This window comes from Ferrovibrio terrae (genome assembly GCF_943372915.1).
GTDB classification, from domain to species: Bacteria; Pseudomonadota; Alphaproteobacteria; order Ferrovibrionales; family Ferrovibrionaceae; genus Ferrovibrio; species Ferrovibrio terrae_A.
On sequence record NZ_CALSAN010000023.1, the window covers coordinates 1 to 53274 of the forward strand.

A 53274-nucleotide genomic window follows, 5' to 3' on the forward strand; every position below is an offset into this window, starting at 1 on the left:
GTCAGCGTCACCGCCAGCGCGCCGAGCGCGTCTTCCAGCTGATACATCTTGCTGGCGCCGATGATCGGCGCCGTCACCACCGGCTTTGACAGGATCCAGGCCAGCGCCATCTGCGCCGGCTTGATGCCGCGCGCTTCTGCCAGGGTCGCCACCCGTTCGGCAATGGTGAAATCGCCGGGCTGGTAATACATGCGCTGGGCGATGTCGTCGGTCTTGGCGCGTTCTGTCTCGCCCCAGCCCTGCTTGACCCGGCCGCCGGCGAGGAAGCCGCGCGCCAGCGGCGACCACGGAATCACGCCGATGCCCATCGCCTTGCACAGCGGCAGCATCTCGCGCTCTTCCTCGCGGTAGACCAGGTTATAGTGATTCTGCATGGTGACGAATTTCGCCCAGCCGTTCTGCGACTGGCGATGCAGCGCATCCATAAACTGCCAGGCGAACATGGAGGAGGCGCCGATATAGCGCGCCTTGCCGGCCTTCACCACATCGCTGAGCGCCTCCAGGGTTTCCTCGATCGGGGTTTCCGGGTCGTAGCGGTGGATCTGGTAGAGATCGACATAGTCCATGCCGAGCCGGCGCAGGCTGTCATCGATCGCCTGCAGGATATGCTTGCGCGACAGGCCGCGCTGGTTGGCATGCGGCCCCATCGGGTTGAACACCTTGGTGGCGACCACGATCTCGTCGCGTTTCGCATACTTTCTCAGCATACGCCCGGTGATCTCCTCGCTCACGCCGATCGAATAGACATCCGCCGTGTCGAAGAAATTGATCCCGGCTTCCACCGCGCGGCGGAAAAACGTCTCGCTCTCGGCCTCCGGCAGCACCCAGCTGCGCCATTTCGGATCGCCATAGGTCATGCAGCCGAGGCAGAGTTTCGACACCTTCACACCGGTCTGGCCCAGTCGCACCATGTCCATGACGATCTCCTTCAGATATCCGGGCAGCGTTTCTTCACCGCCTTGAACAGGCGGTGCAACGGCCCGTCGCCGATGCCCAAGTCATCCAGATGCCGCACCGTATTGGCCAGATAGACCGCATTGGGGCCGCGCGCGCCGCAGCAGGTGGCAATCGTGTCGATCACCTGTTTCTCGCTCAGATAGCCCGCATACTGCTTGTGATGCGGATCGGCGACGAAGGCCAGCACCGGCACACGTTCGCCGTTTTCCATCGCCGCCAGATGAAAGCCGGGCCGGTAGACGCCGGTGACCATCTCGCGGCGATAGAGGTAATCGATCACGGCGGTTTCATCGCCGCGCTTCACCCGGAAGGCCCGCCCGGTGCAGGAACCGCCGGGCATCAGGCCCAGCACCAGGCCAGGCTTCTGCGGCGTGCCGCGATAGCGGTGCGACCAGACGCAGAAGCCGCGGTGGAAGCCCCACAGCCGCGCCGACATCGCCCGGGTATGCGGAAAGCCCGGATCCCACATCAGCGAGCCGTAACCGAAGACCCAGAGTGGCTGGCCGCGCTCTGGCCTGATCTGCGGAAACGGCGGGGCGGCCTCGCCGGGCAGCGGCTCTTCGTGATCGAAGGGGATATGCCGCCGTTTCGTCATGCCGCTTTCTTCGGGGCGATGTTGACCAGCGCGACACCCAGCATGGTGGCGGCCATGCCGATGAGCGCCAGCAGGCTGAGCTGTTCACCGAACAAAGGCCAGGCCACCAGCGCGGTGCAGGGCGGCACCAGGAAGAACAGGCTGGAGACTTTCGAGGCGGCACCGCGGCGGATTAGCAGGAACAGCAGGGTGATTGCGCCGAGCGACAGCACGATGCAGAGCCAGCCGAGTGCAAAGAGGAATTCGCCGGTCCACTGCACCTGCCGCGTTTCGAACAGCAGGGCGAAGGGCACCAGCACCACGGTGGTGGCGGCGAACTGGATCGCCGTGCCCGAGCGCAGGTCGATGCCAGGGCAGTAGCGTTTCTGATACAGGGTGCCGACCGTGATGCCGACCAGCGCGATCACCGACAGCGCATAGCCCCAGGGGGTGCCGATGCCGATGCCGAGCTTGGTCCAGACCACCAGCACCACACCGCTCAGGCCCAGCACCAGGCCGAGCCACTGCCGCCTGGTTACCGTTTCACCCAGCACGGGACCGGCGGCGGCAGCCACCAGCAGCGGCTGAATCCCGACGATCAGCGCCGAAATGCCGGCCGGCACGCCATGATAGATCGAGGCGAAGACGCCGCCGAGATAGACGGCCTGCAGCAACAGGCCTGCCATGGCGATATGGCCGGCCTCGCGCCAGCTTTTCGGCCAGGGTGCCGCCGTCAGCCCGGCGAAGACGCAGAGCAGCACGGTGACAATGGCAAACCGCAACACCAGGAAGGTCATCGGCTCGGCATAGGGCAGGCCGAACTTGGCGCCAATGAAGCCGGTCGACCACAGCAGCACGAAGACGCCGGGCATGGCGGCGATGGCCCAACTGCCGAGAGGGGTGGAACGCGAAACGGAATCAGGCATGGCGGGTGATGACATCGGCGAGCGGGAAGACGTGTTTTGATCACTATTCACTGGATAACCAGCTATGGCAAGCCAAGCACCCTGACAAGCCCAGGCCTGCCTGCTATATGAAGGGCCATGCGCTATCTGGTTCTGGTCGGTCTGATTGTCGGTGGCCTGCTCGGCTACTACGTGCTGTGGTCGCATATGGTCGATCAGGTGTCGATGCAGGCGAATGCCTGGATCGAGGGCCAGCGCCGCCAGGGCCGCGAGGTGAGCTATGACAGCCAGCGGCTGTGGGGCTTCCCCTATCGCCTGTCGCTGACCCTGACCAAGCCGCGCTGGGTCGATGCGCAAAATCCCGCCGGCTGGCGTATCGAGGCCGCCGAGATCACCGCCCATCTGCAGCTCTGGGACCTGCATCATGTGATTTTCGACCTGCCGGGCAGCCAGCGCATCGGCTGGCGCGAGGGCGACGCCGAGCGGCAGGTGACCATCGGCAGCGAGCGGTTTCGCGCCAGCCTGGTGGCCGATGGCGCCGGCAACTGGCTGCGCATCGCCGCCGACCTGCTCAAGCCGCAGATGAGCGGCACGCTGAACACCTGGTCGGCCGACAAGCTGCTGCTGCATGTGCGTCGCGCCGGCAATGTGCCGCCCAGCCTGGATATCGCCGTGCAGGCCGACGACCTGGTGTTGCCGCCGGCTGCCGACGGGCCGCTCGGACGCGAGATCGCGCATCTGCGGCTGGTCGGCAATGCGCGCGGCAGCCTCTATGGCCGCAGCCCGGAGGAAATGCTGGGCTCATGGCGCGATTCCGGCGGCATTCTCGATTTCAGCACCATCGGGCTGGAATGGAGCAACCTGCATCTGGATGGCGATGGCTCGCTGAGCCTGGACAAGCAGTTCCGCCCGCTGGGCGCCATGGGCGGCAAGATGCGCAATGCCGATGCCGCCATCGATGCACTGGTCGCCGCCGGCAGGATGCGTAGCCAGGATGCCGCGCCCACCAAGGCTGCCATCGCCCTGCTGTCGCAGCGCGACGAGAAGGGTGTTGCCTATCTGCCGGTGCCGGTGACGGCGCAGGACGGCAAGCTGTTCCTTGGCCCGGCGGCGCTGTTCAGTCTGCCTTCGGTTTTACCGGCTCAGTAACGCCGCCCTGGGCGCTGCGGCCGAAATCGGGCGCGGCGGTTTCCTGGCCGGCATCGATGATGGCGCGGCGGATCGTGCGGGTGCGGGTGAACAGGTTGAACAGCTGCTCGCCCTCGCCCCAGCGGATCGAGCGCTGCAGCGCGATCAGATCCTCGGTGAAGCGGCCCAGCATCTCGAGCACGGCTTCCTTGTTGTTGAGGAAGACGTCGCGCCACATGGTGGGATCGGAGGCGGCGATGCGGGTGAAATCGCGGAAGCCGCCGGCGGAATACTTGATGACTTCCGACTCGGTGACGGCTTCCAGGTCATCGGCAGTGCCGACGATATTGTAGGCGATCAGATGCGGCACATGGCTGGTGATCGCCAGCACCAGATCATGGTGGCGCGGCTCCATCAGCTCGACCTTGCTGCCGAAGGCGCCCCAGAAGGCCTTCATCTTCTCGACCGCCTCAGCATCGGTGCCGGCCTCCGGCGTCAGGATGCACCAGCGGTTCTGGAACAGCGCGGCAAAGCCGGCCTTCGGCCCAGAATGCTCGGTGCCGGCCACCGGATGCCCCGGCACCAGATGCACACCGGCCGGCAGGTGCGGCGCCACATCGCGGATCACCGCCTGCTTGCACGAGCCGACATCGGAGAGAATGGCGCCGGCTTTCAGCGCCGGGGCGATATGCCGGGCCACCGCGGCATTGGCGCCGAGCGGCACGCAGAGCATCACCAGGTCCGCGTCTTGGGCGGCCTCGGCGGCATCGCCATGCACGCTGTCGCCCAGCTTGAGCGCGGCGGCTTCGCTGCGATGGGCTTCAGAGGCATCGGCGATGGCGATATGCCGGGCCAGCCCCTGCGCGCGCACCGCATGCGCAATGGAGGAACCGATCAGGCCGATGCCGATGATGGCAATGCGGTCGAAGAGCATGCTCTCCCTGGGCGGCTGCGCCATGGTGCGGCTCAGCCCTGCATGAAGGCAGTGAGCACGGCTATCACCATGTCGTCTTCCTCCACCGTGCCGATGGAGAGGCGCAGGCAATCAGGCAGGCCGTAGCCGCCCATGCCGCGCAGGATCAGACCTTTTTTGCGCAGCGCCGCATCGGCGCCCTTGACCTGCTCGGCGCCGCCGGGGAATCGCATCAGCAGGAAATTCGCCACGCTGGGCACCACGGTGATACCGAGCTTTTCCAGCGCGGCGCGCACGCGCACCAGTTCGGCATCGTTATGGGCACGGCTCTTGTCGAGCCATTCGGTATCGCCCAGCGCCGCAGCGCCGGCAGCCTGGGCCGCGGCATTGACGTTGAACGGCCCGCGCACGCGGTTCAGCACCGCCACCACATTGGCCGGCGCATAGGCCCAGCCCAGGCGCAAGGCGGCCAGGCCATAGATCTTGGAAAACGTGCGCAGCACCATGGTGTCGTCGCGCTCGGCCACCAGTTCCATGCCGTTGGAATAGTCGTTGCGGCTGACATATTCGGCATAGGCCGCATCCACCACCAGCAGCACGCCGGCCGGCAGGCCCTCGCGCAGGCGGCGCAGCTCGGCAGCCGAGATATACGTGCCGGTCGGATTGTTCGGGTTGGTGAGGAACACCACCTTGGTCTTCGGCGTGACGGCGGCGAGCAGCGCATCGACATCGGCGGTGAAGTTCTTTTCCTTCGCCACCACCGGCGTCGCCCCGCGCGCCATCGTGGCGATCGGATACATCATGAAGCCGTATTGCGAATACACCACCTCGTCGCCTGGCCCGACATAGGCGGCGCAGATCAGCGAGATCATCTCGTCCGAGCCATTCGAGCAGACGATATTGTCGACCGGGATACCGTATTGCGCCGCCAGCGCCTCGCGCAGGGTTTCGACGCCGCCATCGGGATAGCGATGCAGTTCGGTGGCGAGCTTCTGGAACACCGCCATCGCCTTCGGGCTCGGGCCCATCGGCGTTTCATTGGAGGAGAGCTTGTGCACCTTGGTGACGCCCGGCACGGCTGCTTCGCCACCCTTGTAAGGCGCGATGTCGAGAATTCCGGGTTGCGGCTTGGGCGCAGTCACAGCAGTCACTCCTTGAAGCGAATAATCGGCGGTACCTTACTCGTTTTCGGCCGGCAGCGGCACGGCATAGGCGCCCACCACCACCGCATCGGCGATCTGGGACGGATCGGCGGCCGTCAATGCGGCCAGCCGGGCATCGTCCTGGGTGATGAAGCCGGGCAGTTCGACCATGACGCGGGCGCCTTCGTCGCGACGATACTGCGCAACTACCTGACCATCCAGCCCCACCTGGCTCAGCAGGGTGGAGAGTCGTGCCACGCTGGGCGAGGCCTCGTTCATCTGCAGCACCAGCAGCGTGCGGTCATCCCCTGATTCCTCGGGCGGCGAGGCGGCGACGACATAGGCGCCCAGCTCGGCGAAGCGGCCGCGCGGGTTGGGCACGAAGGGCAGACGGGCAACAATGCGGGGGGTATCGGGAGAGCGGCTGGCCAGCAGGGGCCACCAGACCTCTTTTTCACCCTCTTCGGGCATCGCCAGGATGCCCAGCGTCGCCGGCTGCGACAGGGCGCGGAGCACGGCGCTGGCCGTGGTGCAGAGCTGCATCGGCGTGGTTGAGCCGTAGAAGTCGCGGGCGAGATCCCAGCGCGCCGCCGACTTGTTGGGTGCATGCACCGCCACCTTCACCGGGGCCTGGAAGCGGTAGAGCGAGGAAATCAGCTCGCGCCAGATGCGGGTGAGCGCGGCCAGCGGCAGGCCGCCGCGCGGGCGCCCGGTCAGCCGGCGCAGGATCTGGGCCTCGCGGCCCGGCCGCAGGAAACCGACCGGCGTCGCCACCGCTTCGCGGTCCTTGGCATCGGCAACACGCTGCACGGCTTCGGCACGGCGACGCAGCAGATCAAGGATCTGGTCGTCCAGCACGTCGATGTCGCGCCGCAGGTCGGCGAGGCTTGGAATATGGTCGCTCATGGGGATGCTTGGTCAAAAAATGCTGCATAGTCATAGGGTCAGCCGGTCCGGCCCGCAAGGCCGAGGGCTCACCGGGGCGTGATCGGCCGGACAATCGCGGGGGCAATTCAGCCGTTGACAGGGGGGCCGGGGGTCCGTAAGCACGGGTTCCCGCGCCGGACAGGGTCCCGGCCAGGGTTCCGTCGTCCCGCCTGGCACGCCGGAAAGCACCCGCTCCAAGCCCTGTAGGATATTTACGGCTGCCTATGAGTGCCGCGCACCCCCCCTTGCATAGTCTCGATCCCATCGGCCCCGGACACCGGGTGATGCTGGGCGAAACCCTGCCGCTGAAGCTGGATTGCGGGCTCGATCTCGGCCCGTTCCAGATCGCCTATACGACCTATGGCCGGCTGAATGCCGACAAGTCGAATGCGGTACTGATCTGCCATGCCCTGACCGGCGACCAGCATGTGGCCAATATCAACCCGATCACCGGCAAGCCCGGCTGGTGGGTCACCATGGTCGGCCCCGGCAAGGTGATCGATACCGACCGCTTTTTCGTCATCTGCACCAATGTGCTGGGCGGCTGCATGGGCTCGTCGGGCCCCAAGGATGCCGATCCCGCCGATGGCCAGCCCTATGGCCTGAGATTCCCGGTCATCACCATCCGCGACATGGTGAATGCCCAGGCCATGCTGCTGGACCATCTGGGCATCCACCAGCTGTTCTGCGTGATCGGCGGCTCGATGGGCGGCATGCAGGTGCTGCAATGGGCGGCGAGCTATCCCGAGCGTGTGTTTGCGGCGATCCCGATTGCCTGCGCCGCCAAGCATTCGGCGCAGAATATCGCCTTCCACGAAGTGGGCCGCCAGGCGATCTATGCCGATCCGCAATGGCACAAGGGCGACTATTTCGCGCAGGCCACCATCCCGCGCGCCGGCCTGGCCGTGGCACGCATGGCCGCCCATATCACCTATCTGTCGGAAGCCGCCCTGCACCGCAAGTTCGGCCGCAACCTGCAGAACCGCGAACGCATCACCTATGGCTTCGAGACCGAATTCCAGGTCGAGAGCTATCTGCTGCACCAGGGTTCGAGCTTCGTCGAACGCTTCGATGCCAATTCCTATCTCTACATCACCCGCGCGATGGACTATTTCGACCTCGCCGCCCAGGCCGGCGGCAACCTCGCCAATGTGTTCCAGGGCACGCGGACGAAATTCTGCGTGGTGTCCTTCACCTCCGACTGGCTGTTCCCCACCTCGGAGAACAAGGAAATCGTGCGCGCGCTGAATGCGGCAGCCGCCAATGTCAGCTTCGTGGAAATCGAAACCGACAAGGGCCATGACGCCTTCCTGCTGGATGAACCGGTGATGTTTGCCACGCTGAAGGGCTTCATCGACGGCTGCGCCGAACAGCGCGGCCTGAATGGGGCGCGCGCATGAGTGAAGCACGCACACCGGCTGCAGCCGGCCACACGGATATCCGCCGCGACCTGCTGATGATCGCCGAAATGGTGACGCCGGGCAGCCGGCTGCTGGATGTCGGCTGCGGCGATGGCAGCCTGCTGGAATATCTGGCCAGCGAAAAACAGGTTGATGGCCGCGGCATCGAAATCCGCCAGAGCGGCGTCAATGCCTGCGTGGCGCGCGGGCTTTCGGTGATCCAGGGCGATGCCGACAGCGACCTGCCGGACTATCCCGATGCCGCCTTCGATTACGTGGTGCTGAGCCTGACCCTGCAGGCGACCCGCAATCCGCGTAAAGTTCTGCATGAAATGCTGCGCATCGGCCGGCGCGCCATCGTGTCGTTTCCCAATTTCGCCTACTGGCGCGTGCGCATGCAGCTGCTACTGGGCGGCCGCATGCCGATGACGGCGGCGCTGGACGATCCGTGGTACGAGACGCAGAACATCCACCTGTGCACGATTGCCGATTTCGACGAGCTGTGCGCGCGCGACGGATTCGTGGTGGAGCAGCGCATCGCCGTGAATGGCGAAGGCAAGCGGCTGCAGAACGCACCGGCCAACTGGTTTGGCGCCCAGGCTGTGTACCTGCTGCGCCGGCGCGGCGGCTAGTCATCCTCGGCGCGATGGGCGCCGATGGAATTCACCGGCCTGAACACGAACTGCTTCTGCCGGCCTTTCACGGCGCGCGCCGGCACGCCGGCATAGACCTGCTTCTCGGCTTCCACCAGCAGCACGCCGGAGAAGCGGTTCCACAGCATCTCGCCTGCCTTCTCCCAGGCATTCACCGCCTTGATGACAAAGGCGCGATCCGATGGCGGCAGCCATAAGGCCGCCTGCGAGGCGGTGGGCGAAAACATAGAGTCGCGCATCAGCCGCGTGAGCTGCGGCGGCGTGTAAGGATGGCCCTGGCCGAACGGCGTGGCGTCGATATGCGCCCACAGGCCGCGCCGGTTCGGCACCACGGCGAGCAGCCGGCCCTGCGGCGTCAGCACGCGCCATACCTCGCGCAGCAGCACCCGCACGTTTTCGGAATTCTCCAGCGCATGCAGCAGCAGCAGGCGATCGACGCTGGCATCGGGCAGCGGCAGGTCATCCTCATCCACCAGCATGACGCGACCGGGCAAGCCGCGCGGCCAGCGCACCACACCCTGCGGGCCGGGCATGGCCGCCAGCACGCGGTCGGCCTCGCCCTCGAAAATCCGCAAATACGGCGTGGCATAGCCCAGGCCCAGCACCGTCATGCCCTTCACATCGGGCCAGAGCGCGCGCAGGCGCAGGCGCAGCAGGCGACGTGCCGCCCGCCCCAGGGGGTTGGCGTAAAATTCGCGCAGATCGATGATGTCGGGCCGCAGCATCGCGCTATATTACCGGTTCCTGCGTTTGTTGGTAGAGAGCACCATGCCCCTCGACATCGTCCAGATTCCGGTTTTGAATGACAATTACGTCTATTTGATGCGCGAGCCGCAGTCGGGCGCCGTCGGCGTGGTCGATCCTGCCGTGCCTGAGCCGGTGCTGGCCGAACTGCAAAAGCGCAGCTGGACGCTGACCCATATCTTCAACACCCATCATCATCCCGACCATGTGGGCGGCAACATGGCGCTGAAGGAGGCCACCGGCTGCAAGATCATCGGGCCGGAAGCCGATGCGGAGCGCATCCCGGGCCTCGACATCGCCGTGGCCGAGAACGAGGGCATCAACCTGGGCCAGGAAACCGCGCGGGTGTTCGATGTGCCGGGCCATACGCGCGGCCATATCGCCTACTGGTTCGCCAAGAGCCAGGCGCTGTTCTGCGGCGACACGCTGTTTGCCCTGGGCTGCGGCCGGCTGTTCGAGGGCACGCCGGCGCAGATGTGGGCCAGCCTGTCGAAGCTGCGTGCCCTGCCCGACGACACCCGCGTCTACTGCGCCCATGAATACACCGAATCGAATGCACGCTTTGCCGTCACCGTCGAGCCCGGCAATGCCGCGCTGCTGACACGCTATGAAACCATCAAGGCCCTGCGCGCCGCCGGCAAGCCCACGGTGCCCTCGTCCCTGGGCGAGGAAAAGGCGACCAATCCCTTCCTGCGCCCGATGAGCGCCAACCTGCGCGCCACGCTGGGCCTGCAGGCCGCCGACGATGTCGCGGTATTTGCCGAGACGCGCAAGCGCAAGGACAGTTTCAGGGGCTAGCCAGGTACACCGGCGTCAGCTCGCTGTAGGTGGCATCGCGCAGGGCACCGATGCGATGCCACAGCTGCTCGGTAAAATCCCGGTTGGCGGCATAGAAGCGGTGCGAGACGGGTACGTGGAAATCCTCGACCAGCACCGGCGGCGACACTTTCTCGATACGGCCACCGCCCTGCTCTGCCATCTGGCGATCCCCCAGGATATCGAGAATCACCACCGCGTCGACGCGGCCAAGCGCCAGCATGCCAAACATCTGTCCGCTGCTTTCGATACGAACGATCTCGATGCCCTGGGCCAGCAGAGTCTCGGACACCAGCTGGGTGCCGCTGACCGCCACCGGCGTCTGCAGGCCGCTGACGCGCTGCCCGTCCCACAGGATGGCACTGCCCTGCCGGCGGTAGAGCGAATGCGCCAGCCGCGCCGCATGCCGGGTCGTGTCGGGGACGCCGTTGCGCATCGGAAAGGCCAGCTCGCGCGCCCGCTCCTGCGAATAGCGGAAACCGAGGATGCCATCCTGCCGCCCGGCCTTGACCTCTTCCATCATGCGCCGCGCCGGCAGGCGCGTGAGCCGCAGGCTGGCGCCGAGGCTGCTGGCGGCGCGCTGCACCAGTTCGACCGCGATGCCGGGCTGCGCGGGAACAGCCGTGCCGCTGCCGGCCAGGTAGGGCCGCGTATCCTGGTCGGTATAGACCAGCCGCAACTCCAGCGCGCGGGCGGGCAATGTCATGGCCAGCAGGGCCAACAGGAAACCGGCAATCGGCAGAATCATCGGGACAGTGTAGCCCGGTGAAGGAGACAGATGGTTAACGTGGGCGGGTCTGCTTAAAGCGGGCGGCGCGCCTTCAGCGCGGCGCCCAGGGTGCCGTCGTCGAGGTAATCCAGCTCGCCGCCGACCGGCACGCCATGGGCCAGGCGGCTGATCTGCACATTCAGGGCAGCCAGGCGGTCGGTGATGTAATGCGCCGTGGTCTGGCCCTCCACCGTGGCATTGGTGGCGATGATCACCTCGCGGATTTTCCCGGCCTGCACGCGGCCGATCAGGCCATCGACATTGAGATCGGTGGGGCCGACGCCATCCAGGGCGGAGAGCGTGCCGCCCAGAACATGGTAGCGGCCGCGGAAGACGCTGGCGCGTTCCAGTGCCCAGAGATCGGCGACACTTTCCACCACGCACAGCAAGGCTTCGTCCCGGCGCGGATCGGTGCAGATGGCGCAGGGGTCGCGGCTGTCGAGATTGCCGCAGGTGCTGCAGGCATGCACGCTCTCGCCCACCTCTTTCAGGGTGGCGGCCAGCGGCACCAGCAGCACGTCTTTTTTCTTGAGCAGATGCAGCACGGCACGGCGCGCCGAGCGCGGGCCAAGGCCGGGCAGGCGCGCCAGCAGCTGGATCAGCCGCTCGATCTCCGGACCGGCCATGGATCAGGGACTCAGAATGGCAGTTTCATGCCCGGCGGCAGCGGCATGCCGGCGGTGAGCTTCTGCATCTGCTCGGCCATCTCGCGCTCGACGCGGCCCTTGGCATCGGCATGGGCGGCCTTGATCAGGTCTTCCAGCACTTCGCGCTCGTCTTCCTTCATCAGCGCCGGATCGATCCTGATGGCTTTCAGTTCGCTCTTGCCGTTCAACGTCACCGTGACCATGCCACCGCCGGCCGCGCCCTGCACCTCGCGCGCCTCCAGCTCGGCCTGCATCTCCTGCATCTTCTGCTGCATGGCCTGCGCCTGTTTCAGCATGTTGCCGAGATTCTTCATGGCTGACTCCTCATGCGCTCAATCGAGTTCGTCGAGCGGATCGACATCGTCGGTGGCATAGCCATCCGCCGCCTCGTCCGCGGCCGCTTCGGCCTCCACCACCTCGGGCACCAGCTCGCGCACGTCTTCCAGCGCGGCACCGGGGAAGGTGGTGAGCACGGCCTGCACCAGCGGATGCGCCTGGGCATGGGCGCGGCGCTGGCTGTCCTGCGCCTGCTCCTGCTCGGCCAGGGTCGGCTCGCCCGGCAGCTTGCTTAAAGAAACCATCCAGCGCTGGCCGGTCCAGGCTTTCAGTTTCTCGATCAGGCGGCTGGGCAGATCATGATGGGCGCCGGGGTTGAGCCGCAGTTCGATGCGGCCGGCCTCGAAACTGACCAGATGCACATCGTTGACCAGCTCGCCGGCCAGGATGCCTTCGCGCATCTCCTTGCACAGCGCGACCACGGCAGAGAAATTCGCCGGCATGGCGGCAAGCGCCACGGTTTCGCCGGGCTGCGGCTGCGGACTGGCCATCGCACGCGGCTGTGCCGCCACCGCAAGGCCTGCGCTGGCACCACCGCCATTGCCGCCGCCGGTGGGCCGCGACGACGGCGCCGGCACACCGGGGCCGCCCTTGTCTTTCCATTCTTTCGCCAGGTCGGCCGGGCTGGGCAGGTCGGCCGCATAGGCAAAGCGCACCAGCACCATTTCGGCCGCCGCCAGCGGCACCGGCGCGGCGCGCACTTCCTGCAGACCCTTGAGCAGCATCTGCCAGCTGCGCGCCAGCACCGGCATGCCGAGCTTGGCGGCCAGATCGCGGCCACGGTTGCGCTGGGTTTCCGGCAGGGTGACATCGTCGGGCGTGCCGCCGACCACCTTCACCCGGGTGAGCCAGTGAGTCAGTTCGAGCAGGTCCTGCAACACCACGGCGGGGTCGGCACCGACGCGATACTGCGCCTGCAGATTCTCCAGCGCCTCGGGCAGCTGGCCATGCAGCAGCTGGTCGAGCAGCGCAAAGACCTGGCCGCGATCGGCCAGGCCCAGCATGTCGCGCACCAGATCGGCATTGACCTGGCCGGCGCCATGGGCAATCGCCTGGTCGAGCAGCGACAGGCCGTCACGCACCGAACCCTCGGCGGCACGACTGATCAGCGTGAGCGCATCCTCGTCGATCTGGGCGCTTTCGGCCTCGGCAATGCGCTTGAAATGCGCATTCAGCACGGCGATCTCGACGCGCTTGAGATCGAAACGCTGGCAGCGCGACAGCACGGTGACCGGCACTTTACGGATTTCCGTGGTGGCGAAGACGAATTTCACATGCGGCGGCGGCTCTTCCAGCGTCTTGAGCAGGCCGTTGAAGGCCGCCGTGGAGAGCATGTGCACTTCGTCGATGATGTAGATCTTGTAGCGCGCCATCGAGGGCGCGTAGCGCACCGCCTCGATGATCTCGCGGATATCGCCGATGCCGGTGCGCGAGGCGGCGTCCATCTCGAAGACATCGGGATGCCGGTCTTCGGCGATGGCCTTGCAGTTGTCGCACACACCGCAGGGCGAGATCGTCGGGCCGCCCTTGCCATCCGCGCCGGTGCAGTTCAGCGCCCGTGCGATGATGCGGGCCGTGGTGGTCTTGCCCACGCCGCGCACGCCGGTGAGGATGAAGGCCTGGGCGATGCGCCCGGTGGCGATGGCATTGGTGAGGGTGCGAACCAGCGCATCCTGGCCGATCATCTCGGCGAAGTTGCTGGGGCGATATTTGCGCGCAAGGACGCGGTAGGGCGCCGGCTGATTCATCCGTGTACCTTGCCGTGCGCAGGGCGGAATTTAAAGAGGTGGGAGGCTGAACAACGACCCGAACGGAAACTCGTTACGGCTGCTTCCTTCCGGACCTGACCGGGTTGGCGAGGCGCTCGTCCGCCGCCAACCTCCCGGGCCTTATATCAAGCATCGGCCCCGGCTTTTCAATGGGCAGGACGGTTGATTCCTTGGCGATTCCGGGGCGATTCGGGGCTGGTTTTTTCACAATCCCCGGCAATGGACGGGGCCAGCCGGATATGACAGCGTTTCGGCATGCTTAGCCCTGACACCCCGACCCCGCCCCCCGCGCCAGCCAAGCGTGAGCGCCCGGTGGGCTTCACCGGCTCCCATCTCGACCGCGCCGGCAATCCGCGCCGCAAGCCCGACTGGCTGGCCACCCAGCGCCGCCATGCCGAGGCCCGCTTCCTGGTGCTGCGCGAGCTGAAGGCCCTGGTCGATATCAGCCAGAAGCCGGCCGCCATCCACTGGCTGGATACCGCCTGGGCCGATGCCCATGCGGCGCTGCCCTGCATTTTCCTCGGCCTGGATGAAGACGACATCCCGCATTTCGCCCTCGATGGCGACAGGGACGACACCACCGCCGCGCTGCATGGCGAAACGGTGAAATTCATCGATGTGCGCTCGATTGCCGCCCAGCTGACGCCCGAGGAAGCGGCGATCCTGGCCCAGGCGCGCAGCCTGGTGGACTGGCACCAGCGCCACGGCTTCTGCGCCCAGTGCGGCAGCGCCACTGAAATGGGCGAGGCCGGCTATGTGCGCCGCTGCACCAGCCTGTCGTGCAATGCCTCGCATTTCCCGCGCACCGATCCCGTCGTCATCATGCTGGCGGTACGCCGCGACGAGAAGACCGGCGAGGATATGGTGCTGCTGGGCCGGCAGGGCCGCATGGCGCCGGGCATGTATTCGGCGCTGGCCGGCTTCATGGAGCCCGGCGAAAGCATCGAGGAAGCGGTGCGCCGCGAGATCATGGAAGAATCGGGCGTGATCACCGGCCGCGTGCGCTACCTGATCTCGCAGCCCTGGCCCTTCCCCTCCTCGCTGATGATCGGCTGCATCGCCGAGGCGCTGGATGCCGAGATCACCGTGGACCATGACGAACTGGAAGATGCGCGCTGGTTCAGCCGCACGGAAGCCGCCGCCATGCTGGAGCGCGGCAAGCAGCGCCTGCCGACGACAGAGACCAGCCCCGACGATCCGCCGTGGATGCCGCCGCCGCTGAGTCTCGCACACCAAATTGCCAGGCGCTGGCTGGCCGGGGCGTGATGCAGTCCCCGCCACTGGCGCGCCCGCTGGCCGAGATCGACAGCTACCACGCGCATATCTATTTCGACGGCGCGGCGGAGCGCGAGACAGCCGCCTGGATCCGGGAGCGCATCGCCGAGCGCTTTTCGGTTCAGCTCGGCCGCTGGCATGACGCGCTGGTGGGGCCGCATAGCCGGCCGATGTATCAGGTCGCCTTTGCCGTCGACGTATTCCCGCAGCTGGTGCCCTGGCTGACGATCAACCGTCAGGGTTTAAGCGTGCTGGTGCACCCGAACACGCTGAGCCCCTATGACGACCATCTGGTGCATGCGCTGTGGCTGGGCGCGGCGCTGGCGATCAACGGCGCGATACTGCCGCGTCGGATCGAGACCCATGAGAGCCTGATCGACCCGATCAGGCCGAATACGGAGCCGAGCCTGAAGCCTTAAGCCGCCAGCCAGCGCCGCACATTCACCTTGATGAATTCAGCGTCCGGCGGGTTCATCGCCGGATTGCCGGCGCGGTGCCCCCAGATGCTGGGGATCGGGCAAAGCTCGGCCGATTGCAGCAGCGGCAGCTCGGCCTCGTTATCGGCGACGCGGAAATAGAGATCCGTGGCGCCCGGCATCAGCAGGACTTTCGCTTTGATCGCCTGCAGCGCCTTCGTCAGGTCGCCGCCATACAGCTTGCTGCTGATATCGCCGGCATCCCAGGTGCGCAGCTGCGCATAGAGATCGGCGGCGTTGCGGCGCGCGTAACGCTCTTCCCAGTCGGTGCGGTAGTAGGTTTCCAGATCCGGCGCCTTCAATGCCGTGACATGCAGGTTGGCGCGGTAGAAATCCTGACTGAGCGCCCAGCTGGCATAGATGCGGCCGAAGGCGCGGATCGCAGCCTTCGGCGGCGCGCTGAACCGCCCGTTGCCGGTATGCTCCGGTGCTGCCTCCAGCGTGGCCATCAGGCTGGCGAGGAAGATTTTGTTGTGAACTGCCGTGCGCGCGCTGCCGCAATTGACCACGATGCGCTGCACGGCATCGGGGAAATCGGCGGCCCAGTGATAGGCCTGCTGCGCGCCCATCGACCAGCCATAGACGGCATGAAGTTTCTCGATGCTGAATTGCATCTGCAGGAAACGCCGCTGCGCCGCCACGTTGTCATGCGCGGTGACGAGATAGGGATAGTCCGGCGTGTTGGACGGGCTGGAGGACAGCCCGTTGCCGAACATGTCGGGGATGACGATGAACCACCGCTGCGGATCGAGCACGCCATCGGGGCCGATCAGCCATTCGAGATCGGGATGCTGCGCCGAATAGCTGGTGGGATAGAGCACCACATTGTCGCGCGCCGCATTCAGCGTGCCGTGGGTCTTCCAGCTGATGAAGGCGGATTTGATCGTCTCGCCCGACTGGGTTTTCAGATCGCCAAGCTCGAACCGTCCGGCTGCTGTCGCCCAGGTCATCAGTGTTTTCCCAACATGGAGAGGATTTTGCGTGCGGCTGCCGCCGGCGTGGTCTTGCCGGCACCGACCGCCTTCTGGAGTTTCGGCAGCTCGCCGGCAATGGCCGGATCATGGCGCAGCCAGTCGAGCAGGCCATCCTGCAATTCACGCAGCAGCCAGCCTTCGGCCTGGTGGCGGCGCTGGGCCTGGAAGCTGCCGGTGGCGTCGAGCTTGGCACGGAAGTCTTCAATCGTGGCCCAGACTGCGTCGATACCCTCGTTCAGCAGCGCCGAGACCATCTGCACCTGCGGCTGCCATTCGCTGTGGCGCGGCCGCATCAGATGCAGGGCCATGCGGTAATCGGCGGCTGCCAGCCGCGCCTTGGGCAGCAGGTCGCCATCGGCCTTGTTGATGATGACCAGATCGGCCAGTTCCATGATGCCGCGCTTGATGCCCTGCAGGTCGTCGCCGCCGCCCGGCGCCAGCAGCAGCAAAAACATATCGACCATTTCGGCCACCGTGGTTTCCGACTGGCCGACGCCGACGGTTTCCACCAGCACGACATCGAAGCCGGCGGCCTCGGCCAGCAGCATGGCCTCGCGGGTGCGGCGCGCCACGCCGCCGAGCGAGCCGCCCGAGGGCGAGGGCCGGATGAAGGCATTGGCGTCGCGGCCGAGCTGTTCCATGCGGGTCTTGTCGCCGAGGATCGAACCGCCCGAGAGCGTGGAGGACGGATCGATGGCGAGCACCGCCACCTTCTTGCCCTGCCCGGTGAGAAACAGGCCGAAGCGTTCGATGAAACTGGATTTGCCGACACCCGGCGTGCCGGAAATGCCGAGCCGGATGGCCTTGCCGGTTGCCGGCAGGATCGCCTGCAGCAGGGTTTCGGCCGCCGCACGGTCCTGCGCATGGCGCGATTCGACCAGCGTGATGGCACGGGCGAGCGCGCGGCGGTCGCCGGCGAGCAGCTGCTCGGCAAGCTGGGCGGGATCGGTGCTGCGGCGCGCGGACATGCCGCGACCTTAGCGAAGCCGTGGCGCCGATGCCACAGGCAGTGCCCTAGAAGGCCTTGATATTGAACAGGGTGGCGATCTTCTGATGCAGCTGCGCCGCCGAGAAGGGCTTGGCGATATAGGCATCGACCTGATGCTGGCGGGCGGTGAGCACGAATTCCTTGCCGGCATTGCTGGTCAGCATCAGGAAGCGCGCCTTGGTGCCGCTGACCCGCACATGCTTGAGCAGATCGAGCCCGCTGACATTGGGCATGTTCCAGTCGGAAATGATCAGGTCGTAATGGCCGCGCTTTTCCGTGAACAGCTCAATAGCCGCGGCGCCATCGGCGGCAAGGTCGAGCCGGTCGACACCGAACTGCTTGAGCATCATCTGGGTCAGGCGCTGGGAATAGGAATCGTCCTCCACCAGCAGCACCCAGAGATCCTTGAAGGCAGTCATGACGCAAGCCCCGCCGCTGCGGGGGCGAACTGTTCCAGATCGGCGCGCCGGCTGGCCAGCCATTCGCAGCCGCTGCGCAGCTCGGCATCCAGGCTGGTCATCAGCGGACCAAGCGCGGCGCTATCGCCGCTGCGCGCCGCCACCTCGACGCGGCGCGCGGTCTGCTGCAGGCGGTTGAGCCCCAGGCTGCCGCCGGGGCCGCGCAGGCTGTGCGCGCGGGTCGCCAGCCGGGCCCAGTCGCCGGCGGCATGGGCGCGATGCAGCTCGGCCTGCTGCTCGGGCATCATCACGAAGAACAGGTCGATCAGGTCGGCCAGGCCCTGCAGCCCGACGCCATCGGCCAGCGCCTGCAGCGCCTGCGGATCGACCGCCGGGCCGCTGTCGCGCGCATCGTCATCCTCCAGCACGGCAGCGGGCGCCCCGGCATCCTCGGCCAGCAGGCCGAGGGCGCGGCGGATCGCCAGGTCGAGGGCTTCGGGGTGGATCGGCTTGCCGACGAAATCGTTCATGCCGGCATTCAGGCAGTTGCGCACGCCTTCCACGCTCATGCTGGAGGTCACCGCAATGATGCTGATCTGGCCGCGCGGCGCCGGCAGGGCGCGGATCGCGCGGGTGGCGGCGATGCCATCCATCACCGGCATATGCACATCGGTGAGCAGCAGATCGAAGGTCTGCTGCATTACCGCATCGAGCGCGGCCTGGCCGTCTTCCACCAGGGTGATGTCATGGCCGCCCGATGTCAGCAGGCCGGTGATGACGCGCTGGTTCACCGGATTGTCTTCGGCGATCAGGATGCGCAGGCGCGGCAGCGGCGCCAGATCCACGGCGGGACCGCGCTCGACCGGCTGCATGCCCTCGGCCAGTGGGAGGCGGAACCAGAAGACACTGCCCGCGCCGGATACGCTGTCGACACCGATCTCGCCGCCCATCGCCTGCACCAGCGCGCGGCAGATCGCCAGGCCAAGGCCGGTGCCGCCGAAACGCCGCGTGATGGAAGAATCGGCCTGCGAGAAATGCGCGAACAGGCGGTCGCGCTGCTCGGGCGCAATGCCGATGCCGGTGTCGCGCACCTCGAAGCGCAGCGCAATCCTGCCATCGTCGCCGTCTGGTTCGCGCAGCACCGCGATCTCGACATGGCCGCGCTCGGTGAACTTGACCGCATTGGACAGCAGGTTGAGCAGCACCTGGCGCAGGCGGTTGGGATCGCCGCGCAGGAATTGCGGCACATCGGGCCCGAAGCGGTCGCGCAGCGCGAGACCCTTCTCGCCGGCGCGCGAGCCCAGCAGCGCGATGACAGCGGCGATCTGTGCCGGCAGATCGAAGTCGATCTCCTCCAGGTCGATGCGGCCCGATTCCAGCTTCGAGAAATCGAGGATGTCATTGAGGATGCCGAGCAGGCTTTCACCCGACTGCAGCGCCGTGCTGGCCAGGCTGCGCTGTTCGGCATCCAGCGGCGTTTTCAGCAGCAGGCGGGTGAGGCCCAGCACGCCATTCATCGGCGTGCGGATCTCGTGGCTCATCATGGCAAGGAATTCCGACTTCGCCTTGGTGGCCGCCTCGGCCTGCAGCCGGGCATCCTGCAATGCCTGCTTGGCCTTGGTGCGGGCGGCGAGTGCGGCAATCGCCGAGCGCGTCATCAGCAGTACGGCGAAGATCAGGCAGAGGAAATGCAGCAGGATCTGCTCCTGCCGCGGCACTTCGAAGGCCGGCACGAGATCGAGCAGGTGGCAGACCAGCAGCACGATGAAATTCAGCGCCGCCATGGCGGCGACCCAGGCAATGACCTTTGCGCTGCTGGTCAGCATGGTGAGCGCCAGCCCCAGCACGCTGAACAGCGCAAACGACGAAGCCAGCCCGCCGGTGCCGAGCGTGAGGATGGTGTTGCCCACGCCGCCATTCAGCGCCATGAAGCCGATGGCGAGCGCGATATTGCCGGTGATGCGGATCAGCAGCGCGCCGAGCAGCGGCCCGCCGATCATCGAGATGAAGCCGGCGATCTCCCAGCCGGTGAGACCGGAACGGATCAGCAGATAGGGCGGGATCAGCAGCAGCGCGATGCAGACCGAGAGGCTGAGCTGCACGATGCTGCGATAGCGGTGCAGCTTGCGCGGATCGCCCTCGCGCAGCACGGCCGGCGGCACGAACAGGTCCACCACGCGGGCAAGGCGGCCCTGCGCGGCGTCTTTCGACGCGGATGATGCAGCGTCCCGGTCCAGGCGTGCCCCCATGCTCTTGGACCAACGCTAGCAAAGGGCGGTCGGTGATGCCATCGAATTGCAACCCAAAAGTGCAATCTGGGTATGAAATACGGCGAATCGGGTAGTCCGTGATTGACAGGGACTCCCCGGGATTCGTATTCCGGTATCACCCATGGCGAATCGGCCTGACGACCACACCGCGAACGACCCCTTCCTGCCGGCGCAGCCCCGCTTGGATCGCAGCACTGCGGCCGCGCGGCTGGAGCAGGCCCGCGCCGACCTGTCGCGCACCGCACGGGCAACGGCGGCATCGCAGGGTTCGGCTGAACCAGCCGTCACGCCGCCCGTCGCCTTCGATTCCGCGGCCGTGGCCGCCCGCATCGACCTGATGCGCGGCCGTTTCGCCAAGGCCCGTGAAGACGCCGTTTCCGCCCTGCTGTTCCTCAGCGATGCGCAGCAGGATTGCGATGCTCTGGCCGAGGCGGCAGCGGCCAATCGCTGGGCCCTGCTGGCCAGCGGCATCACGCTGCTGAGCCAGTCGCTGCGTCGCGCCATGCCGGCCGAAAGCCGCCACCTGGATCTGATCGGCCTGCTGATCGACGCGCTCTATGCGCTCCGCCGGGCCGAGACCCGCCCCGATATGGGCCGGGCGGGCGAAGACCTGCTGCGCGGCCTGCGCCTGGCCGTGGGCCGCGAGTTGAGCACCACCGACGCCTGAGTCTGACCCGCCTTTTGGTCGCGGACTGGGTGCAGGCCCGGCGCTGAACTCTCCGCACACGCCCGAATTTGCCGTATTCCCGCGCGAAAATACGCCTCGGAAAAGTCGCGATACAGGCTTAAAATTGCAGACATGCGCAAGCTGATTACATCCGTGATCCTGCCGCTGCTGTTCGTGCCCGCGCTGCCATTGCGGGCACAGACCCCGGCGCCGCTGCTTGCCAGCGTCCTCCCCGTTCCCCATGCCAGCATCGCGGGCGAAAGCCTGCAGCGCGCCACCATCGACTTCGGCCTCTATGCGCTGGGCAGCAAGGGCATGGAAGTACGCATGACCCTGCAGCGCGATGCCGATGACTTGCGGGTGGAGATCGGCATGCGCACCGCCGGCATGCTCGACTGGGCGATGCGCATGACCATGACCGGCCAGTCGGCGGCACGCGTGGCCCAGGACGGTCGCCTGCTGCCGGTACGCTACACCACCGACAGCGATGGCACCTGGTCGAAGCGGGTGACTCGCATGATCTGGGGCGCCGATGGCCTGCCGGTCGCCGAGGTGTTTCCGCCCAATGACGAGGATGACCGCGAAGAGGTGCCCGACCTGCTGAAGCGCGACACGCTGGACCCGACCACGGCGATGGTGTCACGCGTGCTGCGCGGCGGCCCGGTGCCGCCCTGCGAGGGCAGCGAGGCGATCTACGACGGCCGGCGGCGCTACAACATGCATTTCACCCCGCTGGGGCCGGATGTCGTGAAGCCGCACAACCGCACGGCCTATAGCGGCCCGGCCTTCAAATGCATGGTGAAGCTGGAACCGGTGGCCGGCTATACCCGCAAATACCTGGCCGAATGGAGCGCCAAGGACGAGCAGCCCACCTATGTCTGGCTGGTGCAGCCGACCGGCTTCGATGCCTGGCTGCCGGTGCAGATGGAGGGCAGCTCACGCTTTGCCAGCGCCAGCACCTGGATCAGCAGCGCAGCACTCAATGGCCGCGAGTGGCTCAAGCCGGTCGGCTTCATTCGTACCGAAATTCCCCGCGACAGCACGAACTGAACCCACATAATGGCACGCAAAATACTGGTTGCCGACGACGCCACCAGCGGACAGGCAGTGTTTGAAAAGCTGCTGACCGCGCTCGGCTACGAACCGGTCTTCGCCAGGGATGGCCGCGATGCCATCAACCTGTTCATCGAATTGCCCGAGATCGCCGCCATCCTGATGGATATCCGCATGCCCGGCCTCAACGGCATCAAGGCCACCCAGGAAATCCGCCTGGCCTGCGGTCCGCGCGGCATGAAGGTGCCGATCATCGCCATCACCGCCGCCGACGGGATCGAGGTGCGGCGGGAATGCCTGTCCAGCGGGATGAACGAGGTGCTGCTGAAACCGATCGATCCCCGCAAGCTGGTCGAGACCTTGCGGCGGTTTGTAAATTAAGTATTTGATTTATATAATATAAATGTGGATTTTGTCATCCCTGGGCTTGACCCGGGCATCTTTCTCCGTTCTGGCTGAGCCCCCCGGGTTGACTTCTCCGGCCCGAAAGGCTTTATTCCGCCCGCTTTCTGAAGCTTTGGAAGCAGTCCGGTCCGAGGACCGCCGTCCGTCCGCGAGTGTCGCGCACGGGCGTCGTTTCGTTTTGGGCCATTTGAGAGGTTTTCAGGGTCGAGATGTTCGAATCTCTGAGCGGCAAACTGGGAGAGGTCTTCGAGCGGCTGCGCAAGCGCGGCGCGCTGTCGGAGTCTGACGTCTCGGAAGCGCTGCGCGAGGTTCGCGTCGCCCTGCTGGAAGCCGACGTGGCCCTGCCCGTCGTGAAAACCTTCATCGATGGCGTGAAGTCCAAGGCCGTCGGCCAGGATGTGCTGCGCTCGGTCACCCCGGGCCAGATGGTCATCAAGATCGTCCATGATCATCTCGTCGAGATGCTGGGCGGTGGCGCCGAGGCCGGTGAAGACGACGCCGGCATCAGCCTGAATGCCGTGCCGCCGGTGCCCGTGCTGATGGTCGGCCTGCAGGGTTCGGGCAAGACGACCAGCACGGCGAAGATCGCGCTGCGCCTGATGACCAAGGAGCGCAAGAAGGTGCTGATGGCGTCGCTCGACGTCTATCGCCCGGCGGCGCAGGAACAGCTGAAGATTCTGGGCGAGCAGAACAATATCCCGGTGCTGCCGGTCGTCGCCGGCCAGATGCCGGTGGATATCGCCAAGCGCGCGCTGCAGGCCGCCAAGCTCGGCGGCTATGACGTGCTGATGCTGGATACCGCCGGCCGCCTGCATATCGACGAGACTTTGATGCTGGAAGTGGCCGCCGTGCGCGATGCCGTCCAGCCGCATGAAACCCTGCTGGTCGCCGACTCGCTGACCGGCCAGGACGCGGTGAATGTCGCGAAGAGCTTCAACGAGCGCGTCGGTGTCACCGGCATCGTGCTGACCCGCGTCGACGGCGATGGCCGCGGCGGTGCAGCCCTTTCGATGCGCGCCGTCACCGGCAAGCCGATCAAGCTGATCGGCGTCGGCGAAAAGGTCGATGCCATCGAGCCGTTCCATCCGCAGCGTATCGCGCAGCGCATCCTCGGTATGGGCGACATCGTCTCGCTGGTCGAAAAAGCCGCCGAGACGATCGAGAAGGAAGAGGCCGAACGGCTGGCCGCCCGCGTGCAGAAGGGCCAGTTCGACCTCAACGACATGGCCAGCCAGTTGAAGCAGCTGCGCAAGATGGGCGGCATGTCGGGCGTGATGAACCTGCTGCCCGGCGTGGGCAAGGTGAAACAGCAGATGGCCGCCGCCAATGTCGATGAAAGCATGCTCAAGCGTCAGGAAGCCATCATCGGCTCGATGACCAAGGACGAGCGCACCAATCCCAAGGTGATCCACGCCTCGCGCAAGAAGCGCATCGCGGCGGGCTCGGGTACTTCGGTGCAGGATGTCAACAAGCTGCTGAAGCAGCATCTGCAGATGGCCGACATGATGAAGCGCATGTCGAAGCTGGGGCAGAAAGGTTTCATGCGCAGTATGGGCGCCATGCTGCCGGGGATGCCCGGCATGCCCAAACTGCACTGATCGGTTCGCGTATTTCAGTATTCAGAGTTTCAACAGTTCGAAGAAAGGAAGACCATGTCCGTTAAGATCCGCATGACCCGCGGTGGCGCCAAGAAGCGTCCCTATTACCGTATCGTCGTTGCCGACTCGCGCAGCCCGCGCGATGGCCGTTTCATCGAGAAGATCGGTTCCTATGATCCGATGCTGCCGAAGGACCGCGAGCGCGTGCAGCTCGACGTCGAGCGTTGCAAGTACTGGCTGAGCCAGGGCGCCCAGCCGTCCGACCGCGTCGCCCGTTTCTTCGACAAGGCCGGCCTGGTGAAGTGGACCCACGGCAACAACCCGGAGAAGGGCAAGCCGAAGGCGAAGGCCCAGGAGCGTATCAAGGCTGCTGAGGAAGCTGCCAAGGCCGCTGCCGAGAAGCCGGCTGAAGAAGCCGCTGCTTCCTAAGGCATGAGCGGCACTCTTCTGCTGGGCGTCGTGATCGGCGCGCAGGGCGTCCGCGGCGAGGTGAAGGTGAAAACCTTCACTGCCGACCCGGAATCGCTGGGGGATTACGGTCCCCTGCAGGACGCCGGTGCGACGAAGACGTATCCGCTGAAGGTGCTGCGCCTGTCGAAAGGTGATGTAGTGATTGCGCGTATCAAGGGCGTCGAGGACCGCAACGCGGCCGAGGCGATGAAGGGGACGGAGCTCTACATTCAGCGCTCCGCCCTGCCCCAGGCCGGCGATGGCGAGTTCTACTTCGCCGATCTGGTGGGCCTGACGGCGGTGATGTCGGGCCGGGTTCTGGGCCGCGTGACAGCGGTGCACAACTACGGTGCCGGCGACATGCTGGAGGTGAAAACCGACAGCGGCCGTTCGGCGATGGTGCCGTTTACCGACGATGCGGTCCCCGAAGTGGACCTCGCCGCCGGCAGGGTGACGGTGGAGCCGGCCTTCTGGCTCGGCGACCCGGGCACCGAAGAGGACCGCAAGGCAGAAGCAGCCGAGCGGGCGGCCGAACAGGCCGGAGAGTGAGTTGAGTACCGTCCCGGCCACGCCGTGGAATGCGCGGATACTGACTTTGTATCCCGCGATGTTCCCCGGTCCGCTGGGACAGAGCCTGGCCGGTCGTGCCCTGAATGAGGGGCGCTGGTCGCTGACGGTGGTGGATATTCGCGACTTCGCGCGCGACAAGCACCGCACCGTCGACGACACGCCCTTCGGTGGCGGGCCGGGCATGGTGATGCGGCCCGATGTGCTGGCTAGTGCGCTCGATGCGACACTGGCAGGGACGGAGGGCGAGACCAGCGGGCAACCGCTGATCTATTTCTCGCCGCGTGGCCGGCGCCTGGATCAGGCGCTGGTGCATGAGGTGAAGGCGGCCGGTGGAGCGACGCTGCTCTGCGGCCGTTTCGAGGGGGTGGACGAGCGCTTTCTGCAGGCGCGCCCCGTTGTCGAGGTCAGCCTCGGCGACTTCGTCCTGTCGGGTGGCGAGATCGCCGCATATGCGCTGCTGGATGCAGTCGTGCGGTTGCTGCCCGGGGTGATGGGTGCCGAAGAGTCCGGCACCGAGGAGAGTTTCGCGGACGGTTTGCTGGAATATCCCCAGTATACCCGGCCGCAGATGTGGGAAGGCCTGGCGGTGCCCGATGTGCTGCTGTCCGGCCACCACGAGAAGATCGCAGCCTGGCGGCGCGAGATGGCGGAAACGATCACCGCCGAGCGCCGGCCGGACCTGTGGGAGCGTTACCGTGGGCGCAAGCCGGCGGGAAAGAATTGAACGAGTTTGAACTTTTACTGAAGACAGAAAGGCAGAGTGCCATGAACCTGATGCAGCAGATCGAGAAAGAGCAGTCCGATGCTCTCGTCGCCGCCCGCGCGGTGCCGGATTTCGCCCCCGGCGATACCCTCACCGTCAACGTGAAGGTGGTCGAAGGCGGCCGCGAGCGCGTGCAGGCCTATGAAGGCGTGTGCATCGCCCGCTCCAACCGCGGCGTGAATTCCTCCTTCACCGTGCGCAAGATTTCGTATGGCGAAGGCGTGGAGCGTATCTTCCCGCTCTACAGCCCGCGCATCGAGTCGATCGTGGTGGTCCGCCGCGGCGACGTGCGCCGCGCCAAGCTGTACTACCTGCGTGGTCGTACCGGTAAGGCCGCGCGCATCACCGAGAAGCGCGACGCCTCGGGCAAGACCGCCAAGGCGTAAGGCGTCCGCGCCGGTTCCGCACTGGCGCGACGACCCGTCTGACCTGAAGCCGCCTGCATCCCGTGATCAGGGATGCGGGCGGCTTTTCGTTTTTGCTAGTCCAAAGTTGCTCGCATTCCCCTTTTAGTATGGGGAAATTCCTTAAGCATCCGGCGCACCATTTGAAAATCATTCTTTGGCGACATTACAAAGCGTTCCGCCCACTTCGCCTGCAATGAATTATAGAACAAAACATTCTCGGCTGAGGCTCGACTAGGCACACCCTCTTTCATTGGAACAACCAATGGCGCAAGCCTCGTCAAAGGGCCGCTCAAAGCGCTTAATTCACGATCAATAGAGTTCAAATATGGCGATACACCTAATACTCGCTGGGCCTCAAGGCGCTTCTTATTCTCTAACGCCCTATCATACGCTCCAATGAATTGATCCGCATAACTCGGGCACCATAAAGCCAGCATAAGCGTTGTCGATAACGGTAAGTGAATCTGAATCCCTCTTACACCAAGACCTATGTTGCCATATGGACCAAACTCTAGGTCGTTGTGCAAGGTTACCGGGTTGTCGGAAATCCAGAACGGATCATTCTCATCAGTACTGAAGAGAATCCACAATTTATTCAGCATCAGTGACGAAAATTCGGGGAGTGACTTCAATAAAAAGTAGATGGAAAATTCTTTTATTTGATCATCTGTTTGAATGGACTGAAAACCCTCCACATCCTCTGGGGCTCCACCCATGCCGCGTATTTTCTCCACCATCTTCCCATTAAGATCTTTTATGACTTCACGAAAGTTTTTCACTCGAACATGTTGGGACGCAATAAAAACACCAATCCAGGATCTATCGCTTTCTGTGAGGACTTTTAAATCGCGCTCCTTCAATAATTTTTCGAAAGCTTGCGCCGTCTTGTGCTCCATTTCCGATAGTGATGCCTCTAGATCGCCGCCGCCATTTGGCGAGCTGAGATCGTAGAAGTTTCGTTCCGTAGCGATGTTTTTAACGTTCGACGGAAAGGATTTTTCTAACTTCTTATCAAAAACGAACAGCTGCTCTTTTGCTTCGTTTGGCACAAAATTGCGAAGAAGCATCTTCGGGACATAATGATGATTCTCTGCACGCGAGTCGTTTCGCGCCATCTATTGCCTACTCCGCCGCCTCGCGCGCGCGCGGCGCGCGCAGCCGCGGGCCGTTCTGCGCCGCCCATTTGCCGAGTTCGTCCAGCACCGGGCGCAGCGAACGGCCCAGATCGGTGAGCCAGTATTCCACCTTCGGCGGCACGGCGGCATGCACGCGGCGGCCGACCAGGCCGGCGGTTTCCAGCGCGCGGAGCTGCTTGGTCAGTTCCTTCTGCGTGATCAGCGGAATGGCGCGCGACAATTCGGAAAAGCGCAGCGGTTCGCCCTTGGCCCGGGCCAGGCTGAGAATGATCGGCACCGCCCATTTGTTGGCGATCAGGTCCAGCGTGGCGCAGATCATGCGCGCGCAGAGCGGCTGGCCGTCGGCGGTCAGGTCGTGGCGGAAATCGAAGTCGCTTTCAGTAGCCATTTGGTAAGTATAGAGGTTTTGGGTGCCTACTTGCAAATTGATACTGCACTAGGCTATCCCTCTGAGCCCCGGACTTCCAGCGGCATTTGCTAGAGTCCGCCGGGAAACACCATTGGAGGAAACCGTTTCATGGCCAAGCTCGACTTCTACTTCTCGCCCGGCGCCTGCTCGCTCGCCACCCATATCGCGCTCGAAGAAACCGGCGCCGCCTTCACGCCGAAGCCGACCTACACCCGCAAGGGCCAGACCCGCACGCCGGAATACCTGGCGCTGAATCCCAAGGGCAAGGTGCCGATGCTGGGCATCGACGGCAAGATGCTGACTGAAAACACCGCGATCCTGACCTGGCTGAACCGCACCTATCCGAATGCCAAGCTGCTGCCGAGCGGCGATGCGCTGAAGGAAGCCGAGGCGCTGGCCTTTGTCGCCTGGTGCGCCTCGGGCGTGCATCCGGTGCTGAGCCGCTTCTTCGGCCCGCAGAATTTCTCCGACCTGCCCGACAGCGCCGACAACATCAAGGCGCTGGCGACCAAGGCCAATGCCGCCAACTTCGCCCTCATCGAAAAGGCGCTGGCCGGCAAGGACTGGCTGTTCGGCGAGTGGTCGGTCGCCGATGGCTATATCTTCGTCTTCTTCAACTGGGCGACCAAGCTCGGCCTCGATGTGTCGGCCTATCCGAACTATGCCAAGCATTTCGAGCGCATGAAGCAGCGCCCGGCGGTGCAGCGCGCCCTGGCGCGCGAGGCCGAGGCCCTGGCGGCGATGGACCAGGCCGCCTGAGCCAAGCGAATCCGGCTAACACGAAGGTGTTATCCTGACATCCGGGTGATTTATTGGAACCGGAGGGGCAGCGCGATACAGTCGCGCTGCCCTGATCTACCCAACAAGAAACCAGCTCAACCAACAGCAACGATAAACTGAAGGACCCACTCCCATGGCACTGCTCGAAAAGTTTGGCCCGCTGCTGGGCCGCATCCTGATCGCGTATCTCTATATCCCGGCCGGCATCAGCAAGGTCACCGGCTTCCAGAACACGGTGGGCTACATCACCTCCAAGGGTCTGCCGATGCCGGAAGTCGGCGCCGTCATCGCCATCGTCGTCGAGATCGTGGTCGCCGCCGCCCTGCTGGTCGGCTTCAAGACCCGCTATGCCGCCCTGATCCTGGCTGCCTTCACCCTGGCGGCTGCCGTCGGCTTCCACAATTACTGGGCCGTGCCGGATGCGCAGAAGATGATGCAGACCATCATGTTCAACAAAAACCTCGCCATCGTCGGCGGCCTGCTGTTCGTCGCCGTCTTCGGCGCCGGTCCGTTCAGCCTCGACAACCGCAAGGGCTGATCCCGCCTATCCCTGAAAAAGCCGCCGATGCAAATCGGCGGCTTTTTTATTGGCCGCGCCAACACCGGATTTCCGGACGGCGAATCTGGACGCCATCCCGCACAGCCGCCATGCTGCAACGATGCGCAGCCCCACCGTTACCGATGCCGCGCCCGATCCGGCTTTCATCGCCACTCTGCCGGGTACGGATTTTTCCGACGCCTTCGCCATCATGGTGCCCAGCCGCGGCATCGATGCGCGCGAGGTGGCGGCGCTGGCGTTTAGCAAGCTGCCTGACTGGGCCGGTTGGCTGCTGACAATCCGCAACGCCGTGATGCGACCGTTCGGCATCAAGACCGACGAGATCGGCCTGCCGGTGCTGCTGGAAAGCGCCGAGGAGGTGGTGGTTGGGCTGAACGACGACCATCTCGATTTCCGCACCCAGTTCCGCACCGACACGATCCGGCTGGGCGCCGACGGGCCCGACCTGTGCCTGATCACGGTGAGCACCATCGTGCGCACCCATAACCGCATGGGCCGCGTCTATCTCGCCGTCATCATGCCCTTTCACCGGCTGATCGTGCGCAGCCTGCTGAAACGCATTGCGGCAAAACTGGCTGATGACGCAGCGTAACACTGCGACATCGTGGTGCGGGACGGCGCGGCCGGCTGAGCGCATACTGCCGCCATGAGCACGCCCACCGTGGTTGCTGCCGCAACCGACCCCGCCTTCATCGCCAGCCTGCCCGGCTGCGATTTTGCCGATGCCTTCAGCGTGGTGGTGCCGCGCCGCGACCTGGATGCGCGCGTCCTCTCGGCAGACTTCTTCAGCACGCCGCCGGCCTGGGCCGGTGCGCTGATGGACCTACGCAATACGATCATGGGCCGGCTCGGCTACAAGGCGCCAAAGATCCGCAAGGGTTTTCCAGTGTTAAGCGAGTCAGAGACCGCAGTGGTGTCGGGCCTCGATGACGACCATCTCGATTTCCGCGCGCTGATGCGGATCGACCCGGATGCAAACGGCAGCCGCATTACGCTGACCACGGCTGTCGCCACGCATAACTGGATCGGGCGCGCCTATCTGGCGATCATCATGCCGTTCCACAAGCTGATCGTGCGCAGCATGGTGCGGCAGATGGCGGCGCGGCTAGTCGCCAAATAGTGCGGCTTTCACCTGCGGTGCATCGAACATGCGCTTGCTGTTGTGGCCCACCTTGGGCACCTCGACCAGCCGCCAGTTCAGCACCCAGCCTTTCTCTTGCGCCAGCGCCTGTCCGGCCCTGAAGAAATTCAACCCGCGTTCGTAGCGCGTGGCGCCCTGCTCCGTTGCGTCTTCGCTGTCGTCGCGGTTGGTGGCACCGGTATCGGTCATGCCGAGATAGACGGTGAGCGGTGCTGCCAGATAGCGCTTGAGGAAATCGTCATTGACCAGCGATGCGGTGGCGCCGCCGAGGCCGAAGGGGAAATCCTCTTTCAGCGTCGGAAAGACCCAGGAAGAAGGATTGGCAACGACGATGCGCTTGGCCGCATGGTGCGTGAACGGTGCCAGCCGCGCCAGAAACTGGCCACCGGCGGAATGGCCGATCAGGTAATAATCCAGATCGGGCTTGCCTTCATCCTTGCGCAGCTGGTCGGCCAGCGCGATTGCCGTGTTGCCGATCCATTTTTCCTGCGGCTGCAGCGCCTTCTTGTTGGCAACGCCGCCCTGCTGGTACAGCGCGCTGGGGAAACGGCTTTTGTCGAACAGCGGCGCCGCCACCGCCATGCCGAAACGGTCGGCGATGGTTTTGGCATTGTCGCGATAGGTATCGGCATTGCGATCGACACCATGGAAGACCAGCAGCAGCGGGCCATGGCTGTAATTGGCCGGCTTGTAGGTGAAGACTTCAAGATTGAAGTCCTTCACCCGCACCACCTGATAGCCGTCGCCGGCCGGGATCGGCGCGGCCGACAGTGTGAACGGCAGCAGGCCCAGCAACAGGCCCAGGACAATGCGCATCATTGTATTCACCCCCCATGTCACAGGGTGAAGACTAGACCGCTGCCTTCGCCTCTTCCACCAGCCAGTCGCGCATCGCCTTGATGCGCGGCGCGTCGGCCATATGGTCGAGGCAGACGAACCAGTAGGCGTTGGTGAGCGCCAGGCTGGTGTCGAACAGCTTGACCAGCCGGCCGGCATTCACTTCCTCGGCCACCATCGCCGGGTCCATCACGGCGATGCCCATGCCCTGCACGGCAGCCTGGATCGCGTAGCTGCGCGTCTCGAACATCTGGCCCACGGTGGGGTCGATATCGGTCTGGTCGGTGGCCTTGAGCCAGACGCGCCAGTCCTCGCGGCGGTTCTGCGAATGCAGCAGCTTCTGGCCCTTGAGATCGGCCGGGGTCTTCACCGTCTCGGCGAATTTCGGATGCGCCACCGGCACCAGCGCCTCGGCGAACAGCCGGGTGGCATTCAGCCCCGGCCAGTCGCCATCGCCATAGCGGATGGCGCAGTCGATGCCCTCGCGCTCCAGGTCGGCGGGTTTCAGCGAGGTGGTGATGCGCACCTCGATATCGGGATAGCTTTCCTGGAACCGCGGCAGCCGCGGAATGAACCAGCGCATGGCAAACGTCGAGAGCATGCTGAGGGTCAGCGTGCCTTCGCCGCGCCGAGCCTCGAGCTTGCTGAGCGCGCTGGCCAGGAAATCGAAGCCGCGCTGCACGTCGGGCAGGATCAGCTGCCCCTCGGTCGACAGCACCAAGCCCTTGCGGGTGCGGTGGAACAGCGGCACCCCCAGCAGCTCCTCGAGCTGGCGGATCTGGTGGCTGATCGCCGACAGCGTGACCGAGAGTTCCTCGGCCGCGGCGGTGAAATTCAGGTGGCGGCCGGCGGCTTCGAAGGCCTTCAGGGCATTGAGGGGCAGCAGGCGGCGGCTGGGCAGGTGGGCCATGGGAATTTCTTTTAAGCCGGAGGGGAATTTAAATCCAGCGATCCCCACTGGACGGGCGGGCCCCGCTGGGCTTGAATCCGCCTCCCGTAACGCCCCCGTACCCGCAATAAAAATACCCGAGAAAGAACGGACCAGCAGCCATGACCGCGCCCCGCACCCTGTATGACAAGATCTGGGACAGCCACCTCGTCGATATCGACGGCGACGGCAATGGCCTGCTCTATATCGACCTGCACCTGGTCCATGAAGTCACCTCGCCCCAGGCCTTTGCCGGCCTGAAGGCCGCCGGCCGCAAGGTGCGCCGCCCGGACCGCACGGTGGCCGTGCCCGACCATAACGTGCCGACCACCCCGGACCGCGCCCAGTTCGTGTTCGAGGACGAGGAAGCCCGCATCCAGGTCGAGACGCTGGACCGCAACGCCAAGGAATACGGCGTCAACTACTACCCGATGAACGACATCAACCAGGGCATCGTACATATCGTCGGCCCCGAGCAGGGCTACACCCAGCCGGGCATGACGATTGTCTGCGGCGACAGCCACACCTCCACCCATGGCGCCTTCGGCAGCCTGGCCTTTGGCATCGGCACCTCGGAGGTCGAGCATGTGCTCGCCACCCAGACCCTGCCGCAGCGCAAGGCCAAGAACATGAAGATCAACATCGACGGCCAGCTCGGCCCCGGTGTCACCGCCAAGGACATCATCCTCGCCATTATCGGCAAGATCGGCACCGCCGGCGGCACCGGCTATGTGATGGAATATACCGGCAGCGCTATCCGCGCCCTGTCGATGGAAGGCCGCATGACGGTCTGCAACATGTCGATCGAAGCCGGCGCCCGCGCCGGGCTGATCGCGCCCGATGACAAGACCTTCGACTACGTGAAGGGCAAGCCGCATGCGCCGAAGGGCGCCGCCTGGGAACAGGCGCTGGCCTGGTGGAAGACGCTGCCGACCGATGCCGGCGCCCATTACGACACCATCGTCGAGCTGAAGGCCGAGGACATCGCACCGCATATCACCTGGGGTACCAGCCCGCAGGATGTGGCGCCGATCACCGGCATCGTGCCGAACCCGGCCGATGTGAAGGACGAGCAGAAGCGCATCGCGCTCGAACGCGCCCTGAAATACATGGGGCTGAAGGCCGGCGAGAAGCTGGACACCGTGCCGGTGCAGCGCGTCTTCATCGGCTCCTGCACCAATGGCCGCATCGAGGATCTGCGCGCCGCCGCCGTGGTGGCCAAGGGCCGCAAGGTGGCGGCCGGCGTGCAGGCCATGGTGGTGCCGGGTTCGGGCCTGGTGAAGCACCAGGCCGAGGAAGAAGGCCTGGACAAGATCTTCGTCGAGGCCGGTTTCGAATGGCGCGAGCCCGGCTGCTCGATGTGCCTGGCGATGAATGCCGACAAACTGAAGCCGGAGGAGCGCTGCGCCAGCACATCCAACCGCAACTTCGAAGGCCGGCAGGGCGCACGGGGCCGCACCCATCTGATGAGCCCGGCCATGGCAGCGGCAGCCGCGATTGCCGGCACCCTGACCGACGTGCGCAAGATCTGAGCGGAGAGAAAACAATGGACAAGTTCACCACGCTGACCGCCGTTGCCGCCCCGCTGCCGATGATCAATGTCGATACCGACATGATCATCCCCAAGCAGTTCCTGAAGACTGTCGAACGCACCGGCCTGGCCAAGGGCCTGTTCTTCGAGCTGCGCGAAACCCCGGACGGCAAGCCGGTGCCGGACTTCTTCATGAACCAGCCGCAATACAAGGGCGCCCAGATCCTGGTCGCCGGCGACAATTTCGGCTGCGGCTCGTCGCGCGAGCACGCCCCCTGGGCACTGCTGGATTACGGCATCCGCTGCGTCATCTCGACCAGTTACGCCGATATCTTCTACAACAACTGTTTCCAGAACGGCATCCTGCCGATCACCCTGCCGAAGGCCGAGGTCGACAAGCTGATGGACGCCGCCAAGCGCGGCCACAACGCCCGTATCAGCGTCGATCTGGAAAAGCAGGAAGTCACCGGCCCCGATGGCGGCGTGATCAAGTTCGAGATCGACGCCCACAAGAAGCACTGCCTGCTGAATGGCCTGGACAATATCGGCCTGACGCTGGAGAAGAAGTCGAAGATCGACAGCTTCGAGAGCAAGCAGCATGGTACCCAGCCCTGGCTTTATGCCCAGGCTGGCCGTTAATCCGTCTCAACAAGGAAAAAACAGAAAATGGCTTCCAACCGTACCATGCTGATGCTGCCCGGCGACGGGATCGGCCCCGAGGTGATGGGCGAAGTGCGCCGCGTCATCGACTGGATGGACAAGCGCCGGCACGTCTCTTTTGATGTCAAGGAAGACCTGGTCGGCGGTTCGGCCTTCGACAAGCACGGCACGCCGCTGCACGACAAGACCATGCAGGATGCGCTCGATTGCGGCGTGGTGCTGCTGGGTGCGGTCGGCGGCCCGAAATGGGACAACCTGCCGTTCGACCAGAAGCCGGAACGCGGCCTGCTGCGCCTGCGCAAGGAAATGGACCTGTTCGCCAACCTGCGCCCGGCCAAGTGCTTCGACGCCCTGGTGGATGCCAGCAGCCTGAAGCCCGAGATCGTGCGCGGCCTGGATATCATGATCGTGCGCGAGCTGACCGGTGGCGTCTATTTCGGCCAGCCGCGCGGCATCGAGACCCTGCCCAACGGCGAGCGCCGCGGCATCAACACGCAGGTCTATACCACCAGCGAAATCCGCCGTGTGGCGGCGGTGGCGTTTGAGCTGGCGCAGAAGCGCGGCAACAAGGTGACCTCGCTGGAAAAGGCCAATGTGATGGAATCCGGCGTGCTGTGGCGCGAGGAAGTCACCAAGCTGCACCAGGAAAAATACAAGGACGTGCAGCTGGAGCATATGTATGCCGATAACGGTGCCATGCAGCTGGTGCGCGCGCCCAAGCAGTTCGACGTCATGGTGACCGACAACCTGTTCGGCGACATCCTGTCGGATGCCGCTGCCATGCTGACCGGTTCGCTCGGCATGCTGCCGTCCGCATCTCTGGGTGCGGCCGACCCGGCCACCGGCCGCCGCATGGCGCTGTTCGAGCCGGTCCACGGTTCGGCGCCGGATATTTCCGGCAAGGGCATCGCCAATCCGCTTGCCACCATCCAGAGCTTCTCGATGGCGCTGCGCTATGCCTATGACCTGAGCGCCGATGCCGACCTGATCGACCAGGCGGCGGAGAATGTGCTGAGCAAGGGCATCCGCACCGCCGATCTCGGCGGCGGCGGTACCCGGGTGGGCACCACCGGCATGGGCGACGCCCTGCTGATGGAACTCGACAAGCTGGCCGCCTGATCGGCTGTCACGCAACAGACAAAAGGCCGGGATCGCATCCCGGCCTTTTTCATTCAGGTCTTGCCATCGGCCGGCGATAGGGCGACCCTGTGCGCAGCAGCGGAGCCTCTCGCATGATGAAGTTGATCGGTCGGAATCTGTCGCCCTATACGCGCCGCGTCGCCGTGGCGATGACCCTGCTGGATGTGCCGCACAGCCGCGAATATCTCTCGGTCACCGCCGATCCCGAGCGCGGGCTGGAACTCAATCCGGTCGGCCGCGTGCCGGTGCTGGAACTGGAAGACGGTGAACGCCTGATCGAATCCGCCGCCATCCTGGATTACCTGATGGATCTGGTCGGCCCGGCGAAAAGCCTGGTGCCGGCCCATGGCAAGGCGCGGCGCGACTGCATCCAGCTGATGGCTATCGGCTCGGGCGTGCTCGACAAGGCGGTGAACGCGATCTACGAGGTGCGCCGCCGTCCAGCCGAGAAGGTGCATGAACCCTGGCGCCAGCATCTGCTGCGCCAGGCCAGCGGCGGCCTGGCCGCGCTGGATGCCCAGGCGGCAACGCGCAAACCCAATGACGGCACCTGGCTGCTGGGTGAGCAGCTGTCGCTGGCCGATGTGACGGCGGCGGTGACGGTCAGCTTCCTGCGCGTCATGGTGCCGGAGCTGGTAACGGATGGTTTATACCCGGCGCTGTATGCTCTGACCGAGAAAGCGGAAGCCATGCCGGCCTTCCGCGCCCATCCGCTGGAGACCCCATGAACCAGCCTGCGCCCCAGTCCGCGCCGCAGCCCGCACCGCAGAAGCAGGTCGCCGACAAGCGCATCCTGCGCGCCTTCATCGCGCGGCGCTATCTGGGCGGCACCGGCATCGAGATCGGCGCGCTCGGCACCCCGCTCGACCTGCCGCCGAATGCGCAGGCAAAGTATGTCGACCGCATGAGCCTGGAAGACCTGTACAAGGAATTCCCCGAGATGGCGCAGCGCAAGCTGCAGGCGCCCGACATCATCGACAATGGCGAGACGCTGGCCAGCATTCCCGATGGCAGCCTCGATTTCATCGTCGCCAACCATTTCCTCGAGCATTGCGAAAACCTGCTCGGCACGTTGCGCATCCACACTGCCAAGCTGCGCAAGGGCGGCCGGCTGTTCTACGCCATTCCGAACCGCGATTTCACCTTCGACCGCAACCGCCCCACCACGCCCTTTGCGCATCTGGTGCAGGACGACCAGGAAGGCCCGGAAAAGGCCCGCGCCACCCATTACATGGAATGGGCCACGCTGGTGGAGAACAAGCAGGGCGCCGAGGCGGAAGCCCAGGCGCTGCGGCTGCAGCAGATGAACTATTCCATCCATTACCATGCCTGGGATGCGCCGGCCTGGTTCCAGACGCTGGCGCTCGGCACCGAATACATCAAGTTTCCCGGCTTCGTGGCGCATTTCGAACTGAACTTCCACGAAATCATCTGCGTGCTGGTGCGCACGCACTAGATCATCCCGCCAGCGGATACGCCGCTTCGCGGCGGATCGCGCCATGGGCGATGTTCAGAATTTCCAGTGCCGCGATGCGGCCGGCCAGTGGCGCACCCAGCGCGCCCATCTGCCGTTCAAAGGCTTTCGCACTGAACACCGCGCCGAAGCGCGTCAGGGTCAGATGCGGCTCATACGCCCCCCTGCCACCGAGCGCCTGATACAGTGCGGTCAGCGGCACGCTGCTCTCGGCATCGGCCAGCAGCACATTGAGGAAGCGGTATTTCGGCTGATGCGGATTGTCGATCCGCGCCAGCCGGTCGAAGGTCACCGCCAGCGACGCGGTGACGGCAGCAACCGACGCGACATGGCCGGCGAACCAGTCGGGATCGGCCGAGTCGAACGGAAACACCAGCGTGACATGGGCGGCAACCGCCTCGTATTGCGGATCATGGGCGCGGCGGATGCTGTCGATCCAGGCCGCATCGCCGCTTGAAAACTCGGGAACCGCAATCACCGCCAGCATAGCCAAATCCTATCGCCGGTATCGAGACTGCCATATTCCGCCCTGCATCGCGATGCGCTAGGCTCGCGCCATGTCGCTCTCGCTCTATCTCGCCGCCGCCATCGCCGGCGCCGCCTATACGCTGACCCCCGGTCCGGCTTTCCTCGCTCTGCTCGGCATCGGTGCCGGCCAGGGCCGCGTCGCCGGACTGAAGTTCCTCGCCGGGCATTTCGTCGGCGACATCGTCTGGGGCGCGCTGGCGCTCACCGCCATCATCGGCTCGGCCAGCCTGGGCACGCTGGTTTTCGATATCCTCGGCGTCGTCTGCGGCGCCTACCTGCTGCTGCTCGGCTGGCGCGCCGTCACGGTACGGCGTCGTGAGGATGGCGACCTCGATACCCGGGTGACGCAGCCGCTGCGGCGCGGCCTGGCCTTTGGCATCACCAACCCGAAAAGCTATGCGGTGGCGATTGCCATGTTCACCGCGCTGCTCGCCGCCCATGCCGCAGCACTCGACTGGGCCAGCCTGCCGCCGCTGCTGCTGGCGGCCTGTACCGGCTTCGTGATCGGCGATGCGATCCTGGTCTGGGTGATCGGCGCCGCCCCGGTACGCAAGCTCTATCGCCGCCACGAACTCTGGGTGACGCGAATCAGCGGGGTGATCTTCTTAGGCTTCGGCCTGCAGGCACTGACGCAGTCGGGTGCGGGGCTGATCAGGCGCGCCTAATCAGCTTTTTCTGAGCGCCTCGCGCACCAGCGGCAGGCGGTCGTTGCCGAAGAACATTTCACCGTTCACAAACAGCGTCGGCGAACCGAAGCCGCCACGCGCGATCAGCTCATCCGTATTGGCTTTCAGCTGTTCCTTCACGCCAGGTTCGGTGATCGCCTTTGCGAGGGAGGCTGGATCAAGAGACGCACGACGTGCCGCTTCCGCCACCACATCGTCCTGCGAAATGTCGCGGTCCTCGCTCCAGTAGAGTTCGAAGAAGGCCTGCGCCAGTGCGACCTCCTTCTCTTGCGTCTTGGCCCAGAGCAGGGCGCGCAACGCCTTCACCGAATTGACCGGAAAGACTTTCGGCGGGAAGGTGATGGTCACACCCGCCAGCCGCGCCCAGGCCTGCATGTCCTGCTTCGTCCAGGCATCGCGTGCCGGCACCGGGTTTTCCCGCATGCGATACATGGTGGGATTGACGGCATTGAACACGCCACCGACCAGGAATGGCCGCCAGAGAATCTCCGCGCCTTCTTCCCGTGCCAGCTTTTGCACATTGACGAAGGCGAGATAGGTCCATGGCGAGGAGACGTCGTAGAAGACTTCGATCTGCTTGCCCATCTGCTCAGCCCCTATGCGGCACCAGGATGAAACCGGCGCGCGGGAAATGCACATGCACGCGACCGGTCTCCGGGGCCTCGCGCGCAATCGTGATGCTCTGCGCCGTCAGCCCCACCAGCTCGCCCACGGTGGCATCGCGGCCGGTATCGTCGGGTGTCACACTCACCGGCATGCCGGCACTCAGCCCCATGGCATTGGCGGCGACGCCGGCCGGCACCGGCGCCGGCGTGGCAGCTTTGGCGATCTCGACAGCGGCCTTGGAGTCCAGCTCGCTCGGGCTGCCATGGCCGAAACCCTTCATGCGGTCGGCCCAGACATTCAGCGCGGTGTAATCGGCGAGATCGGTGGCCTTGGCGCGGTCGCGCACGAACCAGACGCAGTGATAGACGGCAAGATCGGCCAGCGATGGCGCATCGCCGAACAGGAATTTGCGGCCGTCATGCAGGGCCTCCTCAATCCAGCCCAGATGCGCACGCAGGGGCCCGGTCATGACAGCGGCCTGCATCTTCATCTTGCTGCGGTCGATGGTGCGGCCAGAGAATTTGGCGCGATCTTCCAGGAAGGCATCGGGCATCTGATCGCCCATCAGGCCAAAGGCGATGGCGACGGAGGCACTGAACAGCTGGTGGTCGGCCCAGAAGGCGACACCCTCGGCCAGGCCCTTCGCGGGACCGGGATAGAGCGTCGGCGTGGGATGGCGGCGCTCGATCTCGCGCAGGATGATCTGGGTGTCGCAGTAGATATCGGCGCCGACCTGCATCACCGGCGTCTTGCGATAGGCGCCGGTCAGCACGGTGAGATCGGGCTTGGGCATCATCGGCGGGATTTTCACCGACTGCCAGGGCAGGCCCTTGATGCCGAAGGCGACGCGCACCTTCTCGGAAAACGGCGAGGTGCCATAGTGGTGCAGGATCAGGTCGCCGCTCATCGTGTTTCCTCCGTTTATGATCTTGGAGGTAACAATAAGGGCTTTACCCTTACGTCAGGCAAGGGCGGATTCGGCCTGATGCTGTAACTGCCGCAGCTGCCGCCCGAAGGCGGCCGTGTCGTTCAAGGCGCGGCTCAGCACCAGCGCACCCTGGATGCCGGCGATGATGGTTTCCGCCTGCGCCCTGGCGTGTTTCGCGCCGCCGCGCCGCAGACAGGCAGCCAGCGCCGCGATCCAGCGTACAAAATAATCCTGCACGGCGGTGGCGAAGCGGTCGCGCGTGGCATCCAGCGCAAAGGCCCCGACCAGGCAGATACGGCCGCCGCCGCGGAAATACGCATCCACGGCGGCGAACATCGCTGCGAGAGCCTGCCGCGGATGGTCGGCCTCCCGCAGCGGCGCATAAACCTCATGCTCGAACCAGGCATCGACATGGGCGAGCACAGCCGTGGCCATCTCGTCCTTGCCGCCGGGAAAGTGGTTATACAGGCTGCCCTTGCCCAGGCCGGTGGCGGCGGTGATCGCGCTGAGCGACGCGCCCTCGAAGCCATGTTCGCGGAACACATCGCCCAGACGGGCAATCAGGTCGTCGCGGGATAACAGGGCTGCGGGCATTACAGTCCGAGGTCGCTCAGCCCCGGATGGTCGTCAGGACGGCGACCGAGCGGCCAGTGGAACTTGCGGTCGGCCTCGGTGATGCGCACATCGTTGATGCTGGCCTCGCGGCGTTCCATCAGGCCGTCCGCATCGAACTGCCACTGCTCGTTGCCATGGCTGCGATACCACTGGCCGTTGTCGTCACGCCATTCATAGGCAAAGCGCGCCGCGATACGGTTGCCGGTAAACGCCCAGACTTCCTTGATCAGGCGGTAGTCCAGCTCGCGCTGCCATTTGCGGGTCAGGAACTCCTCGATCTGCACCCGGCCCCGGATGAACTCGGCCCGGTTCCGCCAGACACTCTGTTCGGTATAGGCCAGCGCCACCTTGGCCGGATCGCGGTTGTTCCAGGCATCCTCGGCCATGCGGGCCTTCTGGGCGGCGGTTTCGGCGGTGAAGGGCGGCAACGGGGGGCGGGCCATGCGGATATCCTTGTTTGTACCTATCGGTACAATACCGCAGGGCTAGCCTTTTGCAAGCGCTCTCCTATCCTCACGCCTGAACCATCCGGGAGGAAGACAGAATGACCCAGCAGGCACCGCTGAGCACCGTGGAGCGCAACGCCGCCGATTACGCCGCCCTCACTGCTGTGCTGCGCGACTATTTCGACGGGCTCTACACCTGTGACACCGCGAAGCTCGCCCGCGTGTTCCACCCGGCCGCCAGCTATGCCTGCGCCACCGACGGCACCCTGCTGAAACTGGGCATGGACGAGTATTTCCCGGTGGTGGAGAAGCGCGAACCGCCGGCGAGCCGGGGCGAGACCCGGCGCGACAGGATCATCTCGATTGAATTTGCCGGGCCGGTGACGGCGCTGGCCCGGGTGGAATGCGCCATCGGGCCGAAATTCTTCACGGATCTGCTCACCTTCATCAAACTCGACGGCCGCTGGCAGATCATCGCCAAGGTGTTCCATTACGACCTGATGGAATGAACTTAAACAATTGATAATAAAAGATTTTATTGCGTGGGGCCGCTAGGGGTACAACTGCGGCAATTTCCCGCTTGATTGCCGGCAGGGGCGGGCCTAATTTCCCGCTCGCCTGCCGGGCGCGGCCTGCCGGGCACCAACATACGTCTCGTGTTCCTCAAAGTCCGCCGGGTGTCGACCTGCCGGACGCAGCGAAAGAAGGCCAGATATGACCTATAAGGTCGCCGTTGTCGGCGCCACCGGTGTGGTGGGCCGCGAAATGCTCAACATACTCCACGAACGCAAGTTTCCGGTTTCGGAAGTGGTTGCCCTTGCCTCGCGCCGCTCGGTCGGCCGCGACGTCATGTATGGCGACAAGCATATCAAGGTGAAGGCGCTCGACGAGTACGACTTCCGCGGCGTCGACATCGCGCTGTTCTCGGCCGGCGGCGCCACCTCGAAGGAATGGGCGCCGCGCGTCGCCGCCCAGGGCGCCGTGGTGATCGACAATTCGAGCTTCTGGCGTATGGACCCCGATGTGCCGCTGGTGGTGCCGGAAGTGAATGCCGATGCCATCGCCGGCTATACCAAGAAGGGCATCATCGCCAACCCGAACTGCTCGACCGCCCAGCTGGTGGTCGCGCTGAAGCCGCTGCATGACCGCGCCACCATCAAGCGCGTCGTCGTCGCCACCTACCAGTCGGTGTCGGGCGCCGGCAACGAGGGCGTCACCGAGCTGGAGCGCCAGACCAAGCAGATTCTGGTCAACGATCCGGTGGTACGCGAGAAGTTCACCAAGCAGATCGCCTTCAACGTCATTCCTCATATCGACGTCTTCATGGACGACGGTTACACCAAGGAGGAATGGAAGATGACGGCCGAGACCAAGAAGATTCTCGACCCGAAGATCAAGCTGACCGCCACCTGCGTGCGCGTGCCAGTGTTCATCGGCCATTCGGAAGCCGTCAACATCGAGTTCGAGCAGTCGATCTCGGCCGAAGAGGCGACCGAGATCCTCAGCAGCGCGCCGGGCGTGCAGGTGCTGGATCGCCGCGAAGACGGCGGCTATATCACGCCGCTGGACTGCGCCGGCGACTACAACACCTTCGTGTCGCGCATCCGCGAGGATTTCACCGTCGAGAACGGCCTGGTGATGTGGGTGGTCTCAGACAACCTGCGCAAGGGCGCGGCGCTGAATGCGGTGCAGATCGCCGAAGTGCTGGCCGCCCGCCATCTGAAGAAGCAGGCCGCTTAAAACGGTCCGTCATTAAAGAAGCAGAGTTCTCCTCCGGGGCCGCTGGCAACAGCGGCCCCCTTCTTTTTTCCTACCAGCGCAGCAGGCGCCGGCCGATCAATGCGCCAAGGCCGGCCAGCAGGGCAATCGCCAGCGTGTACCAGGTGGCGACGAACAGCGGGCTGTCGTCCGGGCAATGCGCCGCATAGAGCGCGGCTGAAATCCCGCCGGCGATCAGCCCGGCCACGGCACCGGCGAGTGCGGGCCGCGACGGTGCGCCACTGCGCAGGGCCAGCAGGATCAGCGCCAGCGGCGCAAGACCCATCAGCGGAATATAGGTGAGACAGTTGCGCGCATTGCTGCCGACCAGGGCGGTGAGCCAGCCCGAACCGGGCAACGCGATCAGTTCGCTGGCAATGCCGATCAGCAGCAGGCCGGGCGCCAGCAACAGGGCGCGACGCCAGGCGCCCAGCGTGGCGCCGGGGCGGATCAGGCGCAGCACCAGACCGGTGGCCCCCACCGCCAGCACCAGCGTGACAACGAATTTCAGCAGGAAGCGCAGTTCATCCAGCGAGGCCAGCGCATTGCCGCGCGGCCCGAGCAGCAGCATGAACAGCACCGCGGCAGCAATGATGCCGCCGGCCAGCGCCAGCGACAGTTTCACTTCCGGCCGCAGGCCCGGCGGGGTCGCATCCTGGGCAATCGCGCGGATCAGATCGTCGGTTTTCATGTCTCGCTGCTCCTCAGGTGCCGTGCTCTCTTAACCGCTGGGCCAGGGCCGCCAGTCCGCGGTGCAGCGCCACCCGCACCGCACCTTCCGTCATCATCAGGCGCTGCGCCGTGTCGCGGATCGAAACGCCATCCACGGCCACCGCCTGCACCACATTGCGCTGGCCCGGGGCCAGGCTGTGCAGATGGCGGACCACGTCGCCCACCACGCTGCGATCCTCTTCGGCCGGTGCCGCCAGCACGTCGCTGAGATCGTCGATATCGATCTCGCGGCCACGCCGGCCGCGGCGCCGCAGCGCATCGACCAGCTTGTTGCGGGCGATGGCGCGAATCCACGGGCCGATCGGCACATCCTGCTGCCAGGTCTGCCGCTTGAGATGAATGGCCAGCAAGGTCTCCTGCACCACATCCTCCGCATCTGCCGGCATCAGGCCGAATTTCTGGCACCCGCGCCGGGCCGCAACGCGCAGCACCGGCGCCAGTTCGACCAGCAGGGCCTGATAAGCGGCACGGTCGCCGCCAAGGCCAGCCCGCATCAGGCTGCTCCAGCGGGTTTCCTGCTCGCCTTGCGCATGGGCGAGATTGCGGTCGCTCACATCCAGTCCTTCGTCACGGCACGGCCCGATGTTACAGGCCGGCGGCAGAAAAAATAATTGCTACACGAAAGCGTGAGCAGCGTAACACAGGCCGGCGACCTGGCGAATGAGGGGGTATGGGCGGGATCGAGCCGCGACCGCCCGGCCTTCCCCCAACCCGCGGCATCACAGGAGACACCCATGCTCGCCAAGACGCATCTGACCGCCGCCCTGCTGGCCGGCTCGCTCGCCACCGCGATGGCCCTCATCGCCAGCCCGGCCCCGGCCCAGGATGCCGGCAAGGAAAAGTGCTATGGCGTCGCCATGGCCGGCAAGAATGACTGCGCCGCCGGCCCCGGCACCACCTGCGCTGGCACCTCGAAGGTCGATTACCAGGGCAATGCCTTCAAGCTGGTCGCCAAGGGCACCTGCACCACCATGAAGACCCCGAAGGGCATGGGCTCGCTGGAGCCGATCAAGGGCTGATCCCGCCTGGGCGGATGCTCTCGACGCTGACCTGTCGGCATCCGCCCATTCCCTTTCCCGATCCGATCAACGCCATGCTCCCCGATACAGCCGGCACCACTTTCAAGCCCACGCATTTCGCCGCCCTGCAGGCCGCGACGGTGCAGCCGGGCTTTGTGCCAGGATTCATTGAAGTGCATGCCGAGAATTACATGGGCGACGGCGGCCTGCCGCATGCGCAGTTGACGGCCCTGCGGCAGGACATGGCGCTGTCGCTGCATGGCGTCGGACTGTCCATCGGCGGCACGGCGCCGCTCGATCGCGACCATCTGCTGCGCCTGCGCCGGCTCTGCGACCGCTATCAGCCGCAGAGCTTCTCCGAGCATCTGGCCTGGTCGAGCCATGGCGGCGTTTTCCTCAACGATCTGCTGCCGCTGCCCTATACCGATGCGACACTGGCGCGCGTGATTTCGCATGTGACGCAGACCCAGGACGCATTGGGCCGGCGCCTGCTGCTGGAAAATCCCGCCACCTATCTGCAATTTTCTGCCAGCACGATCCCTGAAACCGAATTCCTGGCCGAGATCGCGGCACGCAGCGGCTGCGGCCTGCTGCTGGACGTCACCAATGTGCAGGTCGCCTGCAGCAACCGCGACGAAGACCCTGTCGCCTATCTGGCGCGCTTCCCGCTGCAGCATGTGGGCGAGATCCACCTTGCCGGCCATCATGCGACGACAGACCGTCATGGCATGCCGCTGCTGATCGACGACCATGGCAGTGCGGTGAGCACCGGCGTCTGGCAGCTATATGAATCCGTCATCGCCCGTATCGGTGCCCGCGCCACCCTGGTGGAATGGGACACCGATGTGCCGGCCTGGCCGGTGCTGGCGGCAGAAACCGCGCGTGCGCAACAGTTGCTGGATCGAGTTGCCGGCAAGGCTGTGGCGGCCTGACATGCAGCCTACTTTCACCACCGCCCTGCTGGATGCCGCGCATGCCCTGCCGCCCGGCCTGCTGGCCGCCGATCCGGCCGAGCGTTTCGCCGTCTATCGCAACAACGTGGTCAGCGGCCTGAGCCGCGCGCTGGCCGCCGGCTTTCCGGCCGTCGAGGCCATTGTCGGCACAGAATTCTTCGCCGCCATGGCGGCGATCTTCGTGCGGCAGTCGCCGCCGGCCTCGCCGGTATTGCTCGACTATGGCGCCACGCTGCCGGATTTTCTCAGGGATTTTACACCGGCCACCGAGCTGCCCTATCTCGCCGATGTGGCACGGCTGGAGCTGGCCTATACGCGCGCTTTTCATGCCACCGACGCGCATCCGCTGGCCGCCGACACACTGGGCCGGCTGGCGGCCGACCGCATCGGCGGCCTTCGCGTCACCCTTCATCCGTCGCTGCAAATCCTGCGCGCAGACTATCCCGCCGCCACCATCTGGGCGATGAATACCGGGCGGCTGCCACTGGCCGAGATCACCGACTGGGCGGCCCAGGACATGCTAGTGCTGCGCCCGCAATACAGCGTGGATGTCGTCATCCTGGCACCGGGCGAAGCGGCATTCCTCACCGCCTTGCAGGCCGGCAGCACGCTAGGCGAAGCGGCGGCTGCCGCACTGGATGCTGCCGCCACGTTCGATCTCGGCCCGGCGCTGGCCGCCCTCTTCATGCGCGGCGCCGTGATCGCCTGCATGGATTCACAGGAAGACTCATGACCATGACCCGCTCGCTCCCCCTACCCGCAACACCCCGTGCCGCCAGCCTCGCCGCCACATTGCAGCGGATCATCGCCATGCTGGACCGGATTCCGCACAGCCTGATCGCGCTCGGCGCCCGTGTCTTCGCGGCAGCGGTGTTCTGGCAGTCCGGCCAGACCAAACTGGACGGCTGGCGCGTGTCGGAAAACGCCATCGCGCTGTTCCGCGAGGAATACCGGCTGCCGCTGCTCGATCCGGTGCTCGCCGCCCATCTGGCAACCCTGGGCGAGCATCTCTTCCCGCTGCTGCTCGTTATGGGCTTTGCCAGCCGCTTCGCTGCCCTCGCGCTGCTGGGCATGACCGCCGTGATCCAGATTTTCGTCTATCCCGATGCCTGGCCGACCCATGGCATCTGGGCCATCAGTCTCCTGATCATTATTGCCCGTGGCCCCGGACGACTATCCATCGATCACCTGATCCAGCGGTTTGGACGCGGTGGAAAGTGACGCCACCGATGTCGCCTGCGGCCAAAGCCGGATTGCGCAATACGATGGCTTGAGGCGTAATGCGGTCTTAGATGACCGCTTCTCCCCTGCCTGACGATGCGCATGTCCTGATCCAGGATGCCTATCAATACTGGCTTCGCATCCACCCGGCACCGGACAGGCTTCCGGGCCGGCAGCATTTCGATCCGCTCGATATCCCGCATCTGCTGCCGCATGTCTGGCTGGTCGACGTGATCCGGGGTGAGCCGCCGCGCTTCCGCTATCGCATTGCCGGCACCGCACTGAACCGCAGCATGGGCCGCAGCCTGACCGGCCAGATGATGGATGACGTCAATCCGGACTTCTACACCGTGCCAGAGATTGCCGCGCCTTATATCGCCATGCTGTCCAAGCCGGCGCCGGCCTATCGCAAAGGGGCACCGCTGTTTGCCCATAACCAGCAATTCCGGTCGCTCGAGCGCCTATTGCTGCCGCTGGCGGGGAATGGCACTGAAACGGATATGCTATTCTGTTTGACCCTGTTCTACCTGCCCGACGGCAGCATTATCGGATCGATAACATGAGCGGTTTCGTGTTGCCCGCCGATGCCCATCCGGTGATCCGGAATGGCCTGGCCTACTGGCGCGCGGCGGCGCCGGCCGAAGGCCTGCTGCCGGGCCGCCAGCATATCGACCCGCTCGGCATGCCGGCCCTGCTGCCCTATGCCTGGCTGCTGGAGGTGCATCAGCCGGAGGGCAATATCACCATTCCGCGCTTCCGTTTCCGCCTGGTCGGCAGTCATGTCGATCTCGGCTTCAACGGATCGATGACCGGCAGCTGGCTGCATGACATGGAAGCCGGCTTCGAGACGGTGAGTTCACGCTCGCGCAGCTTTGTCGATGCCGCCACCAATGCACAGATCAGCCATCGTCGCGGCCCGCCGCGGTTTCGCACCAATGCCGAAACGGCCGAACTGGAGCGCCTGATGATGCCGCTGGCCAGCGACGGCAAACATGTCGACATGCTGCTCGGCTTCACCGTCTTCTATGACGGCATCGGCAGCGTCTTGCGTAGTAACTTGTAAGAGTCAGCGCACGCGTTCGATATCGGGCAGGAATTGCGGCGCCCGCAACAGATCCTGGATCATGTGCAGCCGCATCTCCGGCGCGCGGTTCTCACGCGCATCGCGCAACGCGGTATAGGTCGCCGACATGGCGAACAGCAGCGCCTTCTTCGGCGTGCGGCCCTTCAGCAGCCGGGTGAGGAACAGCGACGCGAACAGATCGCCCGCACCCTTGGGCAGGCCCTCGCCCAGATCCGGCACGGCGCAGAGCCAGGCACCATCGGCAGTGACCAGCAGCGCCTCCAGCAGGGTCTGGCTCTGGCTCTGGCCGCCATCCTTCCGCTGCAGCGTGGTGGCCACCACCATCGCCGGACCTTTCGCCCGCAGCGCATCGCAGGCGGCCAGCGCGGATGGCAGATCGTCGATCTTGCCGCCGGTGAGATATTCCAGCTCGAAGCCATTCGGCGTGGCGATATCGGCGGTGGGAAACAGATGGTCGCGGATATAGGCGGGCAGTGCCGGATCGACATACAGACCGCTGTCGCTGTCGCCCATCACCGGGTCGCAGAGGAAGATCGCCTTCGGATTGGCCGCCTTCACCGCCAGCGCGGCGCGGCCGGCGGCCTCGGCCGTGCGCGGGTTACCGAGCCAGCCGAGCAGCACGGCATCGATCTGGTTCCATTCCGGCCGCGTCTGCAAGGCGGCGATCCAGGCATCCATCTCCTCCGGCGCGGTGGACCGATGCGCCGGCGGACCATAGGAGGGATTGAAGGCCAGCAGCCCGGTCGGCACCGACCAGACTTCAATCCCGTTGCGCTGCAGGGGAAACACGGCAGCATTGTTGCCGACATGGCCGTAGATCACCTGGCTCTGGATGCTGAGCACGCGCATGGGCGAAATCCTGAAGTCGTTGCTATACAGACAAAAGGCGGACGTAACGGAACCTTGCCATGCCTAAGTCGGCGTTTATAGTGGCGCAATTCAAACTTATTGCACCGCAACAATTCTGCAAAAGGTCTTTCGCATGGCCGCCACCGCCCGTCCCCGCCGCAGCGTGCTGTATATGCCCGGCTCCAATGCCCGGGCGCTGGAAAAGGCCCGGACGCTAGCCGCCGATGCGCTGATCCTGGATCTGGAAGACGCGGTGGCGCCGGAGCAGAAGGTGATGGCCCGCGACCAGGTCTGCGCCGCGGTTGCCGCCGGCGGCTATGGCATGCGCGAGCTGATCATCCGCAGCAACGGTCTCGACACGTCCTGGGGCCGCGATGACGTGATCGCCGCCGCCAAGGCCGCGCCCGATGCCATCCTGCTGCCGAAAGTGGAGTCGGCGGCACAGGTGCAGGAGGTCGCGGCCCTGCTGCAGCAGCATGGCCAGGCCAAAACCGCGATCTGGTGCATGATGGAGACGCCGAAGGGCATCCTGCGCGCCGAAGAGATCGCCGGCGCCTCGCCGCGCCTCGCCGCCCTGGTGATGGGCACTTCCGATCTGGTCAAGGATCTGAACGCCCAGCACACGCCGCTGCGGCTGCCGGTCATCACCGCGCTGGGCCTCTGCATGCTGGCGGCGCGCGCTTACGGTTTGGCAATACTCGATGGTGTTTATCTCGACCTCGACGACGAAGCCGGCTTCGAGGCGGCCTGTCGCCAGGGACTGGAACTGGGGTTTGACGGCAAGACCCTGATTCATCCCAAGACACTGGACACGGCCAACCGCGTGTTTGCACCGACGGACGCGCAGGTGGCCTATGCGCACAAGATCATCGCCGCCTTCGAGGCGGCGGCAAAGGAAGGCAAGGGCGTGGTGCTGGTGGATGGCAAGCTGATCGAGAACCTGCATGTCGAGCAGGCGAAAAAGCTGGCCGCGCTGGCGGATGCGATTGCCAAACTGCAGGCGGCTTGAGGAACGGACCAGACATGAGCGACAAGACCAACCCGGGCAATTTCTTCGAGGATTTCAAGCTCGATCAGGAAATCCGCCACGCCACCCCGCGTACCGTCACCGCCGGTGATGTGGCGCTGTATACCGCGCTGTATGGCCCGCGCTTTCCGGTGCAGTCGGCCGACAGCTTCGCGCGCCGCCTGGGTCTGCGTGCCGCACCGGTCGATGACCTGCTGGCCTTCCATGTCGTGTTCGGCAAGACCGTGCCGGAAATCTCGCTGAATGCCGTGGCCAATCTGGGCTATGCCGAATGCCGCTGGCTGGCGCCGGTCTTTGCCGGCGACACGCTGCACACCATTTCGCGCGTGATCGGCCTGAAGGAAAATTCCAACAAGAAGACCGGCGTGGTCTATGTGCGCAGCCAGGGCTACAAGGAAAGCGACGAGCTGGTGCTGGATTACGTGCGCTGGGTGATGGTGAAGAAGCGCGATGAAAGCGCGGTGATCACGGATGAGCGCGTGCCGAAGCTGATCGACCATCTGCCGGCCGACCGCCTGCGCCTGCCAATGGGGCTCAACTTCGCGCAATATGACTGGACGCTGGCCGGCAGCCGCCATGGCTGGGAAGATTACGAACCCGGCGAAAAGATCGACCATGTCGATGGCATGACCATCGAAGAGTCCGAGCATATGCTCGCCACCCGCCTGTATCAGAACACGGCGAAGGTGCATTTCGACCAGCATCGCCAGGGCCAGGACAAGCTCGGCCGCCGCCTGATCTATGGCGGCCATATCATCAGCCTGGCGCGCGCGCTCAGCTTCAACGGCTTAGGGAATGCCGCTTTCGTGGTTGCCATCAATGGCGGCCGCCATGTCAATCCCACGGTCGCCGGCAACACCATCTATGCCTGGTCGCAGGTGCTGGATAAGGCCGAACTGGACGGCCGTACCGATGCCGCTGCGCTGCGCATCCGCACGGTCGCGGTGAAGGACCAGCCCGCCGCCGCCTTCCCCGACAAGGACAGCACCGGCAAGTATCCCGACAGCGTGGTACTCGACCTGGATTACTGGGTGGTGATGCCGAAACGGGAAAAGCGCCGCCGCTGAGACCGGAGCTTAGGCATTAAAACGACCGTTCGTTTTATATTTCTGAGAGCCATTCGCAACAACTCACTCCCGCTTGGCCCGGACCGAAAATCCGTTGCAAGCCGGGGGTTTAGATCGTTAAAAACAGAAGAGTTCAATCATTGACTAAGCAGGCTCCGGGGCTAGTATCCGGCCTGTTTCGGACGCCGACTCGGCTGCTTTCCCCTGCGCCGCCGGCGGACCGCCCCACCCCGAATGCCCCAGGTCCGTTCCAGGGGCGAAGGCGCAAAAATGGCGAACGTCGAACGACCGCTCTCTCCCCATCTGCAGATTTATCGCTGGCCCGTCACCATGGCGACGTCGATCCTGCACCGCGCCACCGGCTGCGGTCTGGCGGCTGGCACGCTGCTGCTGACCTGGTGGCTGGTCGCCGCGGCCGCCGGCCCCGACTACTACGCGATGGTGCAGGCCTGCCTCGGCTCGATCCTCGGCCGCCTGGTGCTGCTCGGTTTCACCTGGGCGCTGTTCTACCATCTGCTGAACGGCATCCGGCACCTGTTCTGGGATGCCGGCCATGGCTACAGCCTGCCGGTGGCCAACAAGTCGGGCTGGGCGGTGATCGGGGGTTCGGTGGTGCTCACCGTGCTGGCCTGGATCCTGGCCTACGCCTGGAAGTGAGGAGCGCATCATGAGCAATGCCAACAAGCCGATGCGCAGCGCGCTGAAGAATGTCCGCGGCCTGGGTGCCGCCAAGGAAGGCGTGCAGCACTGGTGGATGCAGCGCGTCACCGCCGTCGCGATGATCCCGCTGCTGCTGGTCCTGCTGGTCTGCCTGCTGAAGCTGGCGACCGGCGATCATGCCGCCGTCGCCGCCGCCTTCAAACACCCGCTGTTCGCCCTGCTCGCCCTGCTCAGCATCCTGGCCGTCTTCTGGCATATGAAGCTGGGTTTACAGGTGGTGATCGAGGACTATGTCCATAGCGAAGGCCTCAAGCTGGTGAGCCTGCTCGGCATCACCTTCGCCACCTTCATCCTTGGCGGCATTGCCGCCCTGTCGGTGCTCAAGCTGTTTTTCGGAGCCTAAACCCATGCCCGCCAGCTATCAGGTTCACGACCACTATTACGATGTCGTCGTTGTCGGCGCCGGCGGCGCCGGTCTGCGCGCCACCATGGGCCTGGCGGCTGCCGGCCTGAAGACCGCCTGCATCTCCAAGGTGTTCCCCACCCGCAGCCACACGGTGGCGGCACAGGGCGGCATCTCGGCGGCCCTTGGCAACATGGGCGAGGATAACTGGCGCTGGCATATGTATGACACCGTCAAGGGCTCCGACTGGCTCGGTGACCAGGACGCCATCGAATACATGTGCCGCGAAGCCGTGCCGGCCGTCGTGGAACTGGAGCATTTCGGCGTGCCGTTCAGCCGCACCCCGGAAGGCAAGATCTACCAGCGCGCCTTCGGCGGCATGACCAAGAATTTCGGTGCCGAGCCGGCCCAGCGCACCTGTGCCGCCGCCGACCGCACCGGCCATGCGATGCTGCACACGCTGTACCAGCAGTCGCTGAAATTCGACACCGAGTTCTTCATCGAATACTTCGCTCTCGACCTGATCATGGACGAGGATGGCGCCTGCCGCGGCGTGATGGCCTGGAACCTGGCCGATGGCAGCATGCACCGCTTCCGCGCCCATATGGTGGTGCTGGCGACCGGCGGTTACGGCCGCGCCTATTTCAGCTGCACCTCGGCCCATACCTGCACCGGCGACGGCGGCGGCATGGTGCTGCGCGCCGGCCTGCCGCTGCAGGACATGGAATTCGTGCAGTTCCATCCCACCGGCATCTACGGTTCGGGCTGCCTGATCACCGAAGGCGCGCGCGGCGAAGGCGGCTATGTCGTCAATTCCGCCGGCGAGCGTTTCATGGAGCGTTATGCGCCGTCGGCCAAGGATCTGGCCTCGCGCGACGTGGTCAGCCGCGCCATGACCATGGAAATCCGCGAAGGCCGCGGTGTGGGCAAGAACAAGGACCACATCTTCCTGCATCTGGATCATCTCGATCCGAAGATCCTGCATGAGCGCCTGCCCGGCATTTCGGAAAGCGCCAAGATCTTTGCCGGCGTCGATGTGACCAAGCAGCCGATCCCGGTGCTGCCGACCGTGCATTACAACATGGGCGGCATCCCGACCAATTATCATGGCGAAGTGCTGACCCTGAAGGACGGCAACCCCGACAGCGTGGTGCCCGGCCTGATGGCAGTGGGCGAAGCCGCCTGCGTCTCGGTGCATGGTGCCAACCGCCTGGGTTCCAACTCGCTGATCGATCTGGTGGTGTTCGGCCGCGCCGCTGCCATCCGTGCGGCCAAGGTGGTCGACAAGAATGCCAAGCATCGCGAGATCAAGAATGCCGGCGACAATGCGCTGGCCCGTCTGGATCACTTCCGCAATGCCAAGGGCGGCAGCCCGACCGCGCAGATCCGCGACAAGATGCAGCGCGCCATGCAGAACAACTGCGCCGTCTACCGCACCGGCGAGGTGCTGAAGGAAGGCGTCGGCCTGATCGATAACGTCTACAAGATGATGCCGGATATCGACGTGGCGGACCGCTCGCTGGTCTGGAATTCGGACCTGGTCGAAACGCTGGAACTCGACAACCTGGTGCGCCAGGCCGTCGTCACCATGCATTCTGCCGAGAACCGCAAGGAGAGCCGCGGCGCCCATGCCCGCGAAGATTTTGCCGACCGCGACGACAAGGAGTGGATGAAGCACACCCTGTCCTGGCTCAACGACAAGGGCGGCGTCACCATCGACTATCGCCCGGTACACACCTACACGCTGACCAACGAGGTCTCGTATATCGAGCCCAAGAAGCGCGTTTACTAAGGAAGCAAGGATACCTCCCGATGGCTGAGTTCGCGCTCCCGAAGAATTCGAAGATCTCCCAGGGCAAGACCTGGGCGCTGCCGCCGGCCAAGCCGGGCGAAGAGCGCAAGGTCAAGAAGTTCCGCGTCTATCGCTGGAACCAGGATGACGGCAAGACCCCGCAGGTCGATACCTATGAAGTCGACATGAACGACTGCGGCCCGATGGTTCTGGATGCCCTGATCAAGATCAAGAACGAGATCGACCCCTCGCTCACCTTCCGCCGCTCCTGCCGCGAAGGCGTCTGCGGTTCCTGCGCCATGAATATCGATGGCGGCAACACGCTGGCCTG

The 53274-nt window shown here is 65.0% G+C and carries 65 protein-coding genes and 1 other RNA gene (1 of these 66 only partly in view); 38 read left to right on the forward strand and 28 right to left on the reverse strand.

From position 1 onward, the window contains the following. The 3 genes from AAG821_RS15420 to AAG821_RS15430 all read right to left on the reverse strand — a co-directional run. The coding region (locus AAG821_RS15420) for an aldo/keto reductase (protein WP_341916336.1) at window positions 1-917 on the reverse strand (917 nt) is incomplete at its 3' end. An 11-nt stretch (window positions 918-928) separates the two neighbouring features. Continuing rightward, window positions 929-1552 carry a gamma-glutamylcyclotransferase gene (locus tag AAG821_RS15425; protein ID WP_341913359.1) on the reverse strand — a complete coding sequence of 208 codons (624 nt, stop codon included), beginning with the start codon at window positions 1550-1552 and terminating at the stop codon, window positions 929-931. Further along, window positions 1549-2457: a DMT family transporter gene (locus tag AAG821_RS15430; protein ID WP_341913361.1), complete on the reverse strand. Its 909-nt coding sequence runs from the start codon at window positions 2455-2457 to the stop codon at window positions 1549-1551. Before AAG821_RS15430 ends, AAG821_RS15425 begins: the two co-directional genes overlap by 4 nt. A 117-nt stretch (window positions 2458-2574) precedes the next feature. On the opposite strand from AAG821_RS15430, the gene AAG821_RS15435 reads away from it, so the two are divergent. Continuing rightward, entirely contained in the window at window positions 2575-3585 is a 1011-nt protein-coding gene (locus tag AAG821_RS15435) for a DUF2125 domain-containing protein (protein ID WP_341913363.1), read from the forward strand. Here the strand turns inward: AAG821_RS15435 and AAG821_RS15440 are convergent. From AAG821_RS15440 to AAG821_RS15450, 3 genes are read right to left on the reverse strand one after another with little or no spacing between them, the layout of a single operon-like run. After that, the gene (locus tag AAG821_RS15440) at window positions 3554-4498 is read right to left on the reverse strand and encodes a prephenate/arogenate dehydrogenase family protein (RefSeq protein WP_341913364.1); all 945 of its coding nucleotides are present in this window, start codon (window positions 4496-4498) and stop codon (window positions 3554-3556) included. The two genes, AAG821_RS15435 and AAG821_RS15440, sit on opposite strands and share 32 nt — an antisense overlap. A 32-nt stretch (window positions 4499-4530) precedes the next feature. After that, window positions 4531-5619 carry a histidinol-phosphate transaminase gene (hisC, locus tag AAG821_RS15445; RefSeq protein ID WP_341913366.1) on the reverse strand — a complete coding sequence of 363 codons (1089 nt, stop codon included), beginning with the start codon at window positions 5617-5619 and terminating at the stop codon, window positions 4531-4533. Window positions 5620-5655: 36 nt separating this feature from the next. After that, the gene (locus AAG821_RS15450) at window positions 5656-6525 is read right to left on the reverse strand and encodes a chorismate mutase (RefSeq protein ID WP_341913368.1); all 870 of its coding nucleotides are present in this window, start codon (window positions 6523-6525) and stop codon (window positions 5656-5658) included. A 305-nt stretch (window positions 6526-6830) separates the two neighbouring features. Between AAG821_RS15450 and AAG821_RS15455 the strand changes: the two genes are divergently transcribed. Beyond that, window positions 6831-7946 (forward strand): homoserine O-acetyltransferase, encoded by a 1116-nt coding sequence (locus AAG821_RS15455; RefSeq protein WP_341913370.1) that lies wholly within the window; start codon window positions 6831-6833, stop codon window positions 7944-7946. Continuing rightward, window positions 7943-8578, forward strand: coding sequence for a methionine biosynthesis protein MetW (metW, locus tag AAG821_RS15460; protein ID WP_341913372.1), 636 nt, complete (start codon window positions 7943-7945; stop codon window positions 8576-8578). The genes AAG821_RS15455 and metW overlap by 4 nt, the downstream gene beginning before the upstream one ends. Here the strand turns inward: metW and AAG821_RS15465 are convergent. Further along, on the reverse strand, window positions 8575-9324 hold the full coding sequence (locus tag AAG821_RS15465; protein ID WP_341913374.1) for a methyltransferase domain-containing protein: 750 nt from the start codon (window positions 9322-9324) through the stop codon (window positions 8575-8577). The genes metW and AAG821_RS15465 overlap by 4 nt on opposite strands. 43 nt (window positions 9325-9367) lie before the next feature. On the opposite strand from AAG821_RS15465, the gene gloB reads away from it, so the two are divergent. Beyond that, entirely contained in the window at window positions 9368-10141 is a 774-nt protein-coding gene (gloB, locus tag AAG821_RS15470) for a hydroxyacylglutathione hydrolase (protein WP_341913375.1), read from the forward strand. Here the strand turns inward: gloB and AAG821_RS15475 are convergent. The 5 genes from AAG821_RS15475 to ffs all read right to left on the reverse strand — a co-directional run bounded on the left by AAG821_RS15475 (window position 10131) and on the right by ffs (window position 13795). Then, complete coding sequence (locus tag AAG821_RS15475) at window positions 10131-10907, reverse strand: transporter substrate-binding domain-containing protein (protein ID WP_341913377.1); 777 nt, start codon at window positions 10905-10907, stop codon at window positions 10131-10133. The genes gloB and AAG821_RS15475 overlap by 11 nt on opposite strands. 53 nt (window positions 10908-10960) lie before the next feature. Next, window positions 10961-11554, reverse strand: coding sequence for a recombination mediator RecR (gene recR, locus AAG821_RS15480; protein ID WP_341913379.1), 594 nt, complete (start codon window positions 11552-11554; stop codon window positions 10961-10963). An 11-nt stretch (window positions 11555-11565) separates the two neighbouring features. Then, window positions 11566-11889 (reverse strand): YbaB/EbfC family nucleoid-associated protein, encoded by a 324-nt coding sequence (locus AAG821_RS15485; RefSeq protein WP_341898359.1) that lies wholly within the window; start codon window positions 11887-11889, stop codon window positions 11566-11568. Window positions 11890-11907: 18 nt separating this feature from the next. Further along, a complete protein-coding gene (locus AAG821_RS15490) occupies window positions 11908-13659 on the reverse strand; it encodes a DNA polymerase III subunit gamma/tau (RefSeq protein ID WP_341913381.1) in 1752 nt (583 codons plus the stop codon). 37 nt (window positions 13660-13696) lie between these two features. Beyond that, window positions 13697-13795, reverse strand: an RNA gene (gene ffs, locus AAG821_RS15495) — signal recognition particle sRNA small type. A gap of 140 nt (window positions 13796-13935) precedes the next feature. On the opposite strand from ffs, the gene nudC reads away from it, so the two are divergent. Both nudC and AAG821_RS15505 read left to right on the forward strand, forming a co-directional pair. Continuing rightward, window positions 13936-14946, forward strand: a complete 1011-nt coding sequence (gene nudC, locus AAG821_RS15500; protein ID WP_341913382.1) for an NAD(+) diphosphatase — start codon at window positions 13936-13938, stop codon at window positions 14944-14946. Further along, a complete protein-coding gene (locus AAG821_RS15505; protein ID WP_341913383.1) occupies window positions 14946-15374 on the forward strand; it encodes a DOPA 4,5-dioxygenase family protein in 429 nt (142 codons plus the stop codon). Before nudC ends, AAG821_RS15505 begins: the two co-directional genes overlap by 1 nt. Here the strand turns inward: AAG821_RS15505 and AAG821_RS15510 are convergent. Genes AAG821_RS15510 through AAG821_RS15525 form a run of 4 tightly spaced genes read right to left on the reverse strand, consistent with a single transcriptional unit; the run spans window position 15371 to window position 20040 of the window. Further along, entirely contained in the window at window positions 15371-16381 is a 1011-nt protein-coding gene (locus AAG821_RS15510; protein WP_341913384.1) for an alpha/beta fold hydrolase, read from the reverse strand. The genes AAG821_RS15505 and AAG821_RS15510 overlap by 4 nt on opposite strands. Next, window positions 16381-17373, reverse strand: a complete 993-nt coding sequence (meaB, locus tag AAG821_RS15515; protein WP_341913387.1) for a methylmalonyl Co-A mutase-associated GTPase MeaB — start codon at window positions 17371-17373, stop codon at window positions 16381-16383. The genes AAG821_RS15510 and meaB overlap by 1 nt, the downstream gene beginning before the upstream one ends. A gap of 46 nt (window positions 17374-17419) precedes the next feature. Further along, a complete protein-coding gene (locus AAG821_RS15520; RefSeq protein WP_341913388.1) occupies window positions 17420-17812 on the reverse strand; it encodes a response regulator in 393 nt (130 codons plus the stop codon). Continuing rightward, window positions 17809-20040: an ATP-binding protein gene (locus AAG821_RS15525; RefSeq protein WP_341913390.1), complete on the reverse strand. Its 2232-nt coding sequence runs from the start codon at window positions 20038-20040 to the stop codon at window positions 17809-17811. Before AAG821_RS15525 ends, AAG821_RS15520 begins: the two co-directional genes overlap by 4 nt. A gap of 142 nt (window positions 20041-20182) precedes the next feature. On the opposite strand from AAG821_RS15525, the gene AAG821_RS15530 reads away from it, so the two are divergent. The 8 genes from AAG821_RS15530 to rplS all read left to right on the forward strand — a co-directional run bounded on the left by AAG821_RS15530 (window position 20183) and on the right by rplS (window position 25953). Then, the gene (locus tag AAG821_RS15530) at window positions 20183-20728 is read left to right on the forward strand and encodes a hypothetical protein (protein WP_341913392.1); all 546 of its coding nucleotides are present in this window, start codon (window positions 20183-20185) and stop codon (window positions 20726-20728) included. A 132-nt stretch (window positions 20729-20860) separates the two neighbouring features. Beyond that, the gene (locus AAG821_RS15535; RefSeq protein ID WP_341913395.1) at window positions 20861-21778 is read left to right on the forward strand and encodes a DUF3108 domain-containing protein; all 918 of its coding nucleotides are present in this window, start codon (window positions 20861-20863) and stop codon (window positions 21776-21778) included. 9 nt (window positions 21779-21787) lie between these two features. Further along, on the forward strand, window positions 21788-22162 hold the full coding sequence (locus AAG821_RS15540) for a response regulator (RefSeq protein ID WP_341913397.1): 375 nt from the start codon (window positions 21788-21790) through the stop codon (window positions 22160-22162). Window positions 22163-22395: 233 nt separating this feature from the next. After that, on the forward strand, window positions 22396-23784 hold the full coding sequence (gene ffh, locus AAG821_RS15545; protein ID WP_341913398.1) for a signal recognition particle protein: 1389 nt from the start codon (window positions 22396-22398) through the stop codon (window positions 23782-23784). A gap of 54 nt (window positions 23785-23838) precedes the next feature. Continuing rightward, window positions 23839-24213, forward strand: a complete 375-nt coding sequence (gene rpsP, locus AAG821_RS15550; RefSeq protein WP_341913400.1) for a 30S ribosomal protein S16 — start codon at window positions 23839-23841, stop codon at window positions 24211-24213. 3 nt (window positions 24214-24216) lie between these two features. Further along, window positions 24217-24783, forward strand: coding sequence for a ribosome maturation factor RimM (gene rimM, locus AAG821_RS15555; protein ID WP_341913402.1), 567 nt, complete (start codon window positions 24217-24219; stop codon window positions 24781-24783). 1 nt (window position 24784) lies between these two features. Next, complete coding sequence (gene trmD, locus AAG821_RS15560) at window positions 24785-25528, forward strand: tRNA (guanosine(37)-N1)-methyltransferase TrmD (RefSeq protein WP_341913404.1); 744 nt, start codon at window positions 24785-24787, stop codon at window positions 25526-25528. Window positions 25529-25569: 41 nt separating this feature from the next. After that, window positions 25570-25953, forward strand: coding sequence for a 50S ribosomal protein L19 (gene rplS / locus AAG821_RS15565; protein WP_341913406.1), 384 nt, complete (start codon window positions 25570-25572; stop codon window positions 25951-25953). A 95-nt stretch (window positions 25954-26048) separates the two neighbouring features. Here the strand turns inward: rplS and AAG821_RS15570 are convergent, their stop codons facing one another. Together AAG821_RS15570 and AAG821_RS15575 are read right to left on the reverse strand one after the other, a co-directional pair. Beyond that, window positions 26049-27089 (reverse strand): DUF4238 domain-containing protein, encoded by a 1041-nt coding sequence (locus AAG821_RS15570; RefSeq protein ID WP_341913408.1) that lies wholly within the window; start codon window positions 27087-27089, stop codon window positions 26049-26051. Window positions 27090-27096: 7 nt separating this feature from the next. Then, window positions 27097-27498, reverse strand: a complete 402-nt coding sequence (locus tag AAG821_RS15575; RefSeq protein ID WP_341913409.1) for a helix-turn-helix domain-containing protein — start codon at window positions 27496-27498, stop codon at window positions 27097-27099. 129 nt (window positions 27499-27627) lie between these two features. On the opposite strand from AAG821_RS15575, the gene AAG821_RS15580 reads away from it, so the two are divergent. The 4 genes from AAG821_RS15580 to AAG821_RS15595 all read left to right on the forward strand — a co-directional run bounded on the left by AAG821_RS15580 (window position 27628) and on the right by AAG821_RS15595 (window position 29978). After that, the gene (locus tag AAG821_RS15580; RefSeq protein ID WP_341913411.1) at window positions 27628-28278 is read left to right on the forward strand and encodes a glutathione S-transferase N-terminal domain-containing protein; all 651 of its coding nucleotides are present in this window, start codon (window positions 27628-27630) and stop codon (window positions 28276-28278) included. Between the two features lie 154 nt (window positions 28279-28432). Further along, entirely contained in the window at window positions 28433-28837 is a 405-nt protein-coding gene (locus AAG821_RS15585) for a DoxX family protein (protein WP_341913412.1), read from the forward strand. 121 nt (window positions 28838-28958) lie between these two features. Then, window positions 28959-29450 (forward strand): DUF2867 domain-containing protein, encoded by a 492-nt coding sequence (locus AAG821_RS15590; RefSeq protein WP_341913414.1) that lies wholly within the window; start codon window positions 28959-28961, stop codon window positions 29448-29450. Window positions 29451-29504: 54 nt separating this feature from the next. Further along, window positions 29505-29978: a DUF2867 domain-containing protein gene (locus AAG821_RS15595; protein ID WP_341913415.1), complete on the forward strand. Its 474-nt coding sequence runs from the start codon at window positions 29505-29507 to the stop codon at window positions 29976-29978. Here AAG821_RS15595 and AAG821_RS15600 read toward each other — a convergent pair. Both AAG821_RS15600 and gcvA read right to left on the reverse strand, forming a co-directional pair. Then, window positions 29964-30818: a hypothetical protein gene (locus AAG821_RS15600; protein WP_341913417.1), complete on the reverse strand. Its 855-nt coding sequence runs from the start codon at window positions 30816-30818 to the stop codon at window positions 29964-29966. The genes AAG821_RS15595 and AAG821_RS15600 overlap by 15 nt on opposite strands. A 31-nt stretch (window positions 30819-30849) precedes the next feature. Further along, window positions 30850-31746 (reverse strand): transcriptional regulator GcvA, encoded by an 897-nt coding sequence (gene gcvA / locus AAG821_RS15605; protein ID WP_341913419.1) that lies wholly within the window; start codon window positions 31744-31746, stop codon window positions 30850-30852. 140 nt (window positions 31747-31886) lie between these two features. Here gcvA and leuC point away from each other — a divergent pair, with 140 nt between their 5' ends. The 5 genes from leuC (at window position 31887) to AAG821_RS15630 (ending at window position 36551) form a co-directional block, all read left to right on the forward strand. After that, window positions 31887-33296 (forward strand): 3-isopropylmalate dehydratase large subunit, encoded by a 1410-nt coding sequence (gene leuC, locus AAG821_RS15610; RefSeq protein ID WP_341913420.1) that lies wholly within the window; start codon window positions 31887-31889, stop codon window positions 33294-33296. A 14-nt stretch (window positions 33297-33310) separates the two neighbouring features. Further along, on the forward strand, window positions 33311-33934 hold the full coding sequence (leuD, locus tag AAG821_RS15615; RefSeq protein WP_341913421.1) for a 3-isopropylmalate dehydratase small subunit: 624 nt from the start codon (window positions 33311-33313) through the stop codon (window positions 33932-33934). A gap of 27 nt (window positions 33935-33961) precedes the next feature. After that, window positions 33962-35074: a 3-isopropylmalate dehydrogenase gene (gene leuB, locus AAG821_RS15620; protein ID WP_341898624.1), complete on the forward strand. Its 1113-nt coding sequence runs from the start codon at window positions 33962-33964 to the stop codon at window positions 35072-35074. 113 nt (window positions 35075-35187) lie between these two features. Next, window positions 35188-35823 (forward strand): glutathione S-transferase family protein, encoded by a 636-nt coding sequence (locus AAG821_RS15625; protein WP_341913423.1) that lies wholly within the window; start codon window positions 35188-35190, stop codon window positions 35821-35823. Further along, window positions 35820-36551, forward strand: coding sequence for a methyltransferase domain-containing protein (locus tag AAG821_RS15630; RefSeq protein ID WP_341913424.1), 732 nt, complete (start codon window positions 35820-35822; stop codon window positions 36549-36551). The genes AAG821_RS15625 and AAG821_RS15630 overlap by 4 nt, the downstream gene beginning before the upstream one ends. 1 nt (window position 36552) lies before the next feature. On the opposite strand, the gene AAG821_RS15635 is transcribed toward AAG821_RS15630, so the two are convergent. After that, window positions 36553-37056, reverse strand: coding sequence for a 2'-5' RNA ligase family protein (locus AAG821_RS15635; RefSeq protein ID WP_341913426.1), 504 nt, complete (start codon window positions 37054-37056; stop codon window positions 36553-36555). 70 nt (window positions 37057-37126) lie between these two features. Here AAG821_RS15635 and AAG821_RS15640 point away from each other — a divergent pair, with 70 nt between their 5' ends. Continuing rightward, window positions 37127-37762 (forward strand): LysE family translocator, encoded by a 636-nt coding sequence (locus AAG821_RS15640; protein WP_341913428.1) that lies wholly within the window; start codon window positions 37127-37129, stop codon window positions 37760-37762. Here AAG821_RS15640 and AAG821_RS15645 read toward each other — a convergent pair whose 3' ends face one another. Genes AAG821_RS15645 through AAG821_RS15660 form a run of 4 tightly spaced genes read right to left on the reverse strand, consistent with a single transcriptional unit; the run spans window position 37763 to window position 40375 of the window. Continuing rightward, window positions 37763-38368, reverse strand: a complete 606-nt coding sequence (locus AAG821_RS15645; protein WP_341913429.1) for a 2-hydroxychromene-2-carboxylate isomerase — start codon at window positions 38366-38368, stop codon at window positions 37763-37765. It abuts the gene before it with no gap. Window positions 38369-38372: 4 nt separating this feature from the next. Then, window positions 38373-39296: a glutathione S-transferase family protein gene (locus AAG821_RS15650; protein WP_341913431.1), complete on the reverse strand. Its 924-nt coding sequence runs from the start codon at window positions 39294-39296 to the stop codon at window positions 38373-38375. A gap of 54 nt (window positions 39297-39350) precedes the next feature. Continuing rightward, on the reverse strand, window positions 39351-39911 hold the full coding sequence (locus tag AAG821_RS15655) for a TetR/AcrR family transcriptional regulator (protein ID WP_341913433.1): 561 nt from the start codon (window positions 39909-39911) through the stop codon (window positions 39351-39353). After that, window positions 39911-40375: a nuclear transport factor 2 family protein gene (locus AAG821_RS15660; protein WP_341913435.1), complete on the reverse strand. Its 465-nt coding sequence runs from the start codon at window positions 40373-40375 to the stop codon at window positions 39911-39913. The genes AAG821_RS15655 and AAG821_RS15660 overlap by 1 nt, the downstream gene beginning before the upstream one ends. Before the next feature lie 101 nt (window positions 40376-40476). Between AAG821_RS15660 and AAG821_RS15665 the strand changes: the two genes are divergently transcribed. Together AAG821_RS15665 and AAG821_RS15670 are read left to right on the forward strand one after the other, a co-directional pair. Then, window positions 40477-40887, forward strand: coding sequence for a nuclear transport factor 2 family protein (locus tag AAG821_RS15665; protein ID WP_341913437.1), 411 nt, complete (start codon window positions 40477-40479; stop codon window positions 40885-40887). Between the two features lie 205 nt (window positions 40888-41092). Further along, window positions 41093-42118 carry an aspartate-semialdehyde dehydrogenase gene (locus AAG821_RS15670; RefSeq protein WP_341913439.1) on the forward strand — a complete coding sequence of 342 codons (1026 nt, stop codon included), beginning with the start codon at window positions 41093-41095 and terminating at the stop codon, window positions 42116-42118. Between the two features lie 70 nt (window positions 42119-42188). Here AAG821_RS15670 and AAG821_RS15675 read toward each other — a convergent pair whose 3' ends face one another. Together AAG821_RS15675 and AAG821_RS15680 are read right to left on the reverse strand one after the other, a co-directional pair. After that, window positions 42189-42827, reverse strand: coding sequence for an NrsF family protein (locus AAG821_RS15675; protein ID WP_341913441.1), 639 nt, complete (start codon window positions 42825-42827; stop codon window positions 42189-42191). Between the two features lie 13 nt (window positions 42828-42840). Next, on the reverse strand, window positions 42841-43422 hold the full coding sequence (locus tag AAG821_RS15680) for a sigma-70 family RNA polymerase sigma factor (RefSeq protein ID WP_341913443.1): 582 nt from the start codon (window positions 43420-43422) through the stop codon (window positions 42841-42843). A 180-nt stretch (window positions 43423-43602) separates the two neighbouring features. Here AAG821_RS15680 and AAG821_RS15685 point away from each other — a divergent pair, with 180 nt between their 5' ends. From AAG821_RS15685 to AAG821_RS15710, 6 genes are all read left to right on the forward strand, one after another. Continuing rightward, window positions 43603-43887, forward strand: coding sequence for a DUF2282 domain-containing protein (locus tag AAG821_RS15685; RefSeq protein ID WP_341913445.1), 285 nt, complete (start codon window positions 43603-43605; stop codon window positions 43885-43887). Between the two features lie 74 nt (window positions 43888-43961). Next, the gene (locus AAG821_RS15690) at window positions 43962-44819 is read left to right on the forward strand and encodes a DUF692 domain-containing protein (protein WP_341913447.1); all 858 of its coding nucleotides are present in this window, start codon (window positions 43962-43964) and stop codon (window positions 44817-44819) included. A gap of 1 nt (window position 44820) precedes the next feature. Further along, window positions 44821-45573, forward strand: coding sequence for a DNA-binding domain-containing protein (locus AAG821_RS15695; protein ID WP_341913449.1), 753 nt, complete (start codon window positions 44821-44823; stop codon window positions 45571-45573). A 2-nt stretch (window positions 45574-45575) separates the two neighbouring features. After that, window positions 45576-46061: a DoxX family protein gene (locus AAG821_RS15700; protein ID WP_341913450.1), complete on the forward strand. Its 486-nt coding sequence runs from the start codon at window positions 45576-45578 to the stop codon at window positions 46059-46061. A gap of 71 nt (window positions 46062-46132) precedes the next feature. Next, complete coding sequence (locus AAG821_RS15705) at window positions 46133-46624, forward strand: PAS domain-containing protein (RefSeq protein ID WP_341913452.1); 492 nt, start codon at window positions 46133-46135, stop codon at window positions 46622-46624. After that, the gene (locus AAG821_RS15710) at window positions 46621-47124 is read left to right on the forward strand and encodes a PAS domain-containing protein (RefSeq protein ID WP_341913454.1); all 504 of its coding nucleotides are present in this window, start codon (window positions 46621-46623) and stop codon (window positions 47122-47124) included. The genes AAG821_RS15705 and AAG821_RS15710 overlap by 4 nt, the downstream gene beginning before the upstream one ends. A gap of 3 nt (window positions 47125-47127) precedes the next feature. On the opposite strand, the gene pdxY is transcribed toward AAG821_RS15710, so the two are convergent. After that, the gene (gene pdxY, locus AAG821_RS15715) at window positions 47128-47994 is read right to left on the reverse strand and encodes a pyridoxal kinase (protein WP_341913455.1); all 867 of its coding nucleotides are present in this window, start codon (window positions 47992-47994) and stop codon (window positions 47128-47130) included. Window positions 47995-48127: 133 nt separating this feature from the next. Between pdxY and AAG821_RS15720 the strand changes: the two genes are divergently transcribed. The 6 genes from AAG821_RS15720 to AAG821_RS15745 all read left to right on the forward strand — a co-directional run. Further along, complete coding sequence (locus AAG821_RS15720; protein WP_341913457.1) at window positions 48128-49003, forward strand: CoA ester lyase; 876 nt, start codon at window positions 48128-48130, stop codon at window positions 49001-49003. Window positions 49004-49017: 14 nt separating this feature from the next. After that, a complete protein-coding gene (locus AAG821_RS15725; RefSeq protein WP_341913459.1) occupies window positions 49018-50088 on the forward strand; it encodes a MaoC family dehydratase in 1071 nt (356 codons plus the stop codon). Window positions 50089-50358: 270 nt separating this feature from the next. Next, window positions 50359-50745 (forward strand): succinate dehydrogenase, cytochrome b556 subunit, encoded by a 387-nt coding sequence (gene sdhC, locus AAG821_RS15730; RefSeq protein ID WP_341913461.1) that lies wholly within the window; start codon window positions 50359-50361, stop codon window positions 50743-50745. A gap of 10 nt (window positions 50746-50755) precedes the next feature. After that, window positions 50756-51151 (forward strand): succinate dehydrogenase, hydrophobic membrane anchor protein, encoded by a 396-nt coding sequence (gene sdhD, locus AAG821_RS15735; protein ID WP_341913463.1) that lies wholly within the window; start codon window positions 50756-50758, stop codon window positions 51149-51151. A gap of 4 nt (window positions 51152-51155) precedes the next feature. Continuing rightward, window positions 51156-52943, forward strand: a complete 1788-nt coding sequence (gene sdhA, locus AAG821_RS15740; RefSeq protein WP_341913465.1) for a succinate dehydrogenase flavoprotein subunit — start codon at window positions 51156-51158, stop codon at window positions 52941-52943. 20 nt (window positions 52944-52963) lie between these two features. Beyond that, a protein-coding gene (locus AAG821_RS15745; RefSeq protein ID WP_341913467.1) for a succinate dehydrogenase iron-sulfur subunit crosses the window boundary here: on the forward strand, window positions 52964-53274 show its start. The gene runs 481 nt beyond the window's last position; only the first 311 of its 792 coding nucleotides appear in the window; the start codon lies at window positions 52964-52966; the stop codon falls past the right edge of the window.

Coding starts and splice junctions, on each gene's coding strand:
- nudC (WP_341913382.1), top strand. CDS start 13,936: ATGCTTAGCCCTGACACCCCGACCCCGCCCCCCGCGCCAGCCAAGCGT.
- AAG821_RS15600 (WP_341913417.1), bottom strand. CDS start 30,818: ATGATGCGCATTGTCCTGGGCCTGTTGCTGGGCCTGCTGCCGTTCACA.
- gcvA (WP_341913419.1), bottom strand. CDS start 31,746: ATGGCCCACCTGCCCAGCCGCCGCCTGCTGCCCCTCAATGCCCTGAAG.
- AAG821_RS15570 (WP_341913408.1), bottom strand. CDS start 27,089: ATGGCGCGAAACGACTCGCGTGCAGAGAATCATCATTATGTCCCGAAG.
- AAG821_RS15720 (WP_341913457.1), top strand. CDS start 48,128: ATGGCCGCCACCGCCCGTCCCCGCCGCAGCGTGCTGTATATGCCCGGC.
- AAG821_RS15505 (WP_341913383.1), top strand. CDS start 14,946: ATGCAGTCCCCGCCACTGGCGCGCCCGCTGGCCGAGATCGACAGCTAC.
- AAG821_RS15635 (WP_341913426.1), bottom strand. CDS start 37,056: ATGCTGGCGGTGATTGCGGTTCCCGAGTTTTCAAGCGGCGATGCGGCC.
- gloB (WP_341913375.1), top strand. CDS start 9,368: ATGCCCCTCGACATCGTCCAGATTCCGGTTTTGAATGACAATTACGTC.
- AAG821_RS15590 (WP_341913414.1), top strand. CDS start 28,959: ATGCGCAGCCCCACCGTTACCGATGCCGCGCCCGATCCGGCTTTCATC.
- leuC (WP_341913420.1), top strand. CDS start 31,887: ATGACCGCGCCCCGCACCCTGTATGACAAGATCTGGGACAGCCACCTC.
- AAG821_RS15670 (WP_341913439.1), top strand. CDS start 41,093: ATGACCTATAAGGTCGCCGTTGTCGGCGCCACCGGTGTGGTGGGCCGC.
- AAG821_RS15700 (WP_341913450.1), top strand. CDS start 45,576: ATGACCCGCTCGCTCCCCCTACCCGCAACACCCCGTGCCGCCAGCCTC.
- pdxY (WP_341913455.1), bottom strand. CDS start 47,994: ATGCGCGTGCTCAGCATCCAGAGCCAGGTGATCTACGGCCATGTCGGC.
- AAG821_RS15525 (WP_341913390.1), bottom strand. CDS start 20,040: ATGGGGGCACGCCTGGACCGGGACGCTGCATCATCCGCGTCGAAAGAC.
- AAG821_RS15695 (WP_341913449.1), top strand. CDS start 44,821: ATGCAGCCTACTTTCACCACCGCCCTGCTGGATGCCGCGCATGCCCTG.
- AAG821_RS15710 (WP_341913454.1), top strand. CDS start 46,621: ATGAGCGGTTTCGTGTTGCCCGCCGATGCCCATCCGGTGATCCGGAAT.
- AAG821_RS15625 (WP_341913423.1), top strand. CDS start 35,188: ATGATGAAGTTGATCGGTCGGAATCTGTCGCCCTATACGCGCCGCGTC.
- leuB (WP_341898624.1), top strand. CDS start 33,962: ATGGCTTCCAACCGTACCATGCTGATGCTGCCCGGCGACGGGATCGGC.
- AAG821_RS15535 (WP_341913395.1), top strand. CDS start 20,861: ATGCGCAAGCTGATTACATCCGTGATCCTGCCGCTGCTGTTCGTGCCC.
- AAG821_RS15595 (WP_341913415.1), top strand. CDS start 29,505: ATGAGCACGCCCACCGTGGTTGCTGCCGCAACCGACCCCGCCTTCATC.
- AAG821_RS15465 (WP_341913374.1), bottom strand. CDS start 9,324: ATGCTGCGGCCCGACATCATCGATCTGCGCGAATTTTACGCCAACCCC.
- AAG821_RS15630 (WP_341913424.1), top strand. CDS start 35,820: ATGAACCAGCCTGCGCCCCAGTCCGCGCCGCAGCCCGCACCGCAGAAG.
- ffh (WP_341913398.1), top strand. CDS start 22,396: ATGTTCGAATCTCTGAGCGGCAAACTGGGAGAGGTCTTCGAGCGGCTG.
- AAG821_RS15655 (WP_341913433.1), bottom strand. CDS start 39,911: ATGCCCGCAGCCCTGTTATCCCGCGACGACCTGATTGCCCGTCTGGGC.
- AAG821_RS15425 (WP_341913359.1), bottom strand. CDS start 1,552: ATGACGAAACGGCGGCATATCCCCTTCGATCACGAAGAGCCGCTGCCC.
- AAG821_RS15575 (WP_341913409.1), bottom strand. CDS start 27,498: ATGGCTACTGAAAGCGACTTCGATTTCCGCCACGACCTGACCGCCGAC.
- AAG821_RS15690 (WP_341913447.1), top strand. CDS start 43,962: ATGCTCCCCGATACAGCCGGCACCACTTTCAAGCCCACGCATTTCGCC.
- AAG821_RS15455 (WP_341913370.1), top strand. CDS start 6,831: ATGCTGGGCGAAACCCTGCCGCTGAAGCTGGATTGCGGGCTCGATCTC.
- AAG821_RS15705 (WP_341913452.1), top strand. CDS start 46,133: ATGACCGCTTCTCCCCTGCCTGACGATGCGCATGTCCTGATCCAGGAT.
- sdhA (WP_341913465.1), top strand. CDS start 51,156: ATGCCCGCCAGCTATCAGGTTCACGACCACTATTACGATGTCGTCGTT.
- AAG821_RS15450 (WP_341913368.1), bottom strand. CDS start 6,525: ATGAGCGACCATATTCCAAGCCTCGCCGACCTGCGGCGCGACATCGAC.
- rpsP (WP_341913400.1), top strand. CDS start 23,839: ATGTCCGTTAAGATCCGCATGACCCGCGGTGGCGCCAAGAAGCGTCCC.
- AAG821_RS15430 (WP_341913361.1), bottom strand. CDS start 2,457: ATGCCTGATTCCGTTTCGCGTTCCACCCCTCTCGGCAGTTGGGCCATC.
- AAG821_RS15650 (WP_341913431.1), bottom strand. CDS start 39,296: ATGAGCGGCGACCTGATCCTGCACCACTATGGCACCTCGCCGTTTTCC.
- AAG821_RS15440 (WP_341913364.1), bottom strand. CDS start 4,498: ATGCTCTTCGACCGCATTGCCATCATCGGCATCGGCCTGATCGGTTCC.
- AAG821_RS15510 (WP_341913384.1), bottom strand. CDS start 16,381: ATGACCTGGGCGACAGCAGCCGGACGGTTCGAGCTTGGCGATCTGAAA.
- sdhD (WP_341913463.1), top strand. CDS start 50,756: ATGAGCAATGCCAACAAGCCGATGCGCAGCGCGCTGAAGAATGTCCGC.
- AAG821_RS15520 (WP_341913388.1), bottom strand. CDS start 17,812: ATGACTGCCTTCAAGGATCTCTGGGTGCTGCTGGTGGAGGACGATTCC.
- AAG821_RS15530 (WP_341913392.1), top strand. CDS start 20,183: ATGGCGAATCGGCCTGACGACCACACCGCGAACGACCCCTTCCTGCCG.
- rplS (WP_341913406.1), top strand. CDS start 25,570: ATGAACCTGATGCAGCAGATCGAGAAAGAGCAGTCCGATGCTCTCGTC.
- AAG821_RS15675 (WP_341913441.1), bottom strand. CDS start 42,827: ATGAAAACCGACGATCTGATCCGCGCGATTGCCCAGGATGCGACCCCG.
- AAG821_RS15665 (WP_341913437.1), top strand. CDS start 40,477: ATGACCCAGCAGGCACCGCTGAGCACCGTGGAGCGCAACGCCGCCGAT.
- AAG821_RS15640 (WP_341913428.1), top strand. CDS start 37,127: ATGTCGCTCTCGCTCTATCTCGCCGCCGCCATCGCCGGCGCCGCCTAT.
- AAG821_RS15585 (WP_341913412.1), top strand. CDS start 28,433: ATGGCACTGCTCGAAAAGTTTGGCCCGCTGCTGGGCCGCATCCTGATC.
- AAG821_RS15490 (WP_341913381.1), bottom strand. CDS start 13,659: ATGAATCAGCCGGCGCCCTACCGCGTCCTTGCGCGCAAATATCGCCCC.
- AAG821_RS15660 (WP_341913435.1), bottom strand. CDS start 40,375: ATGGCCCGCCCCCCGTTGCCGCCCTTCACCGCCGAAACCGCCGCCCAG.
- AAG821_RS15580 (WP_341913411.1), top strand. CDS start 27,628: ATGGCCAAGCTCGACTTCTACTTCTCGCCCGGCGCCTGCTCGCTCGCC.
- AAG821_RS15685 (WP_341913445.1), top strand. CDS start 43,603: ATGCTCGCCAAGACGCATCTGACCGCCGCCCTGCTGGCCGGCTCGCTC.
- AAG821_RS15435 (WP_341913363.1), top strand. CDS start 2,575: ATGCGCTATCTGGTTCTGGTCGGTCTGATTGTCGGTGGCCTGCTCGGC.
- meaB (WP_341913387.1), bottom strand. CDS start 17,373: ATGTCCGCGCGCCGCAGCACCGATCCCGCCCAGCTTGCCGAGCAGCTG.
- sdhC (WP_341913461.1), top strand. CDS start 50,359: ATGGCGAACGTCGAACGACCGCTCTCTCCCCATCTGCAGATTTATCGC.
- AAG821_RS15645 (WP_341913429.1), bottom strand. CDS start 38,368: ATGGGCAAGCAGATCGAAGTCTTCTACGACGTCTCCTCGCCATGGACC.
- AAG821_RS15540 (WP_341913397.1), top strand. CDS start 21,788: ATGGCACGCAAAATACTGGTTGCCGACGACGCCACCAGCGGACAGGCA.
- recR (WP_341913379.1), bottom strand. CDS start 11,554: ATGGCCGGTCCGGAGATCGAGCGGCTGATCCAGCTGCTGGCGCGCCTG.
- AAG821_RS15475 (WP_341913377.1), bottom strand. CDS start 10,907: ATGATTCTGCCGATTGCCGGTTTCCTGTTGGCCCTGCTGGCCATGACA.
- metW (WP_341913372.1), top strand. CDS start 7,943: ATGAGTGAAGCACGCACACCGGCTGCAGCCGGCCACACGGATATCCGC.
- rimM (WP_341913402.1), top strand. CDS start 24,217: ATGAGCGGCACTCTTCTGCTGGGCGTCGTGATCGGCGCGCAGGGCGTC.
- AAG821_RS15485 (WP_341898359.1), bottom strand. CDS start 11,889: ATGAAGAATCTCGGCAACATGCTGAAACAGGCGCAGGCCATGCAGCAG.
- AAG821_RS15725 (WP_341913459.1), top strand. CDS start 49,018: ATGAGCGACAAGACCAACCCGGGCAATTTCTTCGAGGATTTCAAGCTC.
- leuD (WP_341913421.1), top strand. CDS start 33,311: ATGGACAAGTTCACCACGCTGACCGCCGTTGCCGCCCCGCTGCCGATG.